At 68.6% G+C, this 57,066-nt stretch carries 48 protein-coding genes and 4 pseudogenes (1 of these 52 only partly in view); 20 read left to right on the top strand and 32 right to left on the bottom strand.

Going from position 1 to position 57,066, the window contains the following annotated elements; genetic code table 11:
• The 4 genes from WS62_RS14275 to WS62_RS14260 all read left to right on the top strand — a co-directional run.
• Positions 1–410, top strand: the final stretch of a protein-coding gene (locus WS62_RS14275; protein WP_066571684.1) for a S10 family serine carboxypeptidase-like protein. It extends 1,291 nt beyond the left edge of the window; 410 of the gene's 1,701 nt are visible here — the last part of the coding sequence; the start codon falls outside the window, past its left edge; its stop codon occupies positions 408–410.
• A gap of 66 nt (positions 411–476) precedes the next feature.
• Positions 477–881, top strand: a complete 405-nt coding sequence (locus WS62_RS14270) for a hypothetical protein (protein WP_066571682.1) — start codon at positions 477–479, stop codon at positions 879–881.
• 132 nt (positions 882–1,013) lie between these two features.
• Positions 1,014–2,069: an ion channel gene (locus WS62_RS14265; protein ID WP_231748291.1), complete on the top strand. Its 1,056-nt coding sequence runs from the start codon at positions 1,014–1,016 to the stop codon at positions 2,067–2,069.
• Positions 2,070–2,285: 216 nt separating this feature from the next.
• A complete protein-coding gene (locus WS62_RS14260; protein ID WP_066571679.1) occupies positions 2,286–5,861 on the top strand; it encodes an indolepyruvate ferredoxin oxidoreductase family protein in 3,576 nt (1,191 codons plus the stop codon).
• 173 nt (positions 5,862–6,034) lie between these two features.
• Here the strand turns inward: WS62_RS14260 and WS62_RS14255 are convergent, their stop codons facing one another.
• Positions 6,035–7,702 (bottom strand): Na+/H+ antiporter, encoded by a 1,668-nt coding sequence (locus WS62_RS14255; RefSeq protein WP_066571671.1) that lies wholly within the window; start codon positions 7,700–7,702, stop codon positions 6,035–6,037.
• Positions 7,703–7,995: 293 nt separating this feature from the next.
• Between WS62_RS14255 and WS62_RS14250 the strand changes: the two genes are divergently transcribed.
• The 5 genes and pseudogenes from WS62_RS14250 to WS62_RS14225 all read left to right on the top strand — a co-directional run bounded on the left by WS62_RS14250 (position 7,996) and on the right by WS62_RS14225 (position 12,929).
• Positions 7,996–9,288: a sensor domain-containing phosphodiesterase gene (locus tag WS62_RS14250; protein ID WP_066571663.1), complete on the top strand. Its 1,293-nt coding sequence runs from the start codon at positions 7,996–7,998 to the stop codon at positions 9,286–9,288.
• Positions 9,289–9,715: 427 nt separating this feature from the next.
• The gene (locus WS62_RS14240) at positions 9,716–10,096 is read left to right on the top strand and encodes a hypothetical protein (protein WP_066571734.1); all 381 of its coding nucleotides are present in this window, start codon (positions 9,716–9,718) and stop codon (positions 10,094–10,096) included.
• 320 nt (positions 10,097–10,416) lie between these two features.
• Positions 10,417–11,169 (top strand): annotated as a pseudogene (locus tag WS62_RS14235) (alkaline phosphatase); the annotation flags it as partial.
• A 14-nt stretch (positions 11,170–11,183) separates the two neighbouring features.
• The gene (locus WS62_RS14230; RefSeq protein ID WP_066571656.1) at positions 11,184–11,993 is read left to right on the top strand and encodes a hypothetical protein; all 810 of its coding nucleotides are present in this window, start codon (positions 11,184–11,186) and stop codon (positions 11,991–11,993) included.
• A gap of 222 nt (positions 11,994–12,215) precedes the next feature.
• On the top strand, positions 12,216–12,929 hold the full coding sequence (locus tag WS62_RS14225; protein WP_066571654.1) for a copper homeostasis protein CutC: 714 nt from the start codon (positions 12,216–12,218) through the stop codon (positions 12,927–12,929).
• 354 nt (positions 12,930–13,283) lie between these two features.
• On the opposite strand, the gene bioB is transcribed toward WS62_RS14225, so the two are convergent.
• From bioB to aceK, 10 genes are all read right to left on the bottom strand, one after another.
• Positions 13,284–14,294, bottom strand: coding sequence for a biotin synthase BioB (gene bioB, locus WS62_RS14220; protein ID WP_066496159.1), 1,011 nt, complete (start codon positions 14,292–14,294; stop codon positions 13,284–13,286).
• A gap of 69 nt (positions 14,295–14,363) precedes the next feature.
• The gene (gene bioD / locus WS62_RS14215; RefSeq protein ID WP_066571651.1) at positions 14,364–15,086 is read right to left on the bottom strand and encodes a dethiobiotin synthase; all 723 of its coding nucleotides are present in this window, start codon (positions 15,084–15,086) and stop codon (positions 14,364–14,366) included.
• Positions 15,083–16,267, bottom strand: coding sequence for an 8-amino-7-oxononanoate synthase (bioF, locus tag WS62_RS14210; RefSeq protein ID WP_066571731.1), 1,185 nt, complete (start codon positions 16,265–16,267; stop codon positions 15,083–15,085). The genes bioD and bioF overlap by 4 nt, the downstream gene beginning before the upstream one ends.
• The gene (bioA, locus tag WS62_RS14205) at positions 16,264–17,610 is read right to left on the bottom strand and encodes an adenosylmethionine--8-amino-7-oxononanoate transaminase (RefSeq protein ID WP_066571648.1); all 1,347 of its coding nucleotides are present in this window, start codon (positions 17,608–17,610) and stop codon (positions 16,264–16,266) included. Before bioA ends, bioF begins: the two co-directional genes overlap by 4 nt.
• Before the next feature lie 494 nt (positions 17,611–18,104).
• Positions 18,105–19,367, bottom strand: coding sequence for a dienelactone hydrolase family protein (locus WS62_RS14200; RefSeq protein WP_197422837.1), 1,263 nt, complete (start codon positions 19,365–19,367; stop codon positions 18,105–18,107).
• A gap of 130 nt (positions 19,368–19,497) precedes the next feature.
• Positions 19,498–19,956 (bottom strand): YchJ family protein, encoded by a 459-nt coding sequence (locus WS62_RS14195; protein WP_066571644.1) that lies wholly within the window; start codon positions 19,954–19,956, stop codon positions 19,498–19,500.
• 27 nt (positions 19,957–19,983) lie between these two features.
• A complete protein-coding gene (locus tag WS62_RS14190) occupies positions 19,984–20,661 on the bottom strand; it encodes an SDR family oxidoreductase (RefSeq protein WP_066571637.1) in 678 nt (225 codons plus the stop codon).
• A gap of 34 nt (positions 20,662–20,695) precedes the next feature.
• Positions 20,696–21,889, bottom strand: a complete 1,194-nt coding sequence (locus WS62_RS14185) for an acetyl-CoA C-acetyltransferase (RefSeq protein WP_066571635.1) — start codon at positions 21,887–21,889, stop codon at positions 20,696–20,698.
• The gene (gene can, locus WS62_RS14180; RefSeq protein WP_066495665.1) at positions 21,876–22,646 is read right to left on the bottom strand and encodes a carbonate dehydratase; all 771 of its coding nucleotides are present in this window, start codon (positions 22,644–22,646) and stop codon (positions 21,876–21,878) included. The genes WS62_RS14185 and can overlap by 14 nt, the downstream gene beginning before the upstream one ends.
• A gap of 57 nt (positions 22,647–22,703) precedes the next feature.
• Entirely contained in the window at positions 22,704–24,515 is a 1,812-nt protein-coding gene (gene aceK, locus WS62_RS14175) for a bifunctional isocitrate dehydrogenase kinase/phosphatase (RefSeq protein ID WP_066571728.1), read from the bottom strand.
• Positions 24,516–24,802: 287 nt separating this feature from the next.
• On the opposite strand from aceK, the gene WS62_RS14170 reads away from it, so the two are divergent.
• Entirely contained in the window at positions 24,803–25,882 is a 1,080-nt protein-coding gene (locus tag WS62_RS14170) for an MBL fold metallo-hydrolase (RefSeq protein ID WP_066571629.1), read from the top strand.
• A gap of 347 nt (positions 25,883–26,229) precedes the next feature.
• Here the strand turns inward: WS62_RS14170 and WS62_RS14165 are convergent, their stop codons facing one another.
• The 4 genes and pseudogenes from WS62_RS14165 to WS62_RS14150 form a co-directional block, all read right to left on the bottom strand.
• Positions 26,230–27,873, bottom strand: a complete 1,644-nt coding sequence (locus tag WS62_RS14165; RefSeq protein ID WP_066571621.1) for an ABC-F family ATP-binding cassette domain-containing protein — start codon at positions 27,871–27,873, stop codon at positions 26,230–26,232.
• Between the two features lie 216 nt (positions 27,874–28,089).
• On the bottom strand, positions 28,090–29,679 hold the full coding sequence (locus WS62_RS14160; protein WP_066571619.1) for an ABC transporter substrate-binding protein: 1,590 nt from the start codon (positions 29,677–29,679) through the stop codon (positions 28,090–28,092).
• A gap of 174 nt (positions 29,680–29,853) precedes the next feature.
• Positions 29,854–30,268 (bottom strand): annotated as a pseudogene (locus WS62_RS14155) (acetyl-CoA C-acetyltransferase); the annotation flags it as partial.
• 8 nt (positions 30,269–30,276) lie between these two features.
• Entirely contained in the window at positions 30,277–30,693 is a 417-nt protein-coding gene (locus WS62_RS14150; RefSeq protein WP_066571722.1) for a MarR family winged helix-turn-helix transcriptional regulator, read from the bottom strand.
• Positions 30,694–30,983: 290 nt separating this feature from the next.
• Between WS62_RS14150 and WS62_RS14145 the strand changes: the two are divergent.
• Positions 30,984–31,703: pseudogene (locus WS62_RS14145) on the top strand (SDR family oxidoreductase).
• A 368-nt stretch (positions 31,704–32,071) separates the two neighbouring features.
• Here WS62_RS14145 and WS62_RS14140 read toward each other — a convergent pair.
• The 4 genes from WS62_RS14140 to argS all read right to left on the bottom strand — a co-directional run bounded on the left by WS62_RS14140 (position 32,072) and on the right by argS (position 36,279).
• Entirely contained in the window at positions 32,072–32,851 is a 780-nt protein-coding gene (locus tag WS62_RS14140) for an SDR family oxidoreductase (RefSeq protein ID WP_066571617.1), read from the bottom strand.
• Between the two features lie 19 nt (positions 32,852–32,870).
• Positions 32,871–33,509, bottom strand: coding sequence for a thiol:disulfide interchange protein DsbA (dsbA, locus tag WS62_RS14135; protein WP_066571616.1), 639 nt, complete (start codon positions 33,507–33,509; stop codon positions 32,871–32,873).
• A gap of 64 nt (positions 33,510–33,573) precedes the next feature.
• On the bottom strand, positions 33,574–34,416 hold the full coding sequence (locus WS62_RS14130) for an SPOR domain-containing protein (RefSeq protein WP_066495644.1): 843 nt from the start codon (positions 34,414–34,416) through the stop codon (positions 33,574–33,576).
• A gap of 78 nt (positions 34,417–34,494) precedes the next feature.
• Positions 34,495–36,279 (bottom strand): arginine--tRNA ligase, encoded by a 1,785-nt coding sequence (gene argS, locus WS62_RS14125; protein ID WP_066571614.1) that lies wholly within the window; start codon positions 36,277–36,279, stop codon positions 34,495–34,497.
• Between the two features lie 203 nt (positions 36,280–36,482).
• Between argS and WS62_RS14120 the strand changes: the two genes are divergently transcribed.
• A complete protein-coding gene (locus WS62_RS14120) occupies positions 36,483–36,806 on the top strand; it encodes a DUF1840 domain-containing protein (protein ID WP_066495641.1) in 324 nt (107 codons plus the stop codon).
• Positions 36,807–37,040: 234 nt separating this feature from the next.
• Here the strand turns inward: WS62_RS14120 and metH are convergent, their stop codons facing one another.
• From metH to WS62_RS14095, 5 genes are all read right to left on the bottom strand, one after another.
• Positions 37,041–39,758 (bottom strand): methionine synthase, encoded by a 2,718-nt coding sequence (gene metH, locus WS62_RS14115; protein WP_066571612.1) that lies wholly within the window; start codon positions 39,756–39,758, stop codon positions 37,041–37,043.
• A gap of 49 nt (positions 39,759–39,807) precedes the next feature.
• The gene (locus WS62_RS14110; RefSeq protein WP_066571610.1) at positions 39,808–40,887 is read right to left on the bottom strand and encodes a homocysteine S-methyltransferase family protein; all 1,080 of its coding nucleotides are present in this window, start codon (positions 40,885–40,887) and stop codon (positions 39,808–39,810) included.
• A gap of 157 nt (positions 40,888–41,044) precedes the next feature.
• Positions 41,045–41,302, bottom strand: coding sequence for a BTH_I0359 family protein (locus WS62_RS14105; protein ID WP_009893251.1), 258 nt, complete (start codon positions 41,300–41,302; stop codon positions 41,045–41,047).
• Positions 41,303–41,486: 184 nt separating this feature from the next.
• A complete protein-coding gene (locus tag WS62_RS14100) occupies positions 41,487–42,797 on the bottom strand; it encodes a DUF3108 domain-containing protein (RefSeq protein ID WP_066571721.1) in 1,311 nt (436 codons plus the stop codon).
• A gap of 86 nt (positions 42,798–42,883) precedes the next feature.
• Positions 42,884–43,738, bottom strand: coding sequence for an IclR family transcriptional regulator (locus tag WS62_RS14095; protein WP_066571608.1), 855 nt, complete (start codon positions 43,736–43,738; stop codon positions 42,884–42,886).
• Between the two features lie 117 nt (positions 43,739–43,855).
• On the opposite strand from WS62_RS14095, the gene WS62_RS14090 reads away from it, so the two are divergent.
• Positions 43,856–44,842: a fumarylacetoacetate hydrolase family protein gene (locus WS62_RS14090; protein WP_066571606.1), complete on the top strand. Its 987-nt coding sequence runs from the start codon at positions 43,856–43,858 to the stop codon at positions 44,840–44,842.
• On the opposite strand, the gene WS62_RS36395 is transcribed toward WS62_RS14090, so the two are convergent.
• Complete coding sequence (locus tag WS62_RS36395; protein WP_156440981.1) at positions 44,749–45,138, bottom strand: hypothetical protein; 390 nt, start codon at positions 45,136–45,138, stop codon at positions 44,749–44,751. The two genes, WS62_RS14090 and WS62_RS36395, sit on opposite strands and share 94 nt — an antisense overlap.
• A 200-nt stretch (positions 45,139–45,338) precedes the next feature.
• Between WS62_RS36395 and WS62_RS14085 the strand changes: the two genes are divergently transcribed.
• The 6 genes and pseudogenes from WS62_RS14085 (at position 45,339) to rfaE2 (ending at position 50,409) form a co-directional block, all read left to right on the top strand.
• Complete coding sequence (locus WS62_RS14085) at positions 45,339–46,166, top strand: enoyl-CoA hydratase/isomerase family protein (RefSeq protein ID WP_066571604.1); 828 nt, start codon at positions 45,339–45,341, stop codon at positions 46,164–46,166.
• Positions 46,167–46,251: 85 nt separating this feature from the next.
• Positions 46,252–47,058 carry a PhaM family polyhydroxyalkanoate granule multifunctional regulatory protein gene (locus tag WS62_RS14080; protein WP_066571602.1) on the top strand — a complete coding sequence of 269 codons (807 nt, stop codon included), beginning with the start codon at positions 46,252–46,254 and terminating at the stop codon, positions 47,056–47,058.
• A 36-nt stretch (positions 47,059–47,094) separates the two neighbouring features.
• Positions 47,095–48,393, top strand: coding sequence for a patatin-like phospholipase family protein (locus tag WS62_RS14075; protein WP_066571600.1), 1,299 nt, complete (start codon positions 47,095–47,097; stop codon positions 48,391–48,393).
• 47 nt (positions 48,394–48,440) lie between these two features.
• Positions 48,441–48,795: pseudogene (locus WS62_RS38135) on the top strand (hypothetical protein); the annotation flags it as partial.
• Between the two features lie 111 nt (positions 48,796–48,906).
• Positions 48,907–49,773, top strand: coding sequence for a ferritin (locus WS62_RS14070; RefSeq protein WP_066496153.1), 867 nt, complete (start codon positions 48,907–48,909; stop codon positions 49,771–49,773).
• A 150-nt stretch (positions 49,774–49,923) separates the two neighbouring features.
• Positions 49,924–50,409: a D-glycero-beta-D-manno-heptose 1-phosphate adenylyltransferase gene (gene rfaE2 / locus WS62_RS14065; protein ID WP_066571598.1), complete on the top strand. Its 486-nt coding sequence runs from the start codon at positions 49,924–49,926 to the stop codon at positions 50,407–50,409.
• Between the two features lie 46 nt (positions 50,410–50,455).
• On the opposite strand, the gene WS62_RS14060 is transcribed toward rfaE2, so the two are convergent.
• The 3 genes from WS62_RS14060 to WS62_RS14050 all read right to left on the bottom strand — a co-directional run bounded on the left by WS62_RS14060 (position 50,456) and on the right by WS62_RS14050 (position 52,672).
• Positions 50,456–50,824: a hypothetical protein gene (locus WS62_RS14060; RefSeq protein ID WP_066571597.1), complete on the bottom strand. Its 369-nt coding sequence runs from the start codon at positions 50,822–50,824 to the stop codon at positions 50,456–50,458.
• Between the two features lie 109 nt (positions 50,825–50,933).
• Positions 50,934–51,713 (bottom strand): type III pantothenate kinase, encoded by a 780-nt coding sequence (locus WS62_RS14055; protein ID WP_066571595.1) that lies wholly within the window; start codon positions 51,711–51,713, stop codon positions 50,934–50,936.
• A complete protein-coding gene (locus WS62_RS14050; RefSeq protein WP_066571593.1) occupies positions 51,710–52,672 on the bottom strand; it encodes a biotin--[acetyl-CoA-carboxylase] ligase in 963 nt (320 codons plus the stop codon). Before WS62_RS14050 ends, WS62_RS14055 begins: the two co-directional genes overlap by 4 nt.
• A gap of 252 nt (positions 52,673–52,924) precedes the next feature.
• Here WS62_RS14050 and WS62_RS33650 point away from each other — a divergent pair, with 252 nt between their 5' ends.
• Positions 52,925–53,227, top strand: coding sequence for a hypothetical protein (locus WS62_RS33650; RefSeq protein WP_082720960.1), 303 nt, complete (start codon positions 52,925–52,927; stop codon positions 53,225–53,227).
• A 688-nt stretch (positions 53,228–53,915) separates the two neighbouring features.
• On the opposite strand, the gene WS62_RS14045 is transcribed toward WS62_RS33650, so the two are convergent.
• The 4 genes from WS62_RS14045 to WS62_RS38130 all read right to left on the bottom strand — a co-directional run.
• Complete coding sequence (locus WS62_RS14045) at positions 53,916–54,653, bottom strand: toxin (protein WP_231748290.1); 738 nt, start codon at positions 54,651–54,653, stop codon at positions 53,916–53,918.
• A gap of 334 nt (positions 54,654–54,987) precedes the next feature.
• Positions 54,988–55,485, bottom strand: coding sequence for a type III secretion system chaperone (locus WS62_RS14040; RefSeq protein WP_066571592.1), 498 nt, complete (start codon positions 55,483–55,485; stop codon positions 54,988–54,990).
• Positions 55,486–55,823: 338 nt separating this feature from the next.
• Complete coding sequence (locus tag WS62_RS14035) at positions 55,824–56,711, bottom strand: tetratricopeptide repeat protein (RefSeq protein ID WP_066571588.1); 888 nt, start codon at positions 56,709–56,711, stop codon at positions 55,824–55,826.
• Positions 56,708–57,066: hypothetical protein (locus WS62_RS38130; protein ID WP_231748289.1), on the bottom strand; the 359-nt coding region annotated here is incomplete at its 5' end. The genes WS62_RS38130 and WS62_RS14035, both read right to left, overlap by 4 nt.

Raw genomic sequence — 57,066 nt, 5'->3', positions numbered from 1 at the left:
ATCCCGACATCATTGGCGTGTGGAACTTCAGCCATGCGGGGCAGCCGTATCCGGACACGATCCCGGATCTGCTCGCCGCGCTGCAACTGAATCCGAAGCTGAAGGTGCTGGCGTCGAACGGCTATCATGATCTCGCGACGCCGTATTTCGAAACGGAAAAGGAGCTCGCGCGGCTGCAGACGGTGTCCGGTCTCGCCCCGAACCTGCAGGTCACGTTCTATCAGGGCGGCCACATGATTTACCTCGACGATGCCGCGAGGCCGCAGATGAAGTCGGATCTCGTCGCGTTCTACCAGAACCGGCCCGTGGCGAACGCGCTGACGCTCGCGGCGCTGCCGTCGCCGTGGCCCGACGAGAGCCCGGCCAATACGCCGACGGCGAAAATCGCGCGGGCCGCCGCGGCCCGCTGAGTTTGCGGCGAGCGGGCCGCGCCATCGGCGGCCCGCTCCTTGAACCCCGATATTGCGAGTCACGTCATGTTCCAGATTCATCAGTTGCAGCGCGTGTTCCCGGCGATCGCATTCGCTGTCGCCGCGACGTTCGCGTTGGGCGCATCCGCCGAAACCTTGCAGGCCGTCTCGTCCGTTCCGCCGCTGCACGGCGGCGTCGACGGCCCGTTCTTCCCGAAGGCCGCTTCCGCCGTGCCGGCGTCGGCTTCCGCGACGACAGGCGCGCAGTTGCAGCAGCAGGCGCAAAGCCGGCTCGCGGCGAGCCTCGGCGCGAGCAGCGCGCTCGGCAACGGCGCGGCGGTCACGAAGGCGCAGGCGCAAGCAAGCGGCCTCGGTTACGTCGCGAAGCACTTCGATGAAATCGACGCCGCGCATACCGGCAAGGTCACGCTCAAGCAGGTTCAGCAATTCATCGAGCAGCCGCGCCAGTGACGGGCGGCGGGGCCCGGCACCTGCCCGCGGAAGGCCGGGCGCGTCGCGCGCATCGAACGAACCGGGCGGCGTGACGACCCATCGTAAGCGCTGCATGCTACGCTCGCCGCACCCGACCCCGGCGAGACTGCGATGAACGTCGATTCCTCTTCCCAGCACCCCCCCGAGCCTCCCGTCGGCAGCGGCTCAGGCGCGCGCAAGCCGCCGCGCGGCGGCCGCAGGATCTGGTCCGGCACGCGCGACGTGATCGCGTACGGCATGCCGGCCTCCGTCTGGCGCGATCTCTACTACTGGGCGCTCAAGGTGAGCTGGCCGGTGTTCTTCGCGTCGCTCGCCGCGCTGTTCGTCGTGAACAACACGCTGTTCGCGCTGCTGTACCTGCTCGGCGACGCGCCGATCGCGAACCAGTCGCCGCCCGGCTTCGCGGGCGCGTTCTTCTTCAGCGTCGAGACGCTCGCGACGGTCGGCTACGGCGACATGCATCCGCAAACCGTCTACGCGCACGCTGTTGCGACGCTCGAGATCTTCGTCGGGATGTCGGGGATCGCGTTGTCGACGGGGCTCGTGTTCGCGCGCTTCGCGCGGCCGCGCGCGAAGATCATGTTCGCGCGCCATGCGATCGTGCGTCCGCTCAACGGCCGGATGACGCTGATGGTGCGCGCGGCGAACGCGCGGCAGAACGTGATCGCCGAGGCGCGCGCGAAGCTGCGGCTGATGCGGCGCGAGCTATCGTCCGAGGGCTATTCGCTGCTGAAGATCCACGATCTGAAGCTCGTGCGCAGCGAGCATCCGATCTTCCTGCTCGGCTGGAACCTGATGCACGTGATCGACGAATCGAGCCCGCTGTTCGGCGAGACGGCCGAATCGCTCGCCGAGCGCCGCGCGCTGCTGCTCGTGATGATCGAGGGCTCCGACGAAACCACCACGCAGATGATGCAGGCGCGCCACGCGTGGGAGCACGGCGACATCCGCTGGCATCACCGCTATGTCGATCTGATGAGCGAGGTCGACGGCATGACGCACATCGACTACACGCGCTTTAACGACATCGAGCCGATCGAACCGCAGCCGGCGACCGATGCATCCGATGCGCCCGGCCCGGCCGGTGCGCCGGGCACGCCGACTGCGCCGACTACGCCGACTACGCCGACTACGCCGCCCGCCGAAGGCGGCGCCCACCCGGTCTGACCCGCTGATCCGGCCCGGAGCGAAATCCTTCTCAAATTGCAAGCAAAGCTTCAGCCGTCTTTCTCGAAAACGTTGATCGATATCAAGATAAGCAAAGAAATTCTTCTATTGGCGTAAAAAAATAAAGTGCATTGGGTTGCGCATCGAAACAGGGCGCCACGCCTTTCCGGCGCGAGGCGATGCCGCAATCGCGAACAGCACATCGAGGAGACGACAATGAACGCCCGCCTGCCGATCGACGGCCCGCCCGCGTTGGCCGACTATCGCCTGACCGACAATCTTTCCGCGACGCGCGGCCGCATCTTCCTGACGGGCACGCAGGCGCTCGTGCGCCTGTTGCTGATGCAGCGCGCGCTCGACGCCGAGCAGGGCGTGAACACGGCGGGCTTCGTCAGCGGCTATCGCGGCTCGCCGCTCGGGATGGTCGACCAGCAGCTGTGGAAGGCGAAGCAGCAGCTCGACGCGTGCGGCGTGCGCTTCCTGCCCGCGATCAACGAGGAGCTCGGCGGCACGGCGGTGCTCGGCACGCAGCGCGTCGAGGCCGATCCGGAGCGCACCGTCGACGGCGTATTCGCGATGTGGTACGGCAAGGGCCCGGGCGTCGACCGCGCGGGCGACGCGCTCAAGCACGGCAACGCGTACGGCTCGTCGCCGCACGGCGGCGTGCTCGTGGTGGCGGGCGACGATCACGGCTGCGTGTCGTCGTCGATGCCGCATCAGAGCGACTTCGCGATGATCGCGTGGCACATGCCGATCGTGAATCCGTCGAACATCGCCGACATGCTCGAGTTCGGCCTGTACGGCTGGGCGATGTCGCGCTACTCGGGCGCGTGGGTCGGCTTCAAGGCGATCTCGGAGACGGTCGAGTCCGGCTCGACCGTCGATCTCGACGCGCTGACGATGCGCTGGCCCGCGCCCGAGGGCTTTGCGCCGCCCGCGGGCGGCCTGCACAACCGCTGGCCCGATCTGCCGAGCCTCACGATCGAGGCGCGGCTCGCCGCGAAGCTCGACGCGGTGCGGCACTTCGCGCGCGCGAACAGCATCGACAAGTGGGTGGCGAAGAGCGCGCACGCGAACGTCGGCATCGTCACGTGCGGCAAGGCGCATCTGGATCTGATGGAGGCGCTGCGCCGGCTCGACCTGACGCTCGCCGATCTCGACGCGGCCGGCGTGCGGATCTACAAGGTCGGCCTGTCGTTCCCGCTCGAGATGTCGCGGATCGACACGTTCGTCGGCGGCCTCGCCGAAGTGCTCGTGATCGAGGAGAAAGGCCCCGTGATCGAGCAGCAGATCAAGGACCATCTGTACAACCGCGCGTCGGGCGCGCGGCCCGTCGTGCTCGGCAAGCACGACGCGGCGGGCGCGCCGCTCCTGTCCGAGCTCGGCGAGCTGCGGCCGTCGCGGATCCTGCCCGTGTTCGCCGGCTGGCTCGCGCGCCACAAGCCCGCGCTCGATCGCCGCGCGCGCGTCGTCGATCTCGTCGCGCCGACGATCCTGTCGAACGAAGCCGATGCGGTGCGGCGCACGCCGTACTTCTGCTCGGGCTGCCCGCACAACACGTCGACGAAGGTGCCGGAGGGCTCGATCGCGCAGGCGGGGATCGGCTGCCACTTCATGGCGTCGTGGATGGAGCGCGACACGACGGGGCTTATCCAGATGGGCGGCGAGGGCGTCGACTGGGCCGCGCACGCGATGTTCACGAACACGCGCCACGTGTTCCAGAATCTCGGCGACGGCACGTATTTTCATTCAGGGATCCTCGCGATCCGGCAGGCGGTCGCCGCGCGCGCGAACATCACCTACAAGATCCTCTACAACGATGCGGTCGCGATGACGGGCGGCCAGCCCGTCGACGGCAGCATCTCGGTGCCGCAGATCGCACGGCAAGTCGAGGCGGAAGGCGTGTCGCGCTTCGTCGTCGTGTCAGACGAGCCGGAGAAGTATGACGGCCATCACGATCTGTTCCCGCGAGGCACGACGTTCCACCACCGCCGCGAGCTCGACGCGGTGCAGCGCGAGCTGCGCGACACGCCGGGCGTGACCGTGCTGATCTACGACCAGACCTGCGCGGCCGAGAAGCGCCGCCGCCGCAAGAAGGGCGCGTTCCCCGATCCGGACAAGCGGCTCTTCATCAACGAAGCCGTCTGCGAAGGCTGCGGCGATTGCGGCGTGCAGTCGAACTGCCTGTCGGTCGAGTCCGTCGAGACCGTGCTCGGCCGCAAGCGGCGCATCGACCAGTCGTCGTGCAACAAGGATTTCTCGTGCGTGAACGGCTTCTGCCCGAGCTTCGTGACGATCGAGGGCGCGAAGCTGAAGAAGGCGGCGGGCGTCGCGTTCGACGAGGCCGCGCTCGCCGCGCGCGTTGATGCGCTGCCGCGCCCCGCGACGCATCTCGACGCCGCGCCGTACGACATGCTCGTGACGGGCGTCGGCGGCACGGGCGTCGTGACGGTCGGCGCACTCGTCAGCATGGCCGCGCATCTCGAAGGCAAGAGCGCGTCGGTGCTCGACTTCATGGGCTTCGCGCAGAAGGGCGGCGCGGTGCTGTCGTTCGTGCGGATCGCGTCGTCGGACGCGTGGCTCAATCAGGTGCGGATCGACACGCAGCAGGCCGACGTGCTGCTCGCGTGCGACATGGTCGTCGGCGCGAGCGCCGATGCATTGCAGACGGTGCGCCGCGAGCGCACGCGGATCGTCGTAAACATGCATGCGATCCCGAACGCGGCGTTCGTTCGCGATCCGGATGCGAACCTGCACGCGGATGCGCTCGTCGCGAAGATGCGGCACGCGGCGGGCGACGGCTTCCTGTCGAGCTGCGACGCGCAGGCGCTCGCGACGAAGTTCTTGGGCGACACGATCGGCGCGAACATCCTGATGCTCGGCTTCGCGTGGCAGCAGGGCCTCGTGCCGGTGTCGCTCGACGCGCTGATGCGCGCGATCGAGCTGAACAACGTCGCGGTGCCGATGAACAAGCTCGCGTTCTCGATCGGCCGGATGGCGGCGGGCGATGCGGCGGGCCTCGACGCGCTGTGGGACGCGCGCCATCCGGTGCACGAACCGCTGCCGCCGCAGACGCTCGACGCGCTCGTCGCCGATCGCGAGGCGCGCCTGGCCGACTATGGCGGCGCGCGCTACGTCGAGCGCTATCGCGCGCTCGTCGGCGCCGCGCGCGCGGCAGGCGACGAGCGTATCGCGCGCGCGGTCGCGACGACGTTTCATCGGCTGCTCGCGGTGAAGGACGAGTATGAGGTCGCGCGGCTCTACGCGGACGGCGCGTTCCGCACGGCGCTCGAAGCGCAGTTCGAAGGTGCCGCGGGCAAGGACTTTCGCGTCAGGTTCAATCTTGCGCCGCCCGCGACCGCGAAGGCTGGCCGGGGCGGCGCCGCGCCGAGAAAGCAGGTGTTCGGCCAATGGCTGTGGCCGGTGCTCGGCTTGCTCGCGCGCGTGCGCAGCCTGCGCGGCACGTGGCTCGATCCGTTCGGCGGCACGGTCGAGCGCAAGATGGAGCGCGCGCTCGCCGACGACTACGAGGCGACGATGCGCCGCGCACTCGCGGCGCTCTCGCCGCAGACGGCCGATACGGTGGCGCGGCTCGCGGAGCTGCACGCGAAGGCGCGCGGCTACGGGCACGTGAAGCTCGCGAACGTCGCGAGCGTGAAGCGCGCCGAGCGCGAACTGGCCGCGCGTCTTTCGATCGACGCGGCGACGGGCGCGGCCGTGCAGCGCGCGCTCGACGAGATGAAGGGCGCGGGCGCGCTGCGCGGGATTCCGGTTGTCGTCGCGAAGTCTTGAGCGCGGCGTGAGCGCCGTTCAAGCGGCGGCGGGCGGCTGCGCGGGGCATTGCGCGGCAGCCCGCCGTTTTTGCGCTGCTTCGGCTTCTTTGTTTTGCCCTTCGTCCGTCCGTTGCTTCGCCGCTGCGCCGTTCGCTCATCGAGCGACGATGACGCGCGTCGGCGCGCGCTGCGTCAGACGATTCCCTTGTTGCGCGTCGACAGCGCCGTTTCCGCCAGATCGACCTCGCGCATCAGCTTGGCGAGCGTCTCGTCGTTGATCTCCTGCTCGCCGCGCAGCCGATAGAGCACCGTCCGCTCCGCGCGGATCGCCGCGATCTTCAGGTGCAATTCCATCTTCTCCGTCTGCCGCGCCTCCTCGCGCGGCGTCGCGCCGTCGTCGGCCAAGCTCGCGAGCCGGCGGCGGTACAGGTCCATCACGCGCGCCGTCACGTCCGCGCAGCGCGCGGCGGCTGTCTCGTCGAGATCGACAGCGAGCGTGTCGTGCGCCGCGTCGACCGCGCGGATCGCCGCCTGCGCGGCCGCCGCGCGCGCGGCGCGCTCTTCCTCCGCGTGCGGGTTGCGCATCGGGCGCACGCCGCGCAGCAGGAACGGCAAGCCGATCACCGCGGCGACGAGCGAGCCGAGGATCACGCCCGATGCGACGAAGATCGCGATGTCGCGGCCCGCGAGCGGGGTGCCGTCGGCGAGCGCGACCGGAATCGACAGCACGCCGGCGAGCGTGATCGCGCCGCGCACGCCGCCCACCGTCATCACCGCGATCGTGCGCAGGCCCGCCATCGTGCCGGCGAGGCCCTGCTTCGCTGCGCGGCGGCTCGCGATCCAGCGCAGCAGCCACACCCACGCGAAGCGAATCGCGTAGAGCGCGGCGAGCATCGCGGCGACGTAGCCGATCAGCGCGCCGACGAGCGCATCGCTCGTATGGTGCGCGTCGACGAGCGCGCGGCCGATGATGTGCGGAAGCTGCAGCCCGAGCATGATGAACACCATGCCGTTGAACACGAACTCGATCATTGCCCACGTGCTCTCGGCGCGCACGCGCGCGGCGACCGTGCTGCTCTTCGAGAAGCTCGTGTAGTTCATCATCATCCCCGACGCGACGGCCGACAGGATTCCTGACAATGCGAGGTGCTCGGCGATCAGGTACGACGCGAACGGCACGAGCAGCGTCATCACGATGCCGGGCGCCGGATCGCCCTCCTGCGCGGCGTTCAGGAAGCGCGTCGACAGCGCGCTGAACAGCCACGCGAGGGCCGCGCCCGTCGCGAGGCCGCCCGACGCGACGATCACGAAGCTGATCGACGCGTCGCGCAGCGAGAACATCCCGGTCAGCGCGGCCGCGATCGCGAACTTGAGCGCGACGAGGCCCGATGCGTCGTTCATCAGCGCTTCGCCTTCGAGAATATGCATCAACTGCGGCGGGATGCGACCCTTGCCCGCGATGCCGGACAGCGCGACCGCATCGGTCGGCGACAGCACCGCGGCGAGCGCGAATGCGATCGGCAGCGGCAGGCCGGGAATCAACCAATGCGCGAAGTAGCCGACGGCGAGTACCGTCATGAACACGAGGCCGAACGCGAGCATCAGGATCGCGCGCCGCTGCAGATACAGCTCGCGCTTCGGAATTCGCCAGCCGTCCGCGAACAGCAGCGGCGGGATGAACAGCAGCATGAAGATTTCGGGATCGAACGTGACGTGCAGGTTGAACCTCGGCCATGCCAGCACGGCGCCGATCGCGATCTGCATCAGCGGCAACGGCAGACGCAACGGCAGCACGCGCGTCGCGACGCCCGACAGCGCGACCGCGAGCAACAAAATCAAAACAGTGAAGACGATTGACATCGATGATTGAAACGGGGAGGAAACGACGATACGCAGTGTAGCGTGCGCGCGAAATGCGCGCCGGGAAGCGAGGGTTGCGCACGGCTGCACTGTCATGGTGCGCGCAATCCCCGTTCGAACGCATGCGCAACGTATCGGAGACCGACGCATCGGCACCAGGGTTCGGACGACTGAGCACGGAGCTTGCTTGGAGCAATGCGACAACTACGATTGAACAACCGAGGATCACCGATGAAAACCCGCGAGCCGCATGTTTCGCCTGCAGACGTTTTCGTCCTGAGGAGGGCCGCCGCATGACCACCACCGTCCAGCAGGAGCGTCCCGTCGCCGCGTCGCCGTATCGCTTCGAGTCGGAGATGACGTCGGGTCTCGAGCGCGTCGCCGCGCACCACCACGATCTCACGCTGACGAGCGTGTTCCAGCCGATCTTCAGCCTGTCGCACATGCGCGCGGTCGGCTATGAGGCGCTGTTGCGCGCGCACGATGCGCTCGACCGGCCGGTGTCGCCGCTCGACGTGTTCGGCGAGGCCGCGCGCCACGGCGAAGCGACGCAGGTCGACCGCCTCGCGCAGGCGCTGCATCTCGAGAACTTCGCGCGCTTCGGCGCCGAGCGCGAGTGGCTGTTCCTCAACGTGCACCCAGGCGTGCTCACCGATCCGTTCCAGGCCGCCGCGCTGTTCGCGAACCTGAAACGGCTCGACATTCCGCCGCGGCGCGTCGTGCTCGAAGTGCTCGAGCAACGCGCCGACGATCTCGATCGGCTCGCCGACGCGGTGCGCGAGTTTCGCGAGCACGGCTTCCTGATCGCGCTCGACGATTTCGGCGCCGGTCATTCGAACATCGAACGAATCTGGCAGTTGAGTCCCGACATCGTGAAGCTCGACCGGATCATGCTGTCGCACGCGCAGCATCGCACGGGGCTCACCGCGATCCTGCACGGGCTCGTCACGCTGCTGCACGAGGCGGGCAAGCTCGTGCTGATCGAAGGAATCGAGACCGAGCACGAGGCGCAAATCGCGCTGTCGTGCGAGGCGGATTTCGTGCAGGGCTATTTCTTCGGGCGTCCGGGGCCGGGGCTGCCCGACGGCGCGGCGGTGTCCGCCTGCATCGGCGAGCTGACCGAACGCTATCGCAAGCAGACCGAAGCGACCGAGCGGCGCGACGCGCAGCGGCTCGCGCCGTATCAGCGTGCGTTCGAGCGCGCGGCCGAGCGCCTCGCGGCGGGCGAGCCGCTCGACGAGGTCTGCTGGAACTTCCTCGCGCTCGATCACGCCGCGCGCTGCTTCCTGCTCGACGAGCGCGGGCGGCAGGCGGGCCGCAATGTCGTGCTGCGCGCGGATCGCGCCGCGCGCGAGACGCGCTTTCTGCCGCTCGCCGACGCGCAGGGCGCGAACTGGCTGAGGCGCCCGTATTTTCGGACGGCGATCGCCGAGCCGGGGCGCGTGCACGTGACGCGGCCGTATCTGTCGATCAACGAGGCGCTGCCGTGCGTGACGCTGTCGATCGCGGTCCGCGTGAACGACACGCTGTGCGTGCTCTGCGGCGATATCGACTGGATCGACGACGAGGAGCCGCTCGACGCTTGACGGCCGGCACGTCGGCGAGCCGCGGCCATGCCGGCCGCGCGCCGTGCGCCGTGTGTGTGTGGGCGGCCGCCGGCGCGTGCTTCGCAGGCGCCAGGGGCGCTCGCGGGCGTGGCTGCCGGTTCGCGCCATCGTGCGGATCGTACGGATCGTACGGATCGTACGGATCGTACGGATCGTACGGATCGCGCGGATCGCGCGGATCGCGCGGCGGCCGCCGCTTCGTCGAAGTGCGACGAACAGCATCTCGTGTCTCGTGCATTGGGCTTTCCGACATCGACGGCGGCGGCTTCGTTCGCACGAAGCGGCGCGCCCCAGGGGCGCGAGCACGCGGCGTTGCTTTTTCCGAATGCGAGGCCGAGAATGCGCTGAGGATTGCGCCGGGCCGATGTCGCGCGATCCCGCCATCGGCACTACGCGAAGAAAGATCATGAAAAGACCGTTTTCGCTGACAGTCCTGGGGTGGTTCGTCATCGTCTCGAACGTGATCGGGTTGATCTCGCTGCCGTTTTCGCTTCGCGATCCCACCTCGCTCGCGGTGCTGCGCCACTCGCCGCTGCCGCTCGAGGCGACCGTCGCGCTCGCCGTCGTCAGCGAGACGCTGCATCTCGTCGCCGGGGTCGCGATCCTGAAGGGACGGATCTGGGGACGCAATCTCTACGCGCTCGTCGCGCTCGCCGGATTCGCGATCTCCGCGTTCACGACGCCGTTCAAGGGCATGTTGATCATCGTCGCCGCGCTGATCGCGCTGTTCCTGCTCATCCTGTATCGTCCGGCCGCGACCGCCTACTTCAGGCAGGCAGCGTCGTGAACGTGCTGTGCGGCCGTACTGCCGCATGTGCTCGGCAGATTCATTCAATTTCCATTCTTTGTGCTTTCATTAACATTCACGCCAACGTCATATCTCCCCCGTATCGTCCTTTCGTTTTTGAAAGAAACCACGCCACGGGAAGCCGAAAACATGAAGCGAGTGAGACTGGCGGCGCTCCTTTGCGCGAGCGTCTTCGGGGCGGCGGGCTGCGGCAGCGACGAGCCGAAGAGCCCAGCCGCATCGGACGACGGCGCGCAAACGACCGCCGCGCGCAACGTGATCTTCTTTCTGGGCGACGGGATGGGGATGACGACGCTGACGGCCGCGCGGACGGGCGCAATCTGCTCGCCGAGCTGCAGGCGAAGGGCTACGCGGTCGCCGCGACGAAGGACCAGCTCGCGCAGGCGGGCGGCGGCAAGCTGATCGGACTCTTCAGTACGACGAGCCATCTCGAGTACGAGCTCGATCGCGTCGCGGGCAAGGGCGAAGGCCCGGCGCAGCCGAGCCTCGCGGAGATGACCGCGAAGGCGATCGACGTGCTGTCGAAGAATCCGAACGGCTATTTCCTGATGGTCGAAGGCGGCCGGATCGATCACGCGCTGCACGGCACGAACGCGAAGCGCGCGCTCGAAGACACGGTCGCGTTCGACGAGGCGATCCGCACCGCGCTCGCGAAGGTCGATCTGTCGAACACGCTGATCGTCGTGACGGCCGACCACGACCACACGATGACGATCAACGGCTACTCGAAGCGCGGCAATCCGATTCTCGACATCAGCCGCAGCTATCGCGACGGCCAGCCGAGCAAGGACGCGGACGGCAACACGTACACGACGCTCGTGTTCGGCAACGGCGCGAACCGGCCGAACCTGCGCACGCCGGTGGATTCGGCGACCGCGACGGGCGAGGCGTACCTGCAGGAAGTCGGCGTGCGGATGGGCAGCCCCGGTTCCGAGACGCACGGCGGCGGCGACGTGATGCTGTTCGCGGACGGCGCCGACGCGAAGGCGTTCAAGGGCACGCTCGACAACACGAAGGTGTTCGGCCTCGTGAAGTCGGCGTTCGGGTTCTGAGCGGACGGGAGGCGATGCGGATGTTCGCGATGAAACGAACCGTCGCGCGGCGCGTGTGCGCCGCACTTGGTGCGGCGGTCATGCTCGCCGCCGCGCCGGCGGCGGCCGCGTCCGCCGCACCCGATCTCGACGCGGTGCTGCTGCACGAAAGTACATCGGTGAGCGCGGACGGCGTGACGCGCACCGTCGTCTATCGGGAGCGGATGGTGCGCCGCGACGGGCACGTGTGGATCGAGCGCGTGTTGCCCGCGGGCGCAAAGCATGCCGAAGTGAATGACGCGCACGCACATGGCGATCACGCGCACGACGATGCGCGAGCGCAAGCGCCGCGCGGCGGCGTGCGGCCCGCCGCAGCGACGACGGACGCGCACGCGGGCCACAAGCACTTCAACTTCGACGCGGCCACGCGGCACGTGATGAACGACGGCGGCCGGGTCCGCATCGAATACGTGGATGCGGCGCAGCGCACGATCGTCGCGGTGCCGCCCGTCGAGTACGAGACGACGGGCTTCGACGGCTCGTGGGACAACGCGTACTACATCACGCCGCCGTCGCAACTGAAGCGCCTCGCCGCGAAATCGAAGCCGGGGCCGACGCCTGGCACGCGCTGGTACGAGCAGACGGTCGGCGCCCCGCGCGCGCAGGGCGTGAACCGCATTCTGTGGAGCGACACGCTGCAGGCGCCGCTCGCGGTCGAGTATCGCAGCGCGGACGGCCACGCGGCACGCAAGCTGACGCTCACGCCGGCGCCGCGCGCGAAGGTGCTGCCGTGGCAGCAGTTGCAGTCGTATGCGCGCAAGGAATACGCGGACTATCTCGACTGACGTGCGAAGCGCGATACGTTCGCGTGCGATGCTGCGCAAGGCAAGGCAAGGCAAGGCAAGGCAAGGCAAGGCAAGGCAAGGCAAGGCAAGGCAAGGCAAGGCAAGGCAAGGCAAGGCGGCGTGGCGCAGCAAGATGCGCGTAGGTACGTTTTGCCGCACCGCGCACGCGGGCTCTTCGTCGGTTACGATGCTGGCTGGTTCAACTCGACGCGGGCCGTTTCAATGCCAGCTTCCTCGATCCTTCTCGAAGTCATCGCGACGACGATCGGCGATGCGAAAGCCGCCGCCCGCGCGGGCGCCGATCGTCTCGAACTCGTCACCGCGATCAGCGAAGGCGGATTGACGCCGAGCATCGGCGTGATCGAGGCCGTCGCGGCCGCGGTGCCGATTCCCGTCAACGTGATCGTGCGGCCGCACAGCCGCTCGTTCCATTACGACGCGAGCGAGCTCGCGGCGATCGCACGCGACGTGCGCGCGGCCGTCGCGGCGGGCGTGAACGGCGTTGTGTTCGGGATGCTCGATGCGCACGGCGACGTCGATCTCGATGCGTTGCGGCGCATTGCCGACGCGGCCGACGGGCGCGACCTCACGTTTCATCGCGCCTTCGACGTCGCGCGTGATCTGAATGCCGCACTCGACACGCTGCTGCGCGTGCCGTCTGTCACGTCGGTGCTGACGTCGGGCGGGCATCCGTCGGTGCTCGACGCACGCGAAGTCGTCGCGCGGATGGTGCGCCGCGCCGAAGGCTCGACGTGTACGGTGCTCGCGGGCGCGGGGCTCACCGTCGATGCGGTCGGCGACTTCGTGCGCGCGACGGGTGTGCGGGCCGTGCACTTCGGCTCGGGCGTGCGCGAGCGCGGCGAGGTGCTCGCGCCGATCGACGAGCGGCTCGTCGCGAAGGCGCGCGCGACGCTCGATGCGTCGGGGCGGGAGTAGGGCCCCCGATCGAACGCGGGCACGCGTGCGTGTGAGGATTCCTCGACGCGCGGCAAAAAGGACCGGGATCTCATGATCATGAACGACACCCCAAGGGTTGGATCGGCGTCCAACTTTTGGGGTGCAGTTCATCGTCCCGGCATTTTTGCATCGATCATGCTGGCGTTCGGCGTTCGGCGTTCGGCGTTCGGCGTTTAGCATTCAACATCCACATTGAGCACGGAGCACCGAGCACGGAGCACCGAGCGATAAGCACCGAGCCCGCATTGGCCGGCAGCCGCATTCCCGCGCGCTGCCGACATCGACCCTCGCACTCAAGCACTCAAGCACTCAAGCACTCAAGCACTCAAGCACTCAAGCACTCAATTGCGTCGCCTCGCTCGCCGACATTCCGAGCCGCGCGAGCAGTTTGCGGTCCGCTTCCGCGCGCGGATTGCCGGTCGTCAACAGCACGTCGCCGTAGAACATCGAGTTCGCGCCCGCGAGGAAGCACAGCGCCTGCATCGAATCGTCGAGCTGCTCGCGGCCCGCCGACAGCCGCACCATCGCCTTCGGCATCGTGATCCGCGCGACCGCGATCGTGCGCACGAACTCGAGCGGGTCGAGCGGCTCCGCGTTCTCGAGCGGCGTGCCTTCGATCGCGACGAGATTGTTGATCGGCACCGATTCCGGATACGGGTTCATGTTCGCGAGCTGCGTGATCAGGCCCGCGCGCTCGCGGCGCGATTCGCCCATTCCGATGATCCCGCCGCAGCACACGTTGATGCCCGCGTCGCGCACGCGCTCGAGCGTGTCGAGGCGATCCTGGTAGGTGCGCGTCGAGATGACCTGGCCGTAGAACTCCGGCGACGTGTCGAGATTGTGGTTGTAATAATCGAGGCCCGCTTCGGCGAGCGCCTTCGCCTGATGCGCTTCGAGCATGCCGAGCGTCACGCAGGTCTCGAGGCCCATCTCCTTCACGCCGCGGATCATGTCCTTGATCGGCTCGATGTGCCGATCCTTCGGATTGCGCCACGCCGCGCCCATGCAGAAGCGCGTCGCGCCGTTGTCCTTCGCGGTGCGCGCGGCGGCGAGCACCGCATCCACTTCCATCAGCTTCTCCGCCTTCAGGCCGGTGTCGTGATGCGCGGACTGCGAGCAGTAGCCGCAGTCCTCCTCGCAGCCGCCCGTCTTGATCGACAGCAGCGTCGACAGCTGGATCGCGTTCGCGTCGAAGTGCTCGCGATGCACCTGCTGCGCACGGAACAGCAGATCATTGAACGGCAGCTCGTAGAGCGCGATCACGTCGGCGACGCGCCAACGCGGCGCGACGGGCGCGGCCACCGGCGTTTCGGTCGTCGCGGAAGCGGTTTGAGCTTGGGTCATGTCGGTCATCCTTCGGAACAGGGATCGATTCGAAAAATTATGGGCGATCGGCGATAAGCCGGCAAAAAATCAGCGCGGCGCGGCGGCGCGCAGCGCGTTCAGCAAACGGTTCACGTCGAGCGCGTCCGACGCCGCCTCCGGCGACGGCGGGCGCATGTGCGCGACGTCGCCGACGAGCGGCGCACGGTGCTCGCGTTCGAGCCACGCGCGCAGCGTGTCGACGTTCTCGTCGGCGAAGCGCATCGCCGGATCGACGCGGTTCGCGACCCACCCGGCGATCGCGAGGCCGCGCGCGGCGATCGCGTCGGCGGTCAACAGCGCGTGGCTGATGCAGCCGAGCCGCACGCCGACGACGAGCACGACGGGCAAGCCCAGCGCGACCGCGAGATCGGCGGTGTCGCGCGTGTCGGTCAGCGGCACGCGAAAGCCGCCTACGCCTTCGACGACGACGACGTCCGCCGCTTCGCACGCGCGGCGATGCGCGGCGACGATCGTGTCGATGTCGAGCGTCACGCCCTCGCGCGCGGCGGCGATGTGCGGCGCGGCGGGCGCCTTCAGCAGGAACGGCGTGCGGATCGCGGCGGGCAGCGCTGCGTTCGCGGCGGCGTCGAGCTGATCCGCGTCTTCGTTGCGCCACACGCCGTCGCGCTCGTATGCGCCCGCGGCGATCGGCTTCAGTGCGGCCGCGCGCAGCCCGGCGCGCGCGAAGCCGTGCAGCAGCGCGGCCGATACGAAGGTCTTGCCGATCTCGGTGTCGGTGCCCGTCACGAACAGCGAAAGCGGCGCGCTCATGCGGCGGCCTCGACCCGCGTGACGAGCGCCGCTTCGAGGCGCGCGAGATCGTCGAACGAATGCGCGGCCGACAGCGAGATCCGCAGCCGCGAGGTGCCCGCCGGCACCGTCGGCGGCCGGATCGCGGGCACCCACAGGCCTTGCGCGTCGAGCGCGGCCATCGCGGCGAGCGTCGCTTCGTTGCTGCCGATCACGAGCGGCTGCACGGCCGTGTGCGAATCGACCGGCCGCCACGGCGTCGCACGCAGGATCGCACGCGTGCGATCGATCAGCGCGGCGAGATGCGCGCGCCGCGCGTCGCCTTCGTCGCTCGCGATCACCTCGAGGCTCGCGGACACCGCGCACGCGACGGACGGCGGCGCGGCCGTCGTGAAGATGTAGCTGCGCGCGCGCTGCACGAGCCATTCGATCACGGTCTCGTGCGCGACGACGAATGCGCCCGCAACACCCGCCGCCTTGCCGAGCGTGCCGACGTAGACGAGGTTCGGCGAGCGCAGCCCGTATGCGGCGAGCGCGCCGCGCCCTTGCGGGCCGAGCACGCCGAAGCCGTGCGCGTCGTCGACGACGAGCCATGCGCCGTGCGCTTCGGCGAGCGCGACGAGGCGCGCGAGCGGCGCGACGTCGCCGTCCATGCTGAACACGGTGTCGGAGACGATCAGCTTCGTTTGCGCGTCGGATGCGGCGAGCCGCGCTTCGAGCGCGTGCATGTCGCCGTGCGGATAGACCGCTACGTCGGCGCGCGACAGCCGCGCGCCGTCGATCAGCGATGCGTGGTTCAGTTCGTCGGAGAAGATCGTCGCGCCGCGGCCCGTGAGCGCGGTCAGCGCGGCGAGGTTCGCCATGTAGCCGGTGCTGAAGTAGAGGGCGCGCGGCGCATCGGAGAAGCCGCCCGAGAACGCGGCGAGTTCGTCTTCGAGCGCCGCGTGCGCGCGCGAATGGCCGCCGAGCAGATGCGAGCCGCCGCTGCCCGAGCCGTAGCGGCGCGCGCCTTCGGCGAAGGCTTCGATCAGCCGGGGGTGGGCGGCGAGCCCGAGATAATCGTTGCTGGCGAAGCCGACGATCTCGCGGCCGTCGACCGTCATGTGCGCGCTGCACGCGGTGTCGGCGATGCGACGGCGGCGGCGCAGCCCTTGCGCGTCGAGATCGGCGAGGCCGCGTTCGAGCGTGGCGAGCAGATTCATGAGCGTGCCTCCGTGAGCGTTGCGTCGAGCGTCGCGCGCGTGCGCGACGCGAGCCATTCGATCTCGCCGTCGTCGAGGATGTACGGCGGCATCAGATAAACCGTCGTGCCGATCGGGCGCAGCAGCGTCTCGCGCGCGAGCGCGTGCTCGAAGAAGCGGCGCGGGAACGTCCTGGCCGCGTCGCCTTCGAGCGCGACGTCGAACGCGAAGATCGTGCCGCGCTCGCGCAGGTGGCGCACGTGCGGATGCGACGCGAGCGGCGCGAGCGCTTCGCGCATCAGCGCGGACTTGCGCGCGTTCTCGGCGAGCACGTCGTCGGCGTCGAACAGGTCGAGCGTCGCGACCGCCGCGCGGCATGCGAGCGGATTGCCCGTGTACGAATGCGAGTGCAGGAAGCCGCGCGCGACGTCGTCGTCGTAGAACGCATCGAAGATCGCGTCGCGCGACAGCACGAGCGACAGCGGCAGATAGCCGCCGCTGATGCCCTTCGACAGACACATGAAATCGGGCCACACGTTCGCCTGCTCGCACGCGAAGAATGTGCCGGTGCGCCCGCAGCCGACCGCGATCTCGTCGGCGATCAGATGCACGTCGTGCGCGTCGCACAGCGCGCGCAAGCCGCGCACGTACGACGGATCGTGCATCGCGAAGCCGGCCGCGCACTGCACGAGCGGCTCGACGATCAGCGCGGCGATCCTGTCGCCGCGCTCGGCGAAGAGGCGCTTCACGTCTTCGAGCGCGCGCGCGGCGACGTCCGCGGCCGTCTCGCCCGGCTGCGCGTCGCGCGCATCCGGCGACGCGACGACGTGCGCGGCGCGGATCAGCGGATCGTACGCGTCCTTGAACAGCGCGACGTCGGTCACGCCGAGCGCGCCGATCGTCTCGCCGTGGTAACCGTTCGCGATGCAGACGAATTCTTGCTTGCCGCCGCGGCCGCGATTGCGCCACGCATGGAAGCTCATCTTCAGCGCGATCTCGACGGCCGACGCGCCGTCCGACGCGAAGAACGCATGGCCGAGCGTGTGCCGCGTGCGCGCGGCGAGCCGCTCGGCGAGCTCGATCGCGCTCTCGTGCGTGCAGCCCGCGAGCATCGCGTGCTCGAGCGTGTCGAGCTGCGCTTTCAGCGCCGCGTTGATGCGCGGGTTCGCGTGGCCGAACAGGTTCACCCACCACGAGCTGATCGCGTCGAGATAGCGGTTGCCTGCGCGATCGACGAGCCACGCACGTTCGCCGCGCGCGACCGGGATGAGCGGCAGCCGTTCATGGTGCTTCATCTGCGTGCAAGGGTGCCAGACCGCGCGCAGGCTGCGCGCGACCCAGTCGTCGGTTGCGTGTGTGCTCAAGACTGCTCCGGGACCAATACGCGTCGAAGGCGCGAGAGGCGCCGCTCGCTCATGCGGGATCGACGGCGGCGAAGGCGCTCGATCGAATGGCGAAAACGCGTGTGCAAAACGAAAACCGGGGCTGAGATTAGCGTGTTTTGCGCTTCGTTGCAGTACCCGTTACAAAACGCCGGAGCCTTTCTGGTGGCGGAGTTCGGCGCATTTCGCGACGGTTCGCGACGGTTCGGTCCAGATCGTTCGAATAGGGCGCAGAAGGCGACGGCAAAGAGTCGCTACCCGTCGGACGAAAGCCGTGCGGCGCACGGCCGAAAAACGGTGGTCGACGGAAAAAAGGCGCTTTCGCGCGGTCCAATGCAATCGGCGAGGGTTGATGAGCCGGTGGCGCGCGCGGACGACGCACGGCATCGATGTGAGGAAAGCGGAAAAAATTGCGGGGAAGGAAAACGTCTCGCCTCGACGCCGGCGTACGAGCGGCCGATCAGCCGGTCAGCCGGTCAGCGGCTCGCGAGCGCACGCGCGGCGTTCGACGATTCGTCTGCCGTTTGCGTGTCCGCATCGCGCCAGACGACGCGATTGTCGACCGCATAGAGCTGGCATGGTCCGGCGCCTTGCTTGCGGCAGCCTTCGAGCGCGAGCGCCATCGGATCGTCGCCGCCTTCGGCCCACGACCACGCGCCTTCGCTCGATACGGCGAACGCGCGGCTCGGATGCTGCGCGAGGAAGCGGCGATACGCGGCGCGGCCGGCGTCGTCGACGAACGGCACGGCTTCGACCGCGTCGATCGCCGCGTAGCCGGTCGCCTTCGGCTCGTGCGGATTCGCGACCGCGTAGCGGACCGAGGTCGGCAGATCGAGCTGCGCGAGGAACGACGCGACGGGCGGCCACCAGATCGGCACGCCGTCGCGATCGACGATGATCCGGTGCGCGTCGTCCTTGTAGCGGCCGAAGTCGACGAAGAGCGTGCTCGCGCCGTGCGACGTGTACGCGTCGCGCAGTTGCGCGACGAGCGCGGGCGACCACACCGAGTCGTTGTCGCCGTACAGCCACAGCGACGGCACGTGCGTGCGCGAGCCGTATGTGTCGAACGCGTTGACGAGGTTCTTCTGCCAGCCTTCGCAGAGATCCTGGCGCAGCCCGCCCGAGAAGTTGATGATCCCGCGCACGCCGCGCGCGGCTTCGGTGCCGTACGCGAGCGACACGAGGCCGCCGTGCGACGTGCCCGCGACGACGACGTGCCGCGCGTCGACGTAAGGCAGCTTCGACATGAAGCCGATCGTCGCGGCGACGTCGCGCGCCTGCGCGACGCCGTTGCGCGCGACGTCGCAGCCTTCCTGGATGTACGCGCCGCCCGAGCCCGCGAAGCCTTCGCGGTTCGGCGCGACGACCGCATAGCCGCGCCGCACGAACTCGCGTGCGAACGACAGCGGCCGGCTGCGCGGTTGCGCGCGCAGATCGCCCGGATTCTTGCCGTGGTTGAAGACGACGAGCGGGAACGGGCCGGGGCCGTCAGGCTTGAACACGGTTGCCTCGAGCGTGACCGTGCCGGCGGCGTCGACCGGAATGCGGATGATCGTTTCGTTGAGATTCGCGGCGACGGGCGGCAGGCTCGAATCGCCGTAGTCGAAGCGCTCGGCGTTCGCGAGCGCACGGGGCGCGGCGGCAGGCGCGGACGGAATGCCGGACGGCAGCGGACCGGCCTGAGCAGCCGACAGCACGCATGCCGCGATCCATCCCGTCATCACCTTGCCAAATGCCATGCCCGAGCCCACCGACGCGAATTGCACCAAACGTGGGCCATCCTAGCCTGACAAATTTCGGTTGTGCAATGCCGGAATAACCCGGCATTGCGAAATTCGTCGCCTGTCCGCGGATATCGGCCGGGCGGACTCAGCGGTCGCTTACTTCGCCGTCGACGTAGCGCCACGCGCCTTGCGCGTCGCGCGTGAAGCGGCTCGTTTCGTGCATCCGGTGCGCGCGTCCGCCGACTTTGTAGCGTGCGACGAATTCGACTTCGGCGTGCGTATCGTCGAGCGGCGCATGACGCTTGATCGCGAGGCCGAGCCAGCGCGGCGCGTCCGCGCGGCCGGCGTCGGCGTTTGCGTCGAGGTCGGGCGGGCAGGTGCGCGGGTCCCAGGTCGCGCGCAGGTAGTCGGTTGCGCCGAGCACGTAGGCGCTATAGCGCGAGCGCATCAGCTCGAGCGCCGTCGACGCGGGAACATGCTCGTCGATCAGGCGTCCACAGCAATCCGCGTAGCGCGGCGCCCGCGCATTCGCGGACGCGCCGGGCGCGGCGCCGCCGCACGGACAGTCGAGCGGGCGCGCGGAGATATTCGTCGTGGCTTGCATCGTGATTCGAGGGACGGGTCGGCCGGCTCACCAGCCGAGCTCGACGCCGTCGTATTGGAAGAAGCGGCCGTTCGCATGCTCGCGGTCGCCCGCCGCCTGCGCGATCACGCTGCGCATGCCGGCGACGCTCGCCTGCGGATCGAGCGCGGCCTGCGCGCCGCCCATGTCGGTGCGCACCCAGCCCGGATGCAGCGCGATGCAGGCCGCATGCCGCGCCTGCAGCGACGCGATCCGCAGCGCGTCGTTCACCGCCGCCTTGCTCGCGCGATACAGCCAGCCTGTCGTGCCGGTCGCCTCGCCGATGCTGCCCATCTTGCTCGACAGCACCGCGAGGACGCCGCGGCTTTCCTCGACGAGCGGCAGCAGGATCGGCAGCAGCAGCATCGGGCCGAGCACGTTCGTGTGCATCACCGCGTCGAAGTCCTCCGCGCTGACGGGCTCGACGCCCGCCGTGCGCGGACCGTACACGCCCGACACGACGACGGCCGCGTCGAGCGCGACGTCGCCCAGCCGCCCGTCGAACGCGGCGACCGCTTCGGGCTGCGCGACGTCGAGCGCGAGCGCGCGCGCGCCGATCGAATCGAGCGATGCGAGCGACGCTTCGTCGCGCGCTGTGGCGATCACGCGCCAGCCGTCGTGCAGATATTGGCGCGCGAACTCGCGGCCGATGCCGCGCGATGCGCCGACGATCAATACGGTCTTCATCGAAGGACTCCTGTTCGAGTGCGCGTCGGCTCGGTCAGATCAGCTCGATGCCCATCGCGGTCGCCTCGCCGCCGCCGATGCACAGGCTCGCGACGCCGCGCTTGGCCGCGCGCGCGCGCAGCGCGCCGATCAGCGTGACGAGGATGCGTGCGCCCGATGCGCCGATCGGATGGCCGAGCGCGCACGCGCCGCCGTTCACGTTCACCTTGCCGTGCGGCAGGCCGTGCTCCTTCATCGCCGCCATCGTGACGACCGCGAACGCCTCGTTGATCTCGTACAGATCGACTTCGGCCGCGCGCCAGCCGTTCTTGTCGAACAGGCGGCGGATCGCGCCGACGGGCGCCGTCGTGAACTTCGACGGCGCCTGCGCGAACGTCGAATGGCCGACGACGCGCGCGAGCGGCGCGACGCCCAGCCTGTCGGCCGTCGAGCGGCGCATCATCACGAGCGCGGCCGCGCCGTCGGAGATCGACGACGCATTCGCGGCGGTCACGGTGCCCGTCTTGCTGAACGCGGGCTTGAGCGTCGGAATCTTCTCGGGGCTTGCCTTGAACGGCTGCTCGTCGCGCGCAACGATCGTTTCGCCCTTCTTGCCGGCGACCGTCACGGGCGCGATTTCCCACGCGAACGAGCCGTCTTCGTTCGCCCGCTTCGCGCGCGCGAGCGATTCGATCGCGAACGCGTCCTGCGCCTCGCGCGTGAACGCGTACTCGCCCGCGCACTCCTCGGCGAACGTGCCCATCAGGCGGCCCTTGTCGTACGCGTCCTCGAGGCCGTCGAGGAACATGTGGTCGAGCACCTGGCCGTGGCCCATCCGCATCCCCGCGCGCGCCTTCGGCAGCAGGTACGGCGCGTTCGTCATGCTTTCCATGCCGCCCGCGATCGCCACGTCGACCGAGCCCGTGACGAGCATGTCGTGCGCGAACATCGCCGCGCGCATGCCCGAGCCGCACATCTTGTTGACCGTCGTGCAGCCGACGGAAAGCGGCAGCTTCGCGCCGAGCGCCGCTTGCCGCGCGGGGGCCTGGCCCTGGCCCGCGGGCAGCACGCAGCCCATGATCACTTCGTCGATCTGCTCCGGTTTCAGGCCCGCGCGCTCGAGCGCCGAGGCGATCGCGGCCGCGCCCAGCTGCGGCGCGGCAAGCGAAGCGAAGTCGCCCTGAAAGCCCGCGATCGGCGTGCGCGCCGCCGAAGCGATGACGATCGGATCCTGATCAACAGCCGTCATGTTTCGTCTCCTTGATGGTTTGGGCAATGAGATCGACCGCGCCGGCGAGCTGCGCCGCGTCGGCCGCCACGACGTCATTGTCCGCCGAATGCGCGCCTTTTGCCGAGAGCGCGCCAACCGCGCGGCGGTACGTCGCATCCAGTTCGCCGGGATGCGACACGGACATCCCGAGATTGCGCATCCGGCCGTCCTGCACGCCGTATACGAGCGCGTGCACGGTGAGCGGCTGGCCGCGCGCCCACGCGTCGTTGACGATCGTCGTGCGGCACACGTTGACGACCTGCTCGATCGAATTCAGTTCGATGAGGCGCCGGTAGCGCGCTTCGCCTAGCGGCCATTCGTCGAGCAGCGACGCGTGCTTCTCGCGCACGTCCTGCACGTGATGCAGCCAGTTGTCCGCGAGCCCGACGCGGCGGTTGTGCAGCGCCGCGTTCACGCCGGAGCAGCCATAGTGGCCGACGACCATGATGTGCTTGACCTTCAGCAGATCGACCGCGAACTGGATCACCGACAGACAATTGAGGTCGGTGTGCACGACGACGTTCGCGATGTTGCGGTGAACGAACACTTCGCCGGGCGGCAGGCCGATGATCTGGTTCGCGGGCACGCGCGAATCGGAGCAGCCGATCCACAGGTACTCGGGCGCCTGCTGGTGGGCGAGGCGCGAGAAATATTGCGGGTCGCCGGCGAGCTTGCGCTTGACCCAGGCGTCGTTGTTGTCGAACAGATGGGAGAGCGGATGGTCGTTCGTGTTCATCTCAAGTCGTTTCCGTGGGATGAAAAAAGGGCGTTCGTGCGCGGCGGGCGGCCGCGCTCATGCGGCGGCGCGCTTGCCGGCGTCGGCCGCGTCGCCTTCGGAGAAACGCGCCGGATAGCGGGTGCAGAAGCGCAGCGCCGGCTCGTACGCGAAGAAATCGGGCAGCTCGCCGCGCAGCAGGCGGTCCTTGCTGTCCTGCCAGAGTTGCGGATCGAAGAAGTCGGCGTGATGCTTCATGAAGTATTCGCGCACGCGCGGATCGCCGAGCAGGAACGGCGCGAAGGTTTCCGGGAAGATGTCGTGCGGGCCGACCGTATACCACGGCTCGTCGGACATCTCGTCTTCGTCGGTGCGCGGCGGCGGCACGCGGCGGACGTTGCAGTCGGTCAGGTACTCGATCTCGTCGTAGTCGTAGAACACGACGCGCCCGTGGCGCGTGACGCCGAAGTTCTTGTACAGCATGTCGCCGGGGAAGATGTTCGCCTGGATCAGCTCCTTCACCGCGTTGCCGTACTCGCGCACGCCGTGCTCGATCTTCGCGTCGTTGCCGCTTTGCAGATACAGGTTGAGCGGCACCATCCGGCGCTCGATGTACAGGTGCTCGATGACGAGGTTGTCGCCGTCGTATTCGAGCAGCGACGGCACTTCCTTTTCGAGCTCGCGCACGAGCGCGTCGTCGAGCCGCGCGAGCGGCAGGGCGACGCTCGAGTATTCGAGCGTGTCCGCCATCCGGCCGAGACGGTCGTGGCGCTTGACGAGCAGGTACTTGTCCATGATCTGCTCGCGCGTCGTTTCCTTCGGCGGCGGGAAGTGGTCCTTGATCATCTTGAACACGTACGGGAACGACGGCAGCGTGAACACGAGCATCACGAGCCCCTTGATGCCGGGCGCGACGATGAAGCGGTCGCTCGAATGCGACAGGTGATGCAGCAGATCGCGATAGAACAGGTTCTTGCCCTGCTTCTGCAGGCCCACCGACGTGTAGATCTCGGCCTTCGGCTTGCCCGGCATGATCGAGCGCAGGAACTGCACGTACGCGGACGGCACGTTCATGTCGACGAGGAAGTACGAGTGCGAGAAGCTGAAGATGATCTTCAACTGGTCGCGGCGCAGCAGCACGGTGTCGAGCGCGAGAAGGCCGGGGCGCACGTGGCGGATCGGCACCGCGAACGGCAGCACGCGGTCGCCGTTGATGATGCGGCCGACGATGTACGCGGTCTTGTTCCGGTAGAACAGCGACGACAGCACGTGGATCTGGAAATTCACCGCTTCGTCGAACGCGCCGAACTCGTCGTGGATCGCCTGCATGATGCAGGCGATGTCGCGCTCGAGATGCTCGAACGGCGGGTTCAGCTGGAAGTTCGTGACGATCCGCTCGAGCGTCGCCGCGAGCCCTTCGCTGCCCGGATAGTACGCGCGGTAGGTCGGCTTCGCGGCGGGCTCGTCGTTCTCGATGTATTCGGTCGAGATCGCCGGGCGCACGAAGATGAAGTCGTTGTTGAAGTACGAGCGATGCAGGATCTTGCAGCACACCGAATTGAAGAACGTCTCCGCGCATTCGGGCTGACGGTGCGACGTCAGCAGACCGATGTAATGCAGCTTGATCTGCGGCCAGACTTCGCTGTCGATGTTCTCGGCGTCGTACTCGTCTTCGAGCAGCTCGACGCATTCGCGCACGCGGTCGTCGTATGACGTGATGCGCTCGCGCGCGAGCCGCTGCAGCCCATGCCAGTCCGCGCGCTCGAACAGATCCTTCGCTTCGACGGCCGCATCGCGGAATATCCGGTAGTGGCGATCGAAGTTCTCGAGGATCGTCTGCGCGACGTCGAAGCCGATCTGCGAGGACAGCAGTTTGGGAAAGTGATTCATCGTGCGCGGGCTCACGGGCGGAAAGCTCATGCCATTTTAGCGCCGGGACGGCGCGCTTTAGGCAAAGCGGGGCGATTCGGCGCAGGCGGCCCGCGCAGCCGGTTCGGCGACGATCGCCGACATTCGGTGGATCTTCCCGCAACGATCGGGGTTCGCGCGGGATCGTGGCGCGATCTTTTTTCGGGGGCGCGAAGGCGGTTCGACGCGCCGTCGCGCGTTGAGCGATAGAATCGGTTCCGGCGCGCGCCGAGCCGCGGGCCCGACGACAACGCAACGAGACAGCCCCGATGAACGCACTGGAACACCAACTCGATTACCCGTTCACCGACACGCTGCCCGAGCCGGGCGGCTTCGTCGAGGTCGCGCCGGGCGTGCGCTGGCTGCGCATGCCGCTGCCGTTCGCGCTCGACCACATCAACCTCTGGCTGTTGCGCGACGAGATCGACGGGCAGGCGGGCTGGACGATCGTCGACTGCGGGATCGCGTCGGCGGACATCAAGGCGCATTGGGAGCGGATCTTCGATGCGCATCTGGACGGCCTGCCCGTGCTGCGCGTGATCGTCACGCACTGCCATCCGGATCATTTCGGACTCGCGAACTGGCTGTGCGAAGGCGGCGACGGCGCGCGCTGGAACGTGCGGCTGTGGATGACGCTCGGCGAATACCTGTTCGGCTGCCTGATGGCGGCCGGCAACGGCTCGAATGCGGGCGGGCCGGGCGCGGCCGAGCACTTCGCGCGCCATGGCCTGACCGACGCCGCCGCGCTCGACAAGCTGCGCAACCGCCGCAGCTACTTCTCGGATCTCGTGCCCGGCGTGCCGCCGCGCTACCGGCGGCTGCGCGAGGGCGACGCGGTCGAGATCGGCGGACGCGAATGGCGCGTCGTCACGGGCTACGGTCATTCTCCCGAACATTGCGCGCTTCACAGCGCGGCGGACGGCGTGCTGATCTCCGGTGACATGGTGCTGCCGCGGATCTCGACGAACGTGTCGGTGTTCGATCTCGAGCCGGAGGCGAATCCGCTCGCGCTCTATCTGGGCTCGCTCGGCCGCTACGAGGCGATGGCGGCCGACACGCTCGTGCTGCCGTCGCACGGCAAGCCGTTCCGCGGGCTGCGGACGCGGATCGCGCAACTGCGCGCACATCACGACGCGCGGCTCGACGAGGTGCGCGACGCGTGCCGCGAGCGGCCGTCGAGCGCGGCCGACATCGTGCCGATCATGTTCCGGCGGCGCGAGCTCGATATTCATCAGATGACTTTCGCGCTCGGCGAGGCGCTCGCGCACCTGAACCTGCTGTGGCTCGCGGGCGAGCTGGTGCGCGAGACGGGCGCGGACGGCGTGATCCGGTTCCGGCACGCGGGCTGACGCGGCCGGCGGCGCAGGGGCGGCTTCGGGCGATCGATTTCGGGCTGTCGATTTCGGGCTGTCGATCGCGGCGCGTCGATGTCGCTTGCGGGCGGTTGATTCGATTGCCGTTCGCGTTGCGCCGATCGTCGATTGCCGGGCATCGTTCGGCGTGCGATGTTTGCCGCGCGCATGCCCTCCCCTGAGGCAGGCAGCCATCCGCCGCCTCAGCAGGCGAGCGCATCGCTCGTTGCGGGCCGTCGGCCGTGTTCAGGCCGCCGGTTTCATGCCTCGGCTCGATCCCGCTCCCGACATCGAATCGCCGTCGTCGGCCCAATCTCGGATGCCGGCGATCCGGCGATCCGGCGTCACGCGACGGGCTCGAAGCGCCATCCATCGGCCGTCCAGCGCATCGTATGCGTCGGCGCGAGCGCGTCGATGAACGCCGCGTCGTGCGACACCACGACGATCGCGCCCGGGAAATCCTTGAGCGCCGCCTCGAACGCCTGCACCGATTCGAGATCGAGGTGGTTCGTCGGCTCGTCCAGCAACAAAAGCTGCGCGGGCGTCTCGCGCCAGAGCGCGCACGCGAGCGCGGCCTTCAGCCGCTCGCCGCCGCTCAGGCGCGCGGTCGGCTGAGTCGCGCGCGCCGCGTCGAGCTGCAGCAGCGCGAGGCGGCTGCGCAGCTCGCCTTCCGCGAGCGGTGTGCGCCGCGCCGCGAGCTGCTCGACGACCGAGCGCCGCGGATCGAGCAGCGCGAGCCGCTGATCGAGATACGCGAGCGGCACGTGCGTGTCGCAGCGTCCCGAGCGAGGCGCGTGCTCGCCGGCGAGCACGCGCAGCAGCGTCGATTTCCCGCAGCCGTTCGGCCCCGCGAGCGCGATCCGCGCGGGTCCGTACGCGGACCACGTGATGGTCGCCGCGCGCGCGTGCGCGGGCAGCCACGGCAGGCGCGCGGCATCGAGCGTGAAGAGCCGGCGGCGCGCGCCGACTTCGGTGCCCGGCAGCGACACCAGCACCGGCGCGTCCGGCTCGACGCGCTGCGCCGCCTCCTGCACCGCGTCGCTCATCGCGGCCTTCGCGTCGCGATGATCGCGCCGCACGCGGCCCATGATGTCGTTCGCACTGCCGGTCAGCGCCACGCGCTCGGCACTCGACACGTTTGCCGTCAGCGCATGGCGGCGCGTGCCGGCCGCGTGCCGCTGGATCGTGTCGTGCTCGCGCGCGAGCCGGCGGCGCTCGCGGTCGCGCTCCGCACGTGCGTGATCGAGCGCGGCCTGCGCCGCATGCGTTTCGGCGTCGCGCTGTGCGCGATACGCGGCGTAGTTGCCGCCGTAGACGCGCGCGCCGCGCGGCGTCAGCTCGACGATCCGCGCGACCTCGTGCAGCAGCGCGCGATCGTGGCTGACAACGATCAGGCCGCCGCGCCAGCGGGCAAGCGCGGCGCGCAGCCATGCGCGGCCGGGCGCGTCGAGATGGTTCGTCGGCTCGTCGAGGACGAGCAGGTCGGCGCCCGACAGCAGCGCGCCGATCATCGCGACGCGTGCGAGCTGGCCGCCGCTCAGTGTGTGCGCGGGCGCATCGGCGTCGATCGGCAGGCCGGCATCGTCGAGCGCCGCGCGCCAGCGCTCGGCAAGATCCCAGCGCCCGTCGAGCGTGTCGAAGTCGTCTTCGAGCGCATCGCCGCGCGCGATGCGTTCGAGCGCCGCCAGCGGCGCGTCGAGATGCGCGACGGCGGCGGCCGTGCGTTGCGGGTCGTGCGTCGCGTCGGCATCGTGCTGCGCGACGAAGGCGATCGACGCATGCCGGTCGATCGCGCCCTCCGTCGGCGCGAGCCGGCCCGCGATCAGGCGCGCGAGCACGCTCTTGCCGACGCCGTTGCGGCCGACGATCGCGCTCGGCGTACGATCGAACGTGAGGTCGAGCGAATCGAACAGCGTGACGCCGTCGTCGAAGCGGAAGGAAACGCGATGGAGCGCGACGCGCGCGGTGGCGGATGCGGCCTGAGCCATGAGCACCTCCGAAAATGGGTTGCGACTTTCGCGCGGCGCGCACGATATGCACGATGTGCAACGCACGGCGGCGAAACCATTCTGGGAAGGCTTAGTTGTTCACTTGGCGGCTCGGTATTCGTCGGAGGAAAGATGCGCGAAGTATAGCAAGCGGTGCGCGCGACAGACAAGCATGGCCCGGTGCGCGGCGCGCGCCCGGGCCATGGCGGCCCGGCTTTACTGCACCGATACCGCGTCGAAGTGCTGCCGCCCGAACGGGCTCACGCGATAGCCGGCGACGTTCGGGCGCGTGATCGCCGCCGCGGTCGGATAGCCGAGGGGAATCCACAGCGCCTCGTCGTGGATGATCTTCTGCGCGGCTTCGTACAGCTTCGCGCGCTTCGCCTGGTCGGCGGTTTCCTTGCCGTCGGTGATCAGCTTGTCGAGCTTCGGATCGCAATAGCGCGCGAAGTTGAGCCCCGACTTCACCGCGTTGCAGCTGAATTGCGGCGTGAGGATGTTGTCCGGATCGCCGTTGTCGCCGGCAAAGCCCATGAACAGCAGGTCGTGCTGGCCGAGCTTCGCCTGCTTGATCAACTCGCCCCATTCGATCACCTTCACGTCCGCCTTCACGCCGATCTTCGCGAGGTCCGCCTGCAGCAGCTCCGCGCCCGCCTTCGGGTTCGGATTCAGCACGCTGCCCGTCGGGCGCACCCAGATCGTCGTCGAGAAGCCGTTCGGGAAGCCCGCCGACGCGAGCAACTGCTTCGCCTTCGCCGGATCGTGCGGATACGGCGCGATCGATTTTGCATAGCTCCACGTGTTCGGCGGGTACGGGTTCGTCGCGGGCGTCGCGGTGTTGTCGAACACGACCTTCAGGTAAGTCGTGCGATCGAACGCGAGATTGATCGCCTCGCGGACCTTGTCGTTGTCGAGCGGCTTCTTCTGCGTGTTGAGCGCGACGAACGCGGTCATGAACGCGGGCGTCTCGACGACCTTCAGCGCGCGGTCGGCCTTCGCCGCCGCGACGTCCTGCGGCTTCGGCGACAGCGCGATCTGGCATTCGCCCGCCTTCACCTTCTGCGCGCGCACCGACGGATCGGGCGTGATCGCGTAGATGAGGCGCTCCACCTTCGGCTTCGGCCCCCAGTACGTCGGGTTCGCTTCGTAGCGGATCACCGCGTCCTTCGTGTAGCTCTTCAGCACGAACGGGCCGGTGCCGATCGGCTTCGCGTTCAGATCGGTCCGCCTGCCCGCCTTGAGAAGCTGATCCGCGTACTCGGCCGAGTAGATCGACGCGAAGCCCATCGTCAGGATCGGCACGAACGTCGCGTTCGGCTCGTTCAGCTCGAACTTCACGGTGTCGCTGTCGACCTTCGTGACCGCCTTCACGAGCTTCACGAGCCCCATCGACTGCGCATGCGGAAAGCCGCTCGCGCCCGCGACCTTGTGCCATGGATTCGCATCGTCGAGCATCCGGCTGAACGTGAAGACGACATCGTCCGCGTCGAGCGCGCGCGTCGGCTTGAAGTAGTCGGTGGTCTGGAACGCGACGTTCGGGCGCAAGTGGAACGTGTACGTGAGGCCGTCGGCGCTGACGTCCCATTTGTCCGCGAGCGCGGGCACCACCTTCTTTGTCGCTTCGTCGTACGACACGAGCGTGTTGAAGATGACGTCGGCGGACGCATTCGTCGTGACGAGCGAGTTGTACTGCACGACGTCGAAGCCGTCGGGGCTCGACTCGGTGCAGACCGTCAGCGGTTTTGCGGCGACGACGGCGGGGGCGGCGGCGATGAGCGCAGCGGCGGCGATGAGCGTGAAGCGCATGAGATCTCCCACGTGGCGTAATTCTGATGACGGCGGGCGGCAACGCCGCAGCGGCCGCACGCCAGCGGGATAGCATACCGTCAATATGCGCTCGACGTTAATCGGCGTCGGAACGCGCCGTGTCGCGACGCCGGAATCGCCGCCGCAGCGGCGCGGTGCTGCGGGGCAGCGGCGTTACGTCAGCTCGATCGCCAGCGCGGTCGCGTCGCCGCCGCCGATGCACAGGCTCGCGACGCCGCGCCGCGTGCGCGCAGCACGTCGCGCAGCGTGACGACGATGCGCGCGCCCGACGCGCCGATCGGATGGCCGATCGCGCAAGCGCCGCCGTGCGCGTTCACGTGCGCGCGGGGCAGGCCGAATTCGCGCATCACCGCCATCGGCGCGACTGTGAACGCCGCGTTGATCTCGCAATAGTCGACGTCCGACGGCTGCCAGCCGGTGCGCGTGAACAGCTTGCGCAGTGCGCCGATCGGCGCTGTCGTGAACGATTCGGGCTCCTGCGCATATGCGGCGTGCGCATGGATCGTCGCGGCGGCCGCGCGCCGAGCCGTTCGGCGACCGACGCGCGCGCGAGCACGAGCGCCGCCGAACGGCGGATCAGTCCGAGAGCGTCTCGGCGAGCGCGAAGATCTCGGCGTCGAGCGCCTGCATGTTCCGCTTGCCGACGCGCCGATACACGTCGCGCTGCGCCGCTTCCCAATCGGCGCGGGACGCCTTGTACAACGCGGCGCCCTGCGGCGTGAGGCTCCATAAGCGCACCCGCTGATCGTCGCCGGTTTCGGCGCGCACAAGCTGATTCGATTGCAGCGTCGCGAGCGTGCGGCTCAGCGTGGTCTGGTCGAGCAGCAGGCGCGTCGCGAGCTTGCCCGTCGGCAGCGTGCCGCAGCCGTGCAGCGCCGCGAGGATCGTGAACTGCGTGACGCGGATGCCGTGCTTCGCGAGATGCGCGTCATAGAGCGAAGTGATGGCGCGCGTGGCCTGGCGCAACGTGCCGCAGTGGCACAGGAGTCTCATCGGAGCATCGCTCATCGCGGGTCCTTCTGAAGGGTTCGTCGGCAACGAATATTCTATGACGTACAAAATGCATATGCATGATTTCGTGCCGATTGGCGGCGGCATATCGGGGCGATGTTTCACCGTCTCGGCAGACGAATAAATGCATACGCATTGGTTTAGCGGCGGGACATGTGCGTCGATCTCGACGCATGCGGCTTCGTCCGGGATGCGGCGTTGTCCGCTTGCGCAAGCCCAAGCCCAAGCGGACAACGCCTTGCGAATCCGTGGTCTTGTCGGCGAGCATCGAGATGAAACTGGATGATGCTGTCGTATGGGTGACCGGCTCGAATCGCGGTCTGGGGCGCGCGTTCGTCGAAGTGCTGAAGGCCGCCGGCGCGAAGAAGATCTACGCGGCCGCGCGTGATCCGGCACGCGTGACAACGCCCGGCGTGCCGCCGGTGCGGCTCGACGTCATGTGCGCCGCCGATGTCGCCGCCGCCGCGCGGGACCTGCGCGACGTCAATCTGCTCATCAACAACGCGGGCATCTTCCGGATGGGGTCGCTGGTCGCGGATGCGGATGCGGACGGCGGCGGCCTGTAGGCGCAGCTCGACACGAATTTCTTCGGTATGCTCGCGATGGCGCGCGCGTTCGCGCCGGTGCTGCGCGACAACGGCGGCGGCGCGATCGTCAACGTGCAGTCGGTGCTGTCGTGGCTCGGTTTGCCGAACACCGGCGCGCATGGCATCTCGAAGGCCGCCGCGTGGGCCGCGACGAACGCGATCCGCAACGAACTGCGCGAGCAGGGCACGCGAGTCGTCGCGCTGCATTCCGCGTACATCGACACCGATATGGTCGCGCATGCGCAGGGCGTGCCGAAGAGCCGTCCGGAGGACATCGTCAGGCAGACGCTCGATGCGCTCGCGGCGGGGCGCGACGAGGTGCTCGTCGATGCGTCGACGCGCGACGTGAAGGCGGGATTGTCGGCCGATCCGGCCGTTGATGCGCGGCCGCCGATGGGCGCGTGACGGGGCGTGATCGGGACGCGAAGGCGCAGTGCGGGATGTGCGAGCGTTGGTCGGCGACGGGGCGCGGGCCGCGGGGCGCGAAGCTCGTTGCGATTGTCGGCCGAGCTTGTTCTTGGTACGCCGCCGTTCGGCAGACGTTCGTCCGACGAGCGAACGAGAGACGAGAGACGAGAGACGAGAGACGAGAGACGAGAGACGAGAGACGAGAGACGAGAGACGAGAGACGAGAGACGAGAGACGAGAGACGAGAGACGAGAGACGAGAGACGAGAGACGAGAGACGCGGCGCAACGAGCGCCGCTCAACGGCAATGAGAAAAACGGCTAACGACGAACCGGCGACAGCGGCAGACGCCGCTCGCGGCCCCGTTCAGCCCGCCTTCGCTCGCGGCTTGCGTGGCGCTTTCTCGAAGAGGCGGTCGTACAGCCATCGCGGCATCACGTGCAGCAGCTTCGCGACGACGCCCATCTGCCAGGGAATCACGCGAAACGCCGCCTTCTGCGCGATCGCGAGCGCCGCGCGCTTCGCGAAGCGGTCCGCGTCCATCAGGAACGGCATCGGATACGGGTTGTGCTCGGTCATCGGCGTGCGGATGTAGCCGGGCGCGATCGTCACGACTGCAACCTGCGCGGGCCGCAGCTCGACCCGGAGCGCCTCGAGATACTTGATCGCCGCCGACTTCGACGCGCTGTACGCGCCCGAGCCCGGCAGCCCGCGCACGCCGGCGACACTCGCGACGCCGACGAGCGTGCCGCGCCGCGCGGCCGTCATCGGCGCGATGAACGGCTCGAACGTCGCGACCATTCCGTAGTAGTTGACGTCCATGATCTCGCGGAACGCGGCGAGATCGCCTTCGCCCGTGATCGCGCCCTTGCTGATGCCGGCGTTCGCGATCACGACGTCCGGACAGCCGTGCGCGGCGACGAAGCGCGCCGCGGCGAGCGCGAGCGCGTCGGCGTCGCGCACGTCGGCCGGGTAGATCGAGATCGTGACTTTGGAGAAGCGTTGCGCGAATTCGGCGAGCGCATCCGCGCGCCGCGCGACGAGGCCGAGCGTCGCGCCCTGCCGCGCATATTCGGCGGCGAGCGCGAGGCCGAGGCCGCTGGACGCGCCGGTGATGAAGACCTTGAGGGGGAGGGGGGCGTTCATGCCGGCGCGGGGCGGGATGTTACAGCTTCTTGTCCTGCACTTGCTTGACGAGGTAGTCAAGCACTTGCGCGGTGCCTTCCAGGCTGTTCGTGTACGCCGGGCCCGTCTTGTACTTGCCCTGGACGACGATCGTCGGCACGCCGTCGATGTTGTAGCTCTTCAGCAGCTCGGCCGATTGCTTCACCTGGCCCTGCACGCTGAACGAGTTGTACGCATCGAGGAACTTCTTCTTGTCGACGCCTTGCGTCGCGAGGAAGTCGGCCTGCGCCTGCGGCGTCAGCAGATAGTTCTTCTCCTTGTGGATCGCGTTGAACACGGCGGGCGTGACCTTTTCGGAGACGCCGAGCGCCGACAGCGCATAGAACAGCTTCGAGTGCGGGATGAAATCGTCGCGGAACGCGACCGGCACGCGCTTGAACGCGATCTTGTCGCCTTGCTTCTTCACCCACGCCTCGACCGTCGGCTCGAACTCGTAGCAGTGCGGGCAGCCGTACCAGAAGAACTCGATCACCTCGACCTTGCCGGCCGGCGCGGACACCGGCTGCGGCGACTTCATCACTTCGAAGTCCTTGCCGGTCACGGGCGCGGCGGGCGACGCCTGCGCGAAACCCGCGACGAGGCTCAGGGACAGGAACAGCGTGCTAAGCAGTTTTTTCATGTTCGAACGTTCAATCGGTTTGCGTGGGTAACGATGTCGGGCGGATGTCGGGCGACGCCGCGGCTTACTGCTTCGTATAGCGGATCACGGCGGTATCGACTCCCGCATCGGACAACCGCTGACGCGCGGAGTTCATGTCCTCGAATTTCGAGAACGGCCCGATCCGCACGCGGAAGTAGGTGACGCCGCTCACGTCGCGCTTCGACACCTTCGATTCGAACCCCTGGAAGCCCAGGCGCGCGCGCTGCTGCTCGGCGTCCGACTCGGTCTTGTACGCGCCCACCTGCAGGAAGTAGCCGGTGTTCGCGTCGGCGCCCGGCGCCGGCTTCGCGGCGGCCGTCGTCGCCGACGACGCGCCCTTCGGCGCCTGCGCGGTCTTCGGCGGCGTCGCGGCGCTCGCCTGCGCGTTGTTGTTCGCGACGTGCGGCGCCGAGCTGCCGTTCGCGGCCGTCTGCGGCTTCTTCGCGGGCGGCGGCGTGATGTCGGCGGGCTTCGGCGCGACGGCGACGCCGTTGTCCGCGGCATTGTTCGACGCGCTCGTCGAGCCGTTGCCGCTATTCGACGACGGCACTTCGACGATCTGCGGCTCGGGCAAGAGCGGCGGCTGGCTCGGGTTCGCGGCCTGGCCGGGCGCCGTGTTGGGCGGCGCGGGCTGCGCGGCCTGCGGCGTGACCGGCTGGCCGGGCGTCTTGCCCTGCAGCGCGCGGTTCGGGTCGAACTGCTGCGGCTGGCTCGCGTTGTTGTCGGACGGCGGCGCGACCTTCGACACGAACGGCGACGGCGCGCGGGTGATATAGAGCGCCACCACTACCGCGATGGCCAGGCCGACGATGAGGCCCAGCACGATACCAAGAAATGTTCCTCCGGCTTGTTTCGATTGCTTCGACGTGCGGCGTGGTTTTGCCATTGCTTGAGTCACCTGCGAAAAATTTCGTGAAACAGCCGCGGCGCGCTGCACCGCGGCGCTTGGCCGATGGCCTCGGCTTTACATCTTGCTGGGCGCGGACACGCCCAGCATCGCGAGACCGTTTTCGAGCGCCTGGCGCGTCGCCGCGAGGAGCGCGGCGCGCGCGGTGCGCGGCGCTTCTTCGTCGACGAGCACGCGCTCCGCATTGTAGAACGAGTGAAACTCGCTCGCGAGGTCGCGCAGGTAGAACGCGACCGCGTGCGGCGCGAGCTCGCTCGCCGCGTGCGCGAGCACGTCGGGGTACTCGGCGAGCTTCTGCATCAGGGCCATCGCCTGCTTGCTGTCGAGCGGCGACAGGTCCGCGTTCGCGAAGAGCGCGTCGGTCGCGCCGTAGCGCGACTTCCACTCGCTGAGCACCGAGCAGATCCGCGCATGCGCGTACTGCACGTAGTAGACCGGGTTTTCGTCGTTCTGTTTCAGCGCGAGATCGATGTCGAACACGAATTCGGTGTCCGCCTTGCGGGAAATCAGGAAGAAGCGCACCGCGTCGCGGCCGCGCGTGATCGTCGCCTCGTCGAGCAGGTCCGGCGACGCCTCCGAGCCCGGCGTCGCGCCGCCCGACCATTCGATCAGGTCGCGCACCGTCACGTAGCTGCCCGCGCGCTTCGAGATCTTCACTTCCTGGCCCTCGCGCATGACCGTCACCATCTTGTGCAGCACGTAGTCGGGATAGCCCTTCGGAATCCCGATGTGCAGCCCCTGCAGGCCCGCGCGCACGCGCGCGATCGTGCCGTGGTGATCCGAGCCCTGGATGTTGATGACCTTCGTGAAGCCGCGCTCCCACTTCGTCACGTGGTACGCGACGTCCGGCACGAAGTACGTGTACGTGCCGTCCGTCTTGCGCATCACGCGATCCTTGTCGTCGCCTTCGTCGGTCGTGCGCAGCCACAGCGCGCCTTCCTGCTCGTAGGTCATGCCGGCCTCGATCAGCGCATCGACCGTCTTCTCGACGCGGCCTTCCGTGTAGAGCGACGACTCCAGATAATACTGGTCGAACTTCACGCCGAACGCCTTCAGGTCCATGTCCTGCTCGCGGCGCAGGTACGTGACCGCGAACTTGCGGATCGCTTCGAGATCCTCGACGTCGCGCTTGCCCGTCACCGGCTCGCCGTCGCTCGCGGCGACGGTCTCGCCGTTCAGGTAGTCGCGCGCGATGTCGGCGATGTATTCGCCGTTGTACGCGGCCTCGGGCCAGCCCGCGTCGCCCGGCTTCAGGCCCCGGGCGCGCGCCTGCGTCGAGATCGCGAGATTGCCGATCTGCACGCCCGCGTCGTTGTAGTAGAACTCGCGGTGCACCGCGTAGCCCTGGCTCGCGAGCACGTTCGCGAGCGCGTCGCCGAGCGCGGCCTGGCGGCCGTGGCCGACGTGCAGCGGGCCCGTCGGGTTCGCGGACACGAATTCGAGCAGCACGCGCTTGCCGTGGTCGCGGTCGGACGCGCCGAACGCGCGGCCCTCGGCGAACACCGCGCCGATCACCGCCTGCTTCGACGCGGGCGTCAAGCGCAGGTTGATGAAGCCGGGGCCGGCGATCTCGGCCGCGTCGACGAGGGCCGCCGCTTCGGGCTGCGCGGTCAGCGCGGCGACGATTTTCTCGGCGAGCTGGCGCGGATTGGCGCCGAGCGGCTTCGCGAGCTGTAGCGCGACGTTGCACGCGACGTCGCCGTGCGCGGCGACCTTCGGGCGCTCGAGGGCGATCGCGGGGAGGACGAATGCGGCGTCGGCGTCGCCTTTCGACGCCTGGACGACCTGCTTCACGCTATTTTCAAGCAGGGTTTCGAGAGTATGTTTTTGAGCAGGCAGCATGCTGGTCGAAGATATCGTTGGCGGCGGTCCCGCCGGGCCGGGCCGCCGTCGCGCCGCACGGCGCACGTTTCAGGGATCGCTGAATTTTAACAGGTGCTAATATGCCGCTAAGGTGCCAAGCGCCCGCGACGTTTGTTCAGCGTGCTGGTCGGGCGTCCGTCGCGGACGTACGGCGAGCACGCCAAGATGAAAAGGGAGTTGTCATGATTACGTTCAAAAGCAAGGCGGCACAAGATCTGGATGTGCTGAAGGATTTCGCAGTCTACGTGCTCGGCGTCGTCGGCAAGCAGCTCGGCGAGCGCGGCGTGATCACGTCCGACGAGCTCGACGACGCGATCGCGAAGCTCGAAGGCGCCGTCAACCAGGCTAAGCAGGCGCGGGCCGAGCATGCGGGCCACTTCCATGAAGACGAACCCGATCATCCGCACCACGAAGTTGCGCCGAGCCTCGCGCAACGCGTCGCGCCGTTCCTCGTGATGCTGCGCGAAGCGAAGGCGCAGAACGCCGACATCCACTGGGGCTTCTGAGCGCCGTTCGCCGGCCCTCCGCCCCTCCGCCCCTCCGCCCCCCGGAAAGCCAGCCTCGTGCGGGCTTTTTGCGTTTTTGGGAGCCGCGGAGGGGGGCGTGGCCGCCCGCCCGCCGGCGGCGCGATGAGGCTTGCGCGCGCCGAGGGCGGAAACGGGTCGCGGCGGAGGCGGAGATGGAGACGCACTGCCGCCGCCTCCGCGACTCGCCGCCGCGCGCGGCGGCCGTAGCGGCCGTCAGAGCAGCGGCGCGAGCGCGCGCTCAGCGTCCGCCTTCGACAGCGCCATCCGGCGCGCGTAATCATCGAGCTGGTCCTGGCCGATCTTGCCGACCGAGAAGTACGTGCTGTCCGGGTGCGCGAGATAGAAGCCCGACACGCTCGCGGCAGGCAGCATCGCGAGCGAATCGGTGATGCTCATCCCGATTTCGTCTGTATGGAGCGCTTCGAACATTGCGCGCTTCACGAGGTGATCGGGGCACGCCGGGTAGCCGGGAGCCGGGCGGACGCCCGCGTACTTCTCGGCGATCAGCGCGTCGTTGTCGAGCTGCTCGCCCGCCGCGTAGCCCCACAGATCGCGGCGCACGCGCGCGTGCATCGCCTCGGCGAACGCTTCGGCGAAGCGGTCCGCGAGCGCCTTCAGCATGATCGCGCTGTAGTCGTCGTGATCCGCCTCGTACTGCTTTTCCTTCGCGTCGACGCCGATCCCGGCCGTCACCGCGAACATCCCGATGTAGTCGGCGACGCCCGAATCCTTCGGCGCGATGAAGTCGGCGAGCGACCGGTTCGGCCGCATCACGCCGTCCACCACCGGGCGCACGCTCTGCTGGCGCAGGTTGCGCCACGTGAGCAGCACTTCCGAGCGCGTGTCGTCCTTGTAGATCTCGATGTCGTCGTCGCCCACCGTGTTGGCGGGCAACAGCGCGATCACGCCGTTCGCGGTCAGCCAGCGGCCCTGGATCAGGCGCGCGAGCATCGATTTCGCGTCGGAGAACACGCGCCGCGCCGATTCGCCGACGATCTCGTCGTTCAGGATCGCCGGGTACGGGCCGGCGAGATCCCAGGTCTGGAAGAACGGGCCCCAGTCGATGTAGTTCGCGAGCTCGTTCAGGTCGTAGTTCTTGAACACGCGCCGGCCGATGAACTTCGGCTTGACGGGCGCGTAGTGCGCCCAGTCGATCTTCGTCTTGTTCGCGCGCGCCTCGTCGAGCGTGACGAGCGGGAGCGCCTTCTTGTTCGCGTGCTGGTGGCGGATGCGTTCGTAATCGGACTTCAGCTCGTCGAGGTACTTCGTCGCGCCTTCATCCGACAGCAGGCTCGACGCGACCGACACCGAACGCGACGCGTCCGGCACGTAGACGACGGGGCCTTCATAGTGCGGCGCGATCTTCACGGCCGTGTGCACGCGCGACGTCGTCGCGCCGCCGATCAGCAGCGGAATCTTCTTCACGCGGAAGTAGTCGTCGCGCTGCATTTCCGACGCGACGTACGCCATCTCCTCGAGGCTCGGCGTGATGAGGCCGGATAGCCCGATGATGTCCGCGCCCTCGACCTTCGCCTTCGCGAGGATCTCGTTGCACGGGACCATCACGCCCATGTTGACCACTTCGAAGTTGTTGCACTGGAGCACGACCGACACGATGTTCTTGCCGATGTCGTGCACGTCGCCCTTCACGGTCGCGATGACGATCTTGCCCTTCGCGCGCACGTCGCCGCCCGCTTCCGCGAGCAGGCGCTTCTCTTCCTCGATGAACGGGATCAGGTGCGCGACCGCCTGCTTCATCACGCGCGCGGACTTCACGACCTGCGGCAGGAACATCTTGCCCTGGCCGAACAGGTCGCCGACGATGTTCATGCCGTCCATCAGCGGGCCTTCGATCACGTTGATCGGGCGGCCGCCGGCCGCAGCAATCTTCGCGCGCGCCTCCTCGGTGTCCTCGACGATGAAGTTCGTGATGCCGAGCACGAGTGCGTGCGCGAGGCGCTTCTCGACCGGCTGGTTGCGCCACTCGAGGTTCTCTTCCTTCTTCGCCGCGCCCGTCTTGAACTTGTCGGCGACTTCGAGCAGGCGGTCGGTCGAATCCGCGCGGCGGTTCAGGATCACGTCCTCGACGCGCTCGCGCAGCTCCGCGTCCAGATCGGCATACACGCCGAGCTGGCCCGCGTTGACGATGCCCATGTCCATCCCCGCCTGGATCGCGTGGTAGAGGAACACGGTGTGGATCGCCTCGCGCACCGGATCGTTGCCGCGGAACGAGAACGACACGTTCGACACGCCGCCGCTCACCTTCGCGTACGGCAGGTTCTGCTTGATCCAGCGGGTCGCCTCGATGAAGTCGACCGCGTAGTTGTTGTGCTCCTCGATGCCCGTCGCGACCGCGAAGATGTTCGGATCGAAGATGATGTCTTCCGGCGGGAAGCCGACTTCGTTCACGAGAAACTCATACGAGCGCTTGCAGATCTCGGTCTTGCGCTCGTAGGTATCGGCCTGGCCCGTCTCGTCGAACGCCATCACGACGGCTGCCGCGCCGTAGCGGCGGATCAGGTTCGCGTGGTGGCGGAACGCTTCCTCGCCTTCCTTCAGCGAGATCGAGTTCACGATCGCCTTGCCCTGCACGCACTTGAGGCCCGCCTCGATCACGTCCCACTTCGACGAGTCGATCATGATCGGCACGCGCGCGATGTCCGGCTCCGACGCGATCAGGTTCATGAAGCGCTCCATCGCCGCCTTGGAATCGAGCATCGCCTCGTCCATGTTGACGTCGATCACCTGTGCGCCGTTTTCGACCTGCTGGCGCGCGACGGCGAGCGCCTCGTCGAACTGGCCGTTGAGGATCATCCGCGCGAACGCCTTCGAGCCGGTGACGTTGGTGCGTTCGCCGACGTTGATGAAGAGTGTCCCGGACGTGACGTTGAACGGCTCGAGGCCGGCTAGGCGCATCGTATGGTCGGTCATGGCGGTGCGTATTCGGGTTGGAGTGGGGAGGCGGCGGCTCGTGCGTGCGTCAGGCGGCTTCGCTGTACTGGTTCGGCCAGCGGCGCGGCTTGACTTCGGCGAGCGCTTTCGCGATCGCCGCGATGTGTTCGGGCGTCGTGCCGCAGCAGCCGCCCGCGATGTTCACGAGGCCCGCCTGCGCGAATTCCATGAGGAGGCCGGACGTGACGTCGGGCGTCTCGTCGAAGCCGGTTTCGCTCATCGGGTTCGGCAGGCCCGCGTTCGGGTAGCACGACACGTAGGTGTCGCACAGCTTCGCGAGCTCGGCGATGTACGGGCGCATCAGCGCCGCGCCCAACGCGCAGTTCAGGCCGAACGTGAGCGGCTTCGCATGGCGCAGCGAATTCCAGAATGCTTCGACCGTCTGGCCGGACAGGATGCGGCCCGACGCGTCGGTCACGGTGCCCGAGATCATGATCGGCAGGCGTTCGCCGGTGTCTTCATACAGTTGATCGAGCGCGAAGAGCGCGGCCTTCGCGTTCAGCGTGTCGAAGATCGTCTCGACGAGGAACAGGTCGACGCCGCCGTCGAGGAGCGCCTTCGCCTGCACGTAGTACGCGTCGCGCAGCTCGTCGAACGTGATGTTGCGCGCGCCCGGATCGTTGACGTCGGGCGAGATGCTGGCCGTCTTCGGCGTCGGTCCGATCGCGCCCGCGACGAAGCGCGGCTTGGTCGGCGTCGTGTATTGGGCGGCCGATTCGCGCGCGAGCTTCGCCGATTCGGCGTTCATCTCGACGACGAGGTCTTCCATCCCGTAGTCGGCCTGCGCGACGGACGTCGCGCCGAACGTGTTCGTTTCGACGATGTCCGCGCCCGCGGCGAAGTACTGATCGTGGATCTCGCGGATGATCCGCGGCTGCGTGATCGACAGCAGCTCGTTGTTGCCCTTCACGTCGCGCGGGAAATCCCTGAAGCGCTCGCCGCGATACGCGGCTTCGTCGAGCTTGTAGCGCTGGATCATCGTGCCCATCGCGCCGTCGAGGATCAGGATGCGCTTCTGGAGCAACTGCGGCAGCTCGGCGCCGCGCGTATACGACGCGGCGAGGGCGGCGGATTTGGCGGAAGACGCGATCGGCGTAGGCTCGGGCATGGCGGATTACCGGCAATCGGAAAGCCGTCATTGTAGCCGCTGCTTCCGTCGTACGTGAGGCGTTCGCTCGCGGGCAAACAAAGCCCCCGCGCGGCAAGCCGGGCGGGGGCGGGTTGGAGTGCGCCAGATCGCGTCGAGCGGCCGCCGCCGCTCGACGTCAGTGGAGGACGACGGGCTGCGTCATCAGGCTATCGAACTGTCCGAGGAATTCGTCCACCTCGTCGAGCGACGGCTCGGCCTGGATCAATTGCTTCACGTGCTCGCGAAAGCGCGCGGCGAGTTCGCCGTCGATGAAGATTTCGCGCTGCGCGTTCTTGTCGACGATTTCGTAGCCACCTGAGTTCATCGCATGATGGCCGTCCTGCGGCGGAAATTCGACGACGCAGTAGTTGGGGCTGTTGTAGATCATTTGCATGGCGGCACTCCTCTTTGCTATGGCTTTCGGCCTCGTTGCCCGGTAAGTGGGGCAGACCGCACCGGTTTCAAGGGGTTGGCGCTGCACGCCGGTCGTTTTTACACTGGGCGTATCGGTTGGATGCCGATGACCTTAAAACGTTTCCGATTCTCCACCCGTGGACGAAACTTGGTGTCAAAGATTGTCAAGGTTGTTGCTGCTTGTGAACAGCCGGCGAAATGGCTGGCGTCGCTTCGGTCGAATTTACCGAATTGTCTGCGCCGAGCGGCGCGCCCGATGCCGATGTCGGTGCGCCGCCCGCGTTTGCGCTTGAGCCCGCATGTGCGTCCGCGCTTGTGTCTGCACTTTCGCTCGCCGCGCCGCGCGTGCTCGCGCGGCGATGCAGGAGCAGTTCGATCTGCGCGCCGTTCGGTTCCGTCTGAACCATCCGCACGGGCAGCCAGCCGAGCGACGGCGCGAGCCAGATGTCGATGCGGCGCGTGTCGCCCGCGCGGCGCGGCAGGCGCATGAAATGTCTGGCATCGAGCGAGCCCGCGCTCGTCGAGATCGTCTCGTCGCCGATCGTCGTGATCGGCCAGGTTTCGCCGCTGTCGCGATCGACGACGAAGAACTCGCGCGTGACGCCGGGTCGATATGCATCGGGATCGCCGCCGACGAGGCCCGCGAGCTGCATCAGCATGCTGAAGCGGTCCTGCGCGCCGTCCGGCAGCGCGACCGAATTCGGCGTGCTCGTGAACACGATTTGCTTCGTCTCGCGATTGAAGATCGCGAAGTCGGGCGGCCGCTTGCCGCGCGTCTCGACGTAGCGCTCCGGCGCGATGCCGAACGCGTCGACGCGGCCGCGGCTCTCGTACGTGTACGGGCCGACGAACGGCATCGGCATCGACACGTACAGCGAATAGCGGCTGCCGTCGGTCTGCCAGTGGATCGTGCCCGGCATGTTTTGCATGCCGTTGTAGAACGTGTCGTATTGCAGCTCGCCGGACGGCGGCAGCGCGAACTTCACGCCGGGCGACGCTTCGCCCTTCGATCCTGCACCGGGCTGCGTGGTTGCGCCGGCGCCCGACGCGGCGCTTGCCGCGCTGCCCGATGCGCTGTCGGCCGCGCCGGCCGTCGCGCTGCTCGCGGGCTCGGCTGCGGGTGCCGCGGCGGGCGATTCGATGGGAGACTCGACGGCGCTCAATACGGGCTCCGAACGATGCGGCGCGCGGGCGCGCGGCGCGGGAGCGGGCGCCGCGCGCTTTTGCGTGGCCTGCGGCCGAGCGGCGGCGGGCTTGGCCGGCGCCGGCGCGCGCTCGATCTGCTGCGGCTTCAGCAATTCGACCTGAACCGGCACATTCTCGGGCTCGACCGGCTTGAACGGCTCGCGAAAGCGCACGAGCCACAGCGCGGCGAGCCAGTGCAGCACGAGCACGAGTGCGAAGGCGAGTATCGCGCGCCGCACGCGGTGCGGCGCGATGCGCGGATTCGGCGAAACGGTGGACGACGGCGGCATCAAGGGCGGGCGAACATCTCGAACGGCGACGACAGCGACGAAACGGGGCGCGCGCGAGTCGCGCGGCCGGGATGCGGCGGCGCCGGTCAGGCGTCGCGCGCCCCTTCACTATACCCAAGCTCGTACGACAGCTTCCGTGCGCATGCACGCAGCGCGACGTCGATCTCTCCGTCCCAGCGGAGCTCGAATGCGCCTTCGTGGCCGAGCGCGATGATCGCGAGCGCGAGATCGCCGACCGCGTCGAACACGGGCATGCCGAACGCGTTGATCGTCGGCAGCAGCATCCCTTCGACGCGCGCCGCGCGATGCGCGCGCACGTCGGCGAGCACGGCATCGACTTCGGCGAGCGTGCGCGGCCCTGTGTAGTGCGTCGCGCGCCGCGTGTCGGCGAGCTCACGCTCGATCATCGCGGCCGTCTTGCTGCGGGGCAGATACGCGGCGAACACGAGGCCCGTCGCCGAGCCGAGGAGCGGCATCACGTCGCCGAGCTTGAGCGACGCCTTCGCCGGATGGCTCGACTCCATCCAGTGGACGATCGTCGGCCCCTGGTTGCCCCATACGGCGATGCCGACTGTCTGGTCGAGCTGATCGCGCAGCGCGGTCAGCGCGATCCGCGCGAGCTTCACGCCGTCGACGCGCGCCAGCCGCGCGAGGCCCATCTGCAGCGCGAAGCCGCCGAGCTCGTAGCGGCCCGACACCGGATCCTGCGAGACGAGCCCGAGCCGCTGGAAGCTCACGAGATACCGGTGCGCCTTCGCCGGGCTCATCTCCGCACGTTGTGCGAGGTCGCGCAGCATCATTGCGCGCGGCTCGCTCGTCAGCACGTCGAGGAGGCGAAAGCCGACCTCGATCGACTGGATGCCCGAGCGGACCTTTTCCTCGGCGGTGTCGTTGTCGTCGGCGAGATCGTCGTCGGGAGCGTTTGAGGCGGACTTGTTCACGGCGTGGCGGGAAGAAAGAGAACGGAACGTCCGCACGGCTTGCGGCGCACGCCGCCGAGCGGATTCACCATCGTAAAATAGATTCCTTCCATCGTCACTACAACGGCTCAATTCTCTATGAAACTTGCTTCGCTCAAGGACGGCACGCGCGATGGTCAGCTGATCGTCGTATCCCGCGATCTGCACACGGCGGCGATCGCCGACGCGATCGCGCCGACGCTGCAGCGCGTGCTCGACGACTGGGCGTTCTATGCGCCGCAGCTGTGCGACCTGTACGACGCGCTGAACCAGGGCCGCGCGCGGAATGCGTTCCCGTTCGAGCCCGCCGACTGCATGGCGCCGCTGCCGCGCGCGTTCCAATGGGCGGACGGCTCCGCTTACGTGACCCACGTCGAGCTCGTGCGCCGCGCGCGCGGCGCGGAGATGCCGCCGGAGTGCTGGACCGATCCGCTGATCTACCAGGGCGGCAGCGACGACTTCCTCGGGCCGCGCGACGACATCGTCTGCGCGTCGGAGGAGTGGGGCATCGATTTCGAGGCTGAAGTCGCGGTGATCACGGCCGACGTGCCGATGGGCGCGGCGCCCGACGAAGCGCTGAAGGCCGTGCGCCTCGTCACGCTCGTCAACGACGTGTCGCTGCGCAATCTGATTGCCGCCGAGCTCGCGAAGGGCTTCGGCTTTTTTCAGAGCAAGCCGGCGTGCGCGTTCGCGCCGGTCGCCGTGACGCCGGACGAGCTCGGCGAGCACTGGCGCGACGGCCGCGTGCACCGTCCGATGATCGTCCACTGGAACGGCAAGAAGGTCGGCCAGCCGGACGCGGGCGTCGATATGGTGTTTCACTTCGGGCAACTGATCGCGCACGCGGCGAAGACGCGCAACGTGCGCGCGGGCTCGATCGTCGGCTCGGGCACGGTGTCGAACCAGGACGCGAAGCGCGGCTACTGCTGCATCGCCGAGAAACGCTGCCTCGAGACGATCGAGCACGGCGCGCCGCAGACCGAGTTCATGCGTTACGGCGACAAGGTGAAGATCGAGATGTTCGACGAGTCGGGCAAGTCGATCTTCGGGGCGATCGAGCAGGCGGTGGCGCCGTTGGATCGATAGGGGGAGGCTCGTTTCCTTGTCGATTTCGGCCCGACATGCCGGACATTGCCGAGCGTTCGCGCGACCGTGACCGCCGACAGCAGGTTGTCGGGCTGCAGCCGCTGCGATGTTGCCGGGCCGCAGAATTCCATGGCGGCGCGGATCCCGCGCGCAGCGCCGGAAGCCTGGGCGGCAGCGTACTGGCGGCGGGCGCGGCGAATGCCGATCATCCGATGGCGGTCGTCGTCGCGCCGCCTGCGAAGCTCACGCCGATCGAGCCGGACAAAGACGGGTTCCCGCGCGCGCGGCGAGAACAACGCGTATTTGCCGTGGTGGGGGCGTCGCCACGACGATACTATCCGCCGACACATGAGAAACTCGCTCCGAGGCGCCCCGCCGCCGATTTCCGATTCCGCGCCGGGTTTCGCCCGATGCCCGTCCGAACGGGCTTCGCTACACTGAACCGAGAGACAGAAAGCCTCCCGACCGCTCACCCCCAATCGAAGGAAGGTCCAGCATGTCCGATCTCGCCCTCTATGCCGGCTACGAAGCGCTGCGCATCCGACGCCAGCCGCACGGCGTCCTCGAAATCGTGATGAGCGGCGAAGGCGCGAACCGCAGCGGTCTCGCGGTCGCGAGCGAAGCAATGCATCGCGAGCTCGCCGACATCTGGCGCGACGTCGATCGCGATCCGCACGCGCGCGTCGCGGTGATTCGCGGCGAAGGCAAGGGCTTCTCGGCGGGCGGCGATCTCGCGCTCGTCGAGCGGATGGCCGATGACCACGCGGTGCGCGAGCGCGTCTGGCGCGAGGCGCGCGATCTCGTCTACAACGTGATCAACTGCGGCAAGCCGATCGTGTCGGCGATGCACGGGCCCGCCGTCGGCGCGGGGCTCGTCGCGGGGCTGCTCGCCGATGTGTCGATCGCCGCGAAGAGCGCGCGGATCATCGACGGCCACACGCGCCTCGGCGTCGCCGCGGGCGATCATGCGGCGATCGTCTGGCCGCTTCTGTGCGGGATGGCGAAGGCGAAATACCACCTGCTGCTCTGCGAGCCCGTGAGCGGCGACGAAGCCGAGCGCATCGGGCTCGTGTCGCTCGCGGTCGACGATCACGATCTGCTGCCGAAGGCGTACGAGCTCGCCGAGCGGCTCGCGCGCGGCTCGCAAAGCGCGATCCGCTGGACCAAGTACGCGCTCAACAACTGGCTGCGGCTCGCGGGGCCGACGTTCGACGCGTCGCTCGCACTCGAATTCATGGGGTTTTCCGGGCCGGACGTGCGCGAAGGGATTCGCTCGCTGCGCGAGCGCCGCACGCCGGATTTCACGGGCGACGCGCCGCCGTGAGCGCGGCGCGCGCTATGATCGACCATGGACGCCGCCGCGCGGCGTTTCCCCGTGACCCGCTTCATTCGTTTCGAAGGAATCGACGATGACCGACACCAACGGCTCCAATCCGTTTTCCGGCTTCGGCGGCTTTCAGCCCGCCGGCTTCCTCGACAAGATGTGGGACATGATGCGTCTCACGCCGTTTGGCGGAATGGGCGGGTTTCCCGGCACGTCGCAAGGACTGCCGCCGTCGCTGTCGGCGATGTCGGATTTGATGGCGCCGCTCGCGAGCGTCGAGGAGCTCGACAAGCGGATCACCGATCTGCGCGCGGTCGAGCAGTGGCTGAAGCTCAACCTCGGCATGCTGCAGTCCGCGATCCAGGCGCTCGAGGTGCAGCGCGCGACGCTCGCGACGCTGCGCGCGTTCGGCGCGTTCGCGCAGACGTCGATGGCCGCGGCTGAAGCCGCGCTGTCGCCCGACGACTCGGCGCACGGTGAATCCTCTTCCGCCGCGCTCGCGTCGTCGCGCGAAGACGATGCGCGCGCGCGCGCCGGTGCGTCCGCGAGCGCGGCCGCCGACGCCAGCGGCGCCGAGCCGCCGCCAGCGGCGCCAGGCGCCGACGCGTTCGATCCGGCGGGCTGGTGGAATCTGCTGCAATCGCAGTTCGACCAGCTCGCGCGCTTCGCGATGACGCAGCCGGGCATGACGCCGCCCGCCGGCGCGGATGCGCCGGGCGACGAGGCGGCGAAGAAGCCGTCCGCCGCGAAGAAGCCGGCCACGCGCCGTGCGGCTTCGCCGCGCGCGAGCGGTTCGGCGGCCGAGCGTGCATCGAGCGCGTCGAGCCCGTCAAGCGCGGCCGACGGCGCGAAGTCCGCCGCCGCGAAGAGGACGGCGAAGCGCGGCACGTGACGCGCGCGCCGCCGATGAGGACACGCTGAGGCAGACATGCGGCTCGCGCTCGTGATGATGGGGGGCGGCGCGCGCGCCGCGTATCAGGTCGGCGTGCTGAAGCGGCTTGCCGAGATCGCGCACGACGTCGATCCGAAGCGGCGCACGTCGCCGTTCACTGTGATCTGCGGTTCGTCGGCGGGCGCGATCAACGCGACGTCGCTCGCGAGTCACGCCGACGACTTCGAATACGGCGTGCGGCGTCTCCTCGATTTCTGGGAGCAACTGCGCGCCGACCACGTTTATCGGACCGACTGGCTCGGCATCGCCGCCGCGGGCGCGCGCTGGCTCGCGGCGATGAGCATCGGCTGGGCGGCGCGCCGTTCGCCGCGCGGGCTGCTCGACAACGCGCCGCTCGCGTACCTGCTGCGGCGCGAACTCGACTTCCACCGGATCGAGCTGATGCTCGAGGCGCGCAAGCTGCATGCGCTGTCGGTGACTGCGCTCAGCTATTCGAGCGGCCGGCATCTGACGTTCTATCAGGCAAGCGAACCGATCCAGGCGTGGCGGCGCGCGGAGCGCACCGCGCGGATGGTCGACCTGTCGGCCGGGCATCTGCTCGCGTCGTCGGCGATCCCGTTCGTGTTTCCCGCGGTGCCGCTCGTGCTCGACGGCCAGATCGAATATTTCGGCGACGGCTCGATCCGGCAGATCGCGCCGCTGTCGCCGGCGATCCATTTCGGCAGCGATCGGATCGTCGTCGTCGGCGCCGCGGACCCGCGGCCCGAGGTGCCCGCCGCGAACGGCAACGGGCGCGGCTATCCGTCGCTCGCGCAGATTGGCCAGCAGGTGCTCGCGAGCGTGTTCCTCGATTCGATCGGCGCCGACATCGAGCGGATCGACCACGTGAACCGGATGATCGAGCACCTGCCCGCCTACGTCGAGCCGACGAGCGGCTGGCGGCATGTCGACGTGCTCGCGATCGCGCCGTCCGAGCGGATCGAGCTCATCGCGTCGAAGCATCTGAAGCGGTTGCCGCTCACGGTGCGCGGGCTGCTCGGCGCGGTGGGCGGCAACAAGCCGGCGGGTGCGTCTTTCGCGAGCTATCTGCTGTTCGAGGCCGAATTCACGCGCGAACTCGTCGAGCTCGGCTACCGCGACGCGCACGGGCAGCGCGAGCGGCTCGCGCAGTGGATCGCGTCCGCCGAGCGCAGCGGCGCGCAGGCCGAGCACGGCCCGGGCGCCGGCCTCGAAGCGAGCGCGAGCATCGCGGGCGCGGGCGACGACACGTCGGACAGCGGCATGTGGAGCGTGTCGAGCTTGTCGGACGCGTCCGGCCGGGCGGCGCGGCACTGACGGCCGCGTGACGATGCAGTCCGTTCCGACCGGTTCGGACGGCGACACGCATTCGGCCGCCGCATCCGCAGCTTGGGTTGCGTTTTCGCCACGCTGACAGAATGCTTTCGCTGCGACGCTTTGCCGCATGGGCGCGGTCCCGGCGCACGCCGCCGTCTCGGAACGGTCATAGTCGCGTGCTATCATGGCCGCCGCCGAATACATCATTTCGGGCCGCTCGAGCGCAGCCGTTCTGCAAGGCGCGCGCGGGGCCCGGCAACGAAGCCGGCGGTGCGCCGGCGCCTTTCAGGCATGCGCGACGCGGCTTTCGATCTCGTCGGGAGCGCTGAGTGCGGCCTGCCCCACGGTGGTAGCGCGGCCGCCCGGCGTCCGGCGCGAAACCTGCGTCCGGGCCCGGATTAGCGCGTAAAATTATCGACTTGGTTGCGAAAACGCCCGTACTGGGCCGGTTTGCCGCAACAGTCTCGTTTAAGTTGTCGCATTGCGCAGAACAGGGGTGGGACCATGAACACCATGCTTTATCCGGAACTTTACAAGTCGCTCGAAGCCGTCCGCTGGGACATGGAGAAGGACATTCCGTGGGACAAGTTCGACGCGTCGCTCCTGACCGACGAGCAGGCGAGGACGATCAAGATGAACGCGATCACCGAGTGGTCGGCGCTGCCCGCGACGGAGATGTTCCTGCGCGACAATCATCACGACAGCGACTTCTCCGCGTTCATGAGCGTCTGGTTCTTCGAGGAGCAGAAGCACTCGCTCGTGCTGATGGAATACCTGCGCCGCTTCCGGCCGGAGCTGATGCCGACCGAAGAGGAACTGCATGCGGTGCGCTTCGAGTTCGATCCTGCGCCGCCGCTCGAGACGCTGATGCTGCACTTCTGCGGCGAGATTCGCCTGAACCACTGGTATCGCCGTGCGGCCGAGTGGCATACCGAGCCCGTCATCAAGCACATCTACGAAACGATCTCGCGCGACGAGGCGCGTCATGGCGGCGCGTACCTGCGTTACATGAAGAAGGCGCTCAACAATTTCGGCGACGTCGCGCGCGCGGCGTTCTCGAAGATCGGCGTGCTGATGGCGTCGGCGCGCCGCACCGAGAAGCCGCTGCACCCGACGAACCTGCATGTGAACCAGGCGCTGTTTCCGCGCGACACCGTGCAATCGCGCCTGCCCGATCCGGAATGGCTCGAACGCTGGCTCGACGAGCAGATCCTGTTCGACGGCGAGTGGGAAAAGAAGGTTGTCGACCGGATCCTGCACAACCTGTCGGTGCTGTTCGAGCGCACGTTCGCGACCGCGCAGGAACTGAACCGCTATCGGAAGGAAGTGACGGTGCGCCTGCAGGCGGGAAGCGGCTCGGCCGCCACGCAGCCCGCGTAACGCGCGCAGCACGCGGCGCCGCATCGCGCGAAAAGCCCGCTCGCAGGCCCGGCGGGCTTTTCTTTTGCTGCTTCGCGTCGCAGCCGGCGCGCGTCGAGCGCGATGCTCGACATTGTTTTCCGATCATCCCGCCCAACGAGTTTTCGCACCATGCCCGCTTCGTTTGAACGCAAGCTGATCACCCGCGACGCGCTCGTCGCATTGCGCGCGTCGCTGCCCGCGCCCGTCGTGTTTACGAACGGCGTGTTCGACATCCTGCATCGCGGCCACGTCACCTATCTCGCCGATGCGAAGGCGCTCGGCGCATGTCTCGTCGTCGGCGTGAACAGCGATGCGTCGGTGCGCATGCTCGGCAAGGGCGACGATCGGCCGATCAACGTCCAGGAGGACCGGATGGCGCTTCTCGCCGCGCTCGAATGCGTCGATTGGGTCGTCGGCTTCGACGAAAAGACGCCGGTTTCGCTGATCGACGCGGTGCGTCCCGACATCCTCGTGAAGGGCGGCGATTACGACATGGACGCGCTGCCCGAATCGGCGCTCGTGCGCGGCTGGGGTGGGCGGGCGCTCGCGATTCCGTTCGAGCACGATCGCTCGACGACGGCGCTGCTGAAGAAAGTGCGGTCGCCGTCGAACTGAGCGAAGGCATGCGCGGCTGCCGTCGCGGCTGCGGCGCGCCGCTGCGTCATTGCGCGGCGGAGGCGTTCGAAGGGGTTTGCGCCGACGCGGGCGTCGCGGCCGCGGCGGGCGTCGCCGAGGACGCCGATGCGGGTGCCGGCGAACCCGGCGTGGCGCCGGCGGCCGAGCCGGGCACCGAGCCGGGCGCGTTCAGCGGTGCGGTATCGAGCGGCGGCGACATGATCGGCCCGCCGACGGTCGGCTGATCCATCGCCTCGGACACGGGCGTCACGCGCAGCGCATCCGGCCGCACCTGCAGCAGCGCGTGACCCGGCTCGCGCGAGCCCGCGGCAGGCATCGGGCCGAACAGGCCGCGTACCACGACGAACGCGAGCATGTTGGCGAGAAAGAGAATAGAGATCAGCCAGCGCAGCATCGTCGATACTCCCGAGAATCGTTCCGTTACCGTCAATCCGCCGCGCATGGCGGCGATGCGCCGCTTCGTGCGCCGAAGCCGTGCGGGCCGCGCGCTCGCGCGGCGCGCGTCACGCCGAATGCGCGATCAGCGCGAGGCCCGTCAGCACGAGCGTATCGTGCCGCGTGTGCGGGATGGTCAGCGCGCGCACGATCGCGTCCGCCGCGCCGCCCGACAGCACGAGCCGCACGGGCGCCTTCCATGTCTTCTCCAGATCGCGCCATGCGCGCTCGATGAGCCCCGCCTGCGCCTGCAGGCAGCCGGCGGACAGCGCGTGCGGCGTGTCGATCGCGAACGGCGCGTGCGCGTCGTTCGCGGCGAGCTCGTCGAGCAGGCTCGTCGCCGCGTCGATCGACACCGTCGGCAACTGCGCGGTGTGCATGCCGAGCGAGCGCATCATCAGCGCCCAGCCGGGCGCGATCAGCCCGCCCGCGAAATGGCCGTCGGCGCGCAGCGCTTCGAGCGTCGTCGCGGTGCCGAACGTCGCGATCAGCAGATGCTCATCCGGAAACGCCGCATGCGCGCCGATGATGCCTGCCCAGCGGTCGCTGCCGAGGCGCGCCGGCTCCGTGTAGCCGTTCGTCACGCCGCACTGCGCGGCGCTCGCGCGCACGACGGTGCGCGGCAGCGCGGGCCAGTGCGCGTCGATCAGCGCGTCGATGCGTGCGGCTGCCGCGTCGCCCGCGACGTTCGAGATCCATGCGCCGCGCGGCGCGGGCAGCGTCGACCAGTCCGGCGCGTCGTCCGCGTGCTCGAACGCGCCGATCGAGACGAAATGGCGTTCGGTGTCCGCGAGCGCCCATTTGATGCGGCTGTTGCCCGCGTCGATCAGCAAGCACAAGCCGCTCATCGGACGGCTCCCGGCGCGCGCAGCGACACGTCGCCCGCCGCGATCGCTTGCCGGCCGGCGGGCGTGTCGAGCAGCAACTGGCCGGTCGCGTCGATTCCGGCGGCGATGCCGCGCACGATCTCCGCGCCGCGTTCGAGCAGCACGACGTCGCGGCCCGCGTACGCGTGCCGCGCGTTCCAGCGCGCGGCGAACGGGGCGAGGCCCTCCGCTGCGAACGCGGGCAGCGCGACGGCGAGCGCGTTCAGCGCGGCGGCGAACGCGTCGGTGAGATTCGCGCCGGGCCGAACGGCGGATAGCGCGACGGGCGGCAGGCCGCTCGCGAGCGTCGCGTCGCGCTCGCGCAGCGCGTCGACTTCGGCCGCGGCGGCGTCGGCCGTGCGCACGTTGACGCCGAAGCCGATCACGACCGCGGTCGCATCGTTCGTGTTCCAGACGGTTTCGATCAGGATGCCGGCGAGCTTGCCGGCGATCGCGGTTTCGCCGTCGCGCGTCGTCGCGACGAGCAGATCGTTCGGCCATTTGAGCGCGATGCGATGGGCGTCGGCAGCCGCGTCCGCGCGTTGGCCCGCAAGCGGCGCTTCTTCCGTCTCGGCAAGCGCTTCGGCGAGCGCGACGCCGACGGCGAGGCTTAGGCCCGCGAGCTCGCCGACCGGGCGCGGCAACACGCACGCGACCGAGCAAAGCAGCGCGTCGCCCGGCCTGGCGAACCACGGGCGGCCTTGCCGGCCGCGTCCGGCCGTCTGCTCGTACGCGGCGCGCGCGATCGGCGCGGCGAGCGCGTCGCGGTTGCGAGGCAGCGTCTTCAGGTGCGCGGCGAGGTCCGCGTTGGTCGAACCCGTCGTGTCGACGATCTCGATCGACCATTCGCGGGCTGCGGGAACAAGGCGCGCATCGACGCGTGCGCGATCGATGCGCGGCCCGTCGTTCGCGGGCGTTGAAGGGAGGGTGGCGACATTCATGGCGCGTATTGTTGCGGAACTGGTCGGCGGTTGCCAGCGTAAAGTTCGATTGTCCCGTCGCTTGACGGGGGATTGCGGATCGCGTTCCTTCATGCGTTCGTCGGCGATTCGCCCATCATAGCCGCGTCGTCCGGCGACGTGCGATTGCCGGGCCGGCGGCGCGTTGTGCTCGAATGCTCGGCGCGTGCGGCGGATCGCGCCGGGGCGACAAATCGCGGGACTGTGGGGTCGGCGACCGACGGATGACGACCGATGGATGACGACCGACGGATGATGGACGACCGGCGACCGACGACCGGCGACCGGCGACCGGCGACCGGCGACCGACGACCGGCGACCGGCGACCGGCGACCGGCGACCGACGACCGACGACCGACGACCGACGACCGACGACCGACGACCGACGACAGACGACAGACGACAGACGACAGACGACAGACGATTGCGCACGTCGCGTGGGCGAACCGTCGCCACAGAGCGCGAAAGACTCAAATTGTAGTGGCCGGCGCACTCGATCGCTTCGAAGTGGTCATCGATGGGGCATCGCGGGCGTGATCGCCGATTGGGCATGCATCGGGCGTTGGGTGTCGTGCTGGGATGCGCGAGCATTCGTCGGTGGGAATGCGCACCGATCGATTGTAATGGTCGCCCGGCGGTTCATCACGCGGCGTCGGCGCGGTGGCCGCTTCACGCGAGCGAGCGAGGTGCTCGTGCGGTACGTGCGTGACGTGTCCGCACGCCGATGCGGGATGTGTTCGCCGTGGCGCGGGGCGGAGAAACCGGGACGGTGCGATGCGCGAGCGTGCCGGGACCGGTTCCTGTCGACATGCGTTCGCGCGACGCCGATCCAGCGCAGGAGGCTTGGACCCTGTTCCTGTTGCATCGCGTACAAGGCGTCGCAGCTCGGCGATTGCGCTTGGGGGTGAGTTCGGCGATTCGAATCGTGCGCCTGGCGGGCGCATGTCGGAGCGATTTGCCGCAAATGCCGCAAACGCCGCAAACGCCGCAAACGCCGCAAACGCCGCAAACGCCGCAAAAGCCCCAAAAGCCCCAAAAGCCCCAAAAGCCCCAAAAGCCCCAAAAGCCCCAAAAGCAGCCCAACAAAATGCGTCGACCCGGTATTGCCGACGAAGTCAGCGATCGCCATGCGCGGCGACGCCGAATCCAGAGAATCGCCGGCCGAAGATGCCGGGCCGCCCATCCGCCGATGGACGGCCCGGCACCGCCGCGCGAAGCGCCCGACTTATTGAACGTGCTTCTGCAGCACCATCGCGCGCCCCGTCTTCGCGTACTGCTTCCACGCATCGAGCTTCTCGCCTTCGAGCAGCGCGAGCGAGCCGTCGCCGTTCGCGTAGGCCGACGTGATGTCGGCCTCGCGCATGTGCCCCGACTGGGCCATGAACGCGATCAGGTTGCCGCCCCAGACTTTCGGCTGTCCGCCGAGATCCGTCGTGAAGTAGTTCGTCTTGTAGTCGGCGTCCGGATAGAGCTGCTGATAAACCTTGTGCGCGAAATAGTCGGTGGCGAACTCGTCGTAGTTCCAGTTCGAATTGATGCCGGCTTCCTTCGTCGTCTGCTGAAAGCCCGTGTGATCGTGCGAAGCCGCATGCACGCTCTCGTGCACGATCGTCGACCGGATTTTCGCCGCGTCGAGCACGCCGCCCGCCGAATATTCGGGCGCATCGGTCGCCATGTAGATCCGGCCTTCGGGCGACGTCCACGCGATCGGATTGAGCGTCGGTTCGTCGGCGTAATACGGAATGCTCATCACGTTCGACAGCCCTTTCATCGTCGTCTCGGCGATGTCCATGCGCGGCGGCGCAATGCCGAGCACTGCCGCGATGCCCGCGCTCAGCTTGTCGACGTCGACATAGTCCTTCACCGACCAGCGCGGCGACAACTGCGTGTTCTCGTTCACGAACGGCTTGAGCTCGGTCGGCTGAAACGGCTGCGTCGACGTGCGCGGCGCCGCTGCCGTCACGGGAGCCGGGCGGGCGGCAGGCGGCAGCGGCGGTAGCGGCCGTGCGCCGGGTGGTGGAGGCGACAATGCGCCAGGCGGCGGAGGCAATATCCGCGCGCCGGGCGCGGGCGGCGGGGGCGGTGCGTGGCGGACGGCAGGCGTCGCGCCGTCGCTCCCGAAGACCCGGCTCGCGCCTTCGAAGAAGCGGCTGACGCCCGCACGTTGCGGATGCGTGTGCGGCAGCCGCTGCGGGGCCGCGTCGACACGGTGTTCGTACCCGCGGACCTTCAATGTCCCTTCGTGTCGGACGTCCTGCTGCGCATTCGGCGATGCGCCTGCCGTTGCGGCAAGATGCTCAAGCTCGATCATGCATTACCCTCTTTTCGTATCGCGCCACGTGCGCGGCTTCGCGCAGCGCCGCGGGAAACGCCTTTACCCAGACGATGAAATCGGACAACCGGTGCGCGAGCGCTTCGGCCGTCAGCTCCAATGCCGGCTCGGCCCGGTACGCGACGAGCCCCAGTTCCTCATGCCAGCCGATGCCCGGCTGCGCGCCGACGAGCGGATTGAGCGCCGCATGCAGCAACAGACGCAGCGTGTCTTCGCTCGCCGATGCGGGCAGCGGCCAGTCGATGCGCCCCATGACGACGAGCTGTGCGCCGCTGCGGCGCAGCAGGATCGGCAGCGATTCGTCGATCAGCAGGCGGCAATGGCCGTGCGCGTCGAAATGCAGGCTGCGCAGTCCCAGCCGTTGTGCGAGCTCCGCGAGCAGCGCGTCGGTCGCGCCGTCGTGCGGGGAGGGCGCCGGAGCCGAGCGGATGCTCGGCAAGAAGTCGGAAAAACAGACGGTCATGGGTGTCGTGTCGAATGAGGGCGTCGCGTGAAACGGGGTTGCTTGCCGGACGGCAAGCACGGCCGAACCGCGCGGTCCGGCCGCAACACGTATTGGTACACGCGCGTTGCGCACGCCTCTTGTTGAAATTGCCGATTGCTTCGTTTTTCTGTCCGGCATTCGTGTGGCGGTGCGCGATGGCATGTGTTTCGGCACGGCGTCGTCGCGGGGTGTCGGGAGGCGACGCGAAGCCTGTGTGCGCGTTTTCGCGGCGGTGCGCGCATTTGCGCGACGGCAAGCTTCGACGCGCCGTCGCCGTCGCGCCGCTCACCCCCGCGCCGCTCACCGCCGCTGTTTGCTCAGGGCGCGAGCGCCGGATGCTTGAGCGCGTGCGCAGCCTCGATCCATTGCGCGTGGAACGCGTCGGGATCGCGCGGCAGCCCGAGTTCGCCGTTGCGGTACGCGATGGCGAGCGTCTGCACCGCTTCCGGCAGCTCGCGTTCGGCGGCCTGCCGATACAGCGCGAGCGCGCGCGCTTCGTCGCGGCGCACGCCGCTGCCGTCGCGGTACGCATTCGCGAGCATGAATTGCGCGGCCGGGATGTCGTGCCGCGCGGCGAGCTCGAACCAGCGGGCCGCCTCGGCGGGATCGACGGGCGTGCCGTAGCCGCTGCGGTAGATGAGGCCGACGTAGTACGCGGCGTTCGGATCGCCGGCGGCGGCGAGCGGGCGCAGCATCGCGAGCGCGCGCGGATAGTCGCGCGCGGCGCCGCCCGTGCCGAGCAGCCGTGCCTTGCCGAGCGCGAGGCGCGCGTCGCGCACGCCGGCGCTCGACGGCGCGCCGTTGACCGGCGTTGCTTGTGCGGCCGTTTCGAGCCAGCGCATCCCTTCGTCGCGCAGTGCGGGATCGCGCGAGCCGACGAGCGCGAGGCCGAGCGCCGACTGCGCGTCGGGCGAGCCGTGCTGCGCGAGCGCGCGAAGTCGGCCGAGCGCATTCGGCTCGGTCGCTTGTTCGACCATCGCGCGCCATTCGTCTAGCTGCGCGCGGCTGACCGGCTGCGCGCCGGACGCCGGGTGTTCGATCCGGTCCGTCACGGCGACGCCCGCCGCGAGCGCCGCCGCGACGGCGAGCATGCCGACGGGCGACAGCGTCGCGCGCAGCAGGCGCTGCAACGGCGGCTGGCGCTGTATGTCGTTGGGCCGCGTGGCGGGGCGAGTCGAGCGCAGGTTCTTTGTCGCGTTCATCATCGAGGTGATTCGGTTTTACGGTTGGACGAGCGGAGCGTTCGCGTGGCGCGTCGAGGCAGGCTGCGCGAACGCGGCGAAACGGGTGCGGCGAAACGGGTGCGGCAAAACGGGCGCAGCAAAACGCATGCAGCGAAACGGGTGCGGCGAAACGGGTGCGGCGAAACGGGCGCAGCAAAACGCATGCAGCGAAACGGGTGCGGCGAAACGGATGCGGCGAAACGGATGCGGCGAAACGGGTGCGGCGAAACGGGCGCAGCAAAACGGGTGCAGCAAAACGGGTGCAGCGAAACGGGTGCAGCGAAACGGGCGAGGCGCGCGAGCCGGCGCATGGCCGAGCCGCACGGCACCGAGATCG

This window comes from Burkholderia sp. ABCPW 14 (assembly GCF_001523835.1).
In the GTDB taxonomy this organism is placed as follows: Bacteria; Pseudomonadota; Gammaproteobacteria; order Burkholderiales; family Burkholderiaceae; genus Burkholderia; species Burkholderia mayonis.
Note: the sequence above shows the minus strand (reverse complement) of the source record. Positions and strands in the feature narration are given on the sequence as shown.

Coding starts and splice junctions, on each gene's coding strand:
- argS (WP_066571614.1), bottom strand. CDS start 36,279: ATGCTGCCTGCTCAAAAACATACTCTCGAAACCCTGCTTGAAAATAGC.
- WS62_RS14070 (WP_066496153.1), top strand. CDS start 48,907: ATGCTTTATCCGGAACTTTACAAGTCGCTCGAAGCCGTCCGCTGGGAC.
- WS62_RS14260 (WP_066571679.1), top strand. CDS start 2,286: ATGAACGCCCGCCTGCCGATCGACGGCCCGCCCGCGTTGGCCGACTAT.
- WS62_RS14100 (WP_066571721.1), bottom strand. CDS start 42,797: ATGCCGCCGTCGTCCACCGTTTCGCCGAATCCGCGCATCGCGCCGCAC.
- dsbA (WP_066571616.1), bottom strand. CDS start 33,509: ATGAAAAAACTGCTTAGCACGCTGTTCCTGTCCCTGAGCCTCGTCGCG.
- WS62_RS14035 (WP_066571588.1), bottom strand. CDS start 56,711: ATGATGAACGCGACAAAGAACCTGCGCTCGACTCGCCCCGCCACGCGG.
- WS62_RS14055 (WP_066571595.1), bottom strand. CDS start 51,713: ATGAGCGGCTTGTGCTTGCTGATCGACGCGGGCAACAGCCGCATCAAA.
- WS62_RS14110 (WP_066571610.1), bottom strand. CDS start 40,887: ATGCCCGAGCCTACGCCGATCGCGTCTTCCGCCAAATCCGCCGCCCTC.
- WS62_RS14225 (WP_066571654.1), top strand. CDS start 12,216: ATGCCAGCTTCCTCGATCCTTCTCGAAGTCATCGCGACGACGATCGGC.
- WS62_RS14240 (WP_066571734.1), top strand. CDS start 9,716: ATGAAAAGACCGTTTTCGCTGACAGTCCTGGGGTGGTTCGTCATCGTC.
- WS62_RS14085 (WP_066571604.1), top strand. CDS start 45,339: ATGTCCGATCTCGCCCTCTATGCCGGCTACGAAGCGCTGCGCATCCGA.
- WS62_RS14120 (WP_066495641.1), top strand. CDS start 36,483: ATGATTACGTTCAAAAGCAAGGCGGCACAAGATCTGGATGTGCTGAAG.
- WS62_RS14190 (WP_066571637.1), bottom strand. CDS start 20,661: ATGAAGACCGTATTGATCGTCGGCGCATCGCGCGGCATCGGCCGCGAG.
- WS62_RS14255 (WP_066571671.1), bottom strand. CDS start 7,702: ATGTCAATCGTCTTCACTGTTTTGATTTTGTTGCTCGCGGTCGCGCTG.
- WS62_RS14150 (WP_066571722.1), bottom strand. CDS start 30,693: ATGAGACTCCTGTGCCACTGCGGCACGTTGCGCCAGGCCACGCGCGCC.
- bioD (WP_066571651.1), bottom strand. CDS start 15,086: ATGAGCGCGCCGCTTTCGCTGTTCGTGACGGGCACCGACACCGAGATC.
- WS62_RS14130 (WP_066495644.1), bottom strand. CDS start 34,416: ATGGCAAAACCACGCCGCACGTCGAAGCAATCGAAACAAGCCGGAGGA.
- WS62_RS14170 (WP_066571629.1), top strand. CDS start 24,803: ATGAACGCACTGGAACACCAACTCGATTACCCGTTCACCGACACGCTG.
- rfaE2 (WP_066571598.1), top strand. CDS start 49,924: ATGCCCGCTTCGTTTGAACGCAAGCTGATCACCCGCGACGCGCTCGTC.
- WS62_RS14195 (WP_066571644.1), bottom strand. CDS start 19,956: ATGCAAGCCACGACGAATATCTCCGCGCGCCCGCTCGACTGTCCGTGC.
- WS62_RS14230 (WP_066571656.1), top strand. CDS start 11,184: ATGCGGATGTTCGCGATGAAACGAACCGTCGCGCGGCGCGTGTGCGCC.
- WS62_RS14040 (WP_066571592.1), bottom strand. CDS start 55,485: ATGACCGTCTGTTTTTCCGACTTCTTGCCGAGCATCCGCTCGGCTCCG.
- can (WP_066495665.1), bottom strand. CDS start 22,646: ATGAACACGAACGACCATCCGCTCTCCCATCTGTTCGACAACAACGAC.
- WS62_RS14160 (WP_066571619.1), bottom strand. CDS start 29,679: ATGCGCTTCACGCTCATCGCCGCCGCTGCGCTCATCGCCGCCGCCCCC.
- WS62_RS14165 (WP_066571621.1), bottom strand. CDS start 27,873: ATGGCTCAGGCCGCATCCGCCACCGCGCGCGTCGCGCTCCATCGCGTT.
- WS62_RS14060 (WP_066571597.1), bottom strand. CDS start 50,824: ATGCTGCGCTGGCTGATCTCTATTCTCTTTCTCGCCAACATGCTCGCG.
- WS62_RS14250 (WP_066571663.1), top strand. CDS start 7,996: ATGACCACCACCGTCCAGCAGGAGCGTCCCGTCGCCGCGTCGCCGTAT.
- WS62_RS33650 (WP_082720960.1), top strand. CDS start 52,925: ATGGATGACGACCGACGGATGATGGACGACCGGCGACCGACGACCGGC.
- aceK (WP_066571728.1), bottom strand. CDS start 24,515: ATGAATCACTTTCCCAAACTGCTGTCCTCGCAGATCGGCTTCGACGTC.
- WS62_RS14090 (WP_066571606.1), top strand. CDS start 43,856: ATGAAACTTGCTTCGCTCAAGGACGGCACGCGCGATGGTCAGCTGATC.
- WS62_RS14140 (WP_066571617.1), bottom strand. CDS start 32,851: ATGAACGCCCCCCTCCCCCTCAAGGTCTTCATCACCGGCGCGTCCAGC.
- WS62_RS14185 (WP_066571635.1), bottom strand. CDS start 21,889: ATGACGGCTGTTGATCAGGATCCGATCGTCATCGCTTCGGCGGCGCGC.
- WS62_RS14050 (WP_066571593.1), bottom strand. CDS start 52,672: ATGAATGTCGCCACCCTCCCTTCAACGCCCGCGAACGACGGGCCGCGC.
- WS62_RS14265 (WP_231748291.1), top strand. CDS start 1,014: ATGAACGTCGATTCCTCTTCCCAGCACCCCCCCGAGCCTCCCGTCGGC.
- WS62_RS14270 (WP_066571682.1), top strand. CDS start 477: ATGTTCCAGATTCATCAGTTGCAGCGCGTGTTCCCGGCGATCGCATTC.
- WS62_RS14080 (WP_066571602.1), top strand. CDS start 46,252: ATGACCGACACCAACGGCTCCAATCCGTTTTCCGGCTTCGGCGGCTTT.
- bioF (WP_066571731.1), bottom strand. CDS start 16,267: ATGAATCTGCTCGCCACGCTCGAACGCGGCCTCGCCGATCTCGACGCG.
- bioB (WP_066496159.1), bottom strand. CDS start 14,294: ATGACCCAAGCTCAAACCGCTTCCGCGACGACCGAAACGCCGGTGGCC.
- WS62_RS14075 (WP_066571600.1), top strand. CDS start 47,095: ATGCGGCTCGCGCTCGTGATGATGGGGGGCGGCGCGCGCGCCGCGTAT.
- metH (WP_066571612.1), bottom strand. CDS start 39,758: ATGACCGACCATACGATGCGCCTAGCCGGCCTCGAGCCGTTCAACGTC.
- WS62_RS14105 (WP_009893251.1), bottom strand. CDS start 41,302: ATGCAAATGATCTACAACAGCCCCAACTACTGCGTCGTCGAATTTCCG.
- WS62_RS14200 (WP_197422837.1), bottom strand. CDS start 19,367: ATGGCATTTGGCAAGGTGATGACGGGATGGATCGCGGCATGCGTGCTG.